Genomic DNA, 57,185 nt, shown 5'->3' with positions numbered 1-57,185 from the left:
TCCTGGCGCTGGACTTCGAATGGCTGAACCGGCAGCTGTTCTACGGCGCGTACAAGCGGCTGGACAGCTGGTTCTCCAACAGCGAGCTGGCCGCCAGCGCCACCGTCGACGGCCGGCCCGGCCCCGGCGAGATGGCGCTGCTGGAGCCGCTGCGCGCCGAGCTGCCGCCCGAGGTCTTCGGCCCCGACGTGGTGCAGCCCAGCACCGCGGCGCCGCGGTCGCTGCGCGACAACCTGCGCCTGGCCCGGCGCCTGCTGGCGCAGGCCGGCTGGACCTACACCGACGGCGCGCTGCGCAACACCAAGGGCGAGCCGCTGGTATTCGAGTTCCTGGACGATGGCGGCGCCATGAGCCGCGTCATCACCACCTATGTGCGCAACCTGGAAAAGCTCGGCATCCAGGTGCACCAGCGCACCACTGACTTTGCGCTGTACCAGAAGCGGCTGGAAGACTTCGATTTCGACATGGTGTCGATCCGCTTCCCCGACTCGCAGAGCCCGGGCAACGAACTGCGCGACCGCTTTGCCAGCGAGGCCGCGACCACGCCCGGCTCGGACAACCTGTTCGGGCTGAAGTCGCCGGTCGTCGACAAGCTGGTCGACAACCTGCTGCATGCCCATACCCGCCAGGAGCTGATTACTGCCGGGCGCGCGCTCGACCGGGTGCTGATGCACGGCTACTACATCGTGCCCAACTGGTACAGTGCGTCACACCGGGTCTCGTACCGCAAGGAACTGGCTTATCCGGAGCGGCTTCCCTATTTCTATACGGCCGAAGGCTGGATCCTGAGCCAGTGGTGGCGCAAGGACGTCCAGCCGCAAGCGCGCTGACGCTTTCAGTGCAGATTAGCTAAAGGAACAAGGACCGGCCGATGCTTGCCTACCTGCTCAAGCGCATCCTGCTGATGATCCCGACGCTGATCGGCGTCATCACGCTGACCTTTGTCGTCATCCAGTTCGTGCCGGGCGGCCCGGTCGAGCAGATGATGATGGAACTGAAAGGGCGGGGCGGCGCTGGCGAAGCCAGCGGCGGCGGCGCCGAATACCGCGGCCGCCGCGGCGTCGACCCGGAGAAGATCAAGGAGATCCAGGCCCTGTACGGCTTCGACAAGCCGCCGCTGGAGCGCTACTTCCTGATGCTCAAGCGCTTCGCCCAGTTCGACCTGGGCCAGAGCTATTTCCAGCACCGCAGCGTGTGGGAGCTGGTCAAGTCCAAGCTGCCGGTGTCGGTCAGCCTGGGTTTGTGGACGTTTTTCCTGACCTACCTGATATCGGTGCCGCTCGGCATCTCCAAGGCGATCCGGGCGGGCAGCCGCTTCGACGTGGTCACCAGCATCGTCGTGCTGGTCGGCTATGCGATTCCCGGCTTCGTGCTGGGCGTGCTGCTGCTGGTGCTGTTCGGCGGCGGCACCTTCGTGCAGTGGTTCCCGCTGCGCGGGCTGACCTCCGACAACTGGGAACAGCTGTCGCTGATGGGCAAGGTGATGGACTACCTGTGGCACCTGGTGCTGCCGATCACCGCCTCGGTGGTGGGCAGCTTCGCGGTGGTGACCATGCTGACCAAGAACGCCTTCCTGGAGGAAATCCGCAAGCAGTACGTGCTGACCGCGCGAGCCAAGGGGCTGGGCGAGCGCCGCGTACTGTGGAAGCATGTGTTCCGCAACGCGCTGATCCCGCTGGTGACTGGCTTTCCGGCGGCCTTTATCGGCGCCTTCTTCACCGGCTCGCTGCTGATCGAGACACTGTTCTCGCTCGACGGGCTGGGCCTGCTGTCGTATGAGGCCGTGCTGCGGCGCGACTACCCGGTGGTGCTCGGCACGCTCTACCTGTTCACGCTGATCGGGCTGGTCACGCGCTTGATTTCCGACGTCTGCTACGTGCTGGTCGATCCGCGCATCCATTTCGAGGGCCTGCACCGATGAAACCGTTCTCGCACGCGGTGCCCAACGGCCTGCCGCATTCGCCCTCGCCGCGCCAGCGCGCCTGGCAGCGCTTCCGCCGCAACCGCCGCGGCTACTGGAGCCTGGTGATTTTCGTCGCCATCTTCGTGCTGAGCCTGGGCGCGGAGATGTTGTCCAGCAACCGCCCGCTGGTGGTGCGCTACAACGGCGACTACTACTTCCCGATCGTCAAGACCTACCCGGAGACGACCTTCGGCGGCGACTTCCCGACGCAGGCCGACTATCTCGATCCGTTTATCCGCGACCGCATCACCAGCGACGGCAATTTCGCGGTCTTCCCGCTGAACCGGTATTCGTACGACTCGCTGAACTACTTCGCCAAGGAGCCCAACCCGGCGCCGCCGTCGGCCGAGAACTGGCTTGGCACCGACGACCGTGGCCGCGACATCCTGGCGCGGCTGCTGTACGGCTTCCGCGTATCGGTGCTGTTCAGCCTGGCGCTGACCGTGATCGGCGTGGTGATCGGCACGCTGACCGGGGCGCTGATGGGCTTCTTCGGCGGCCGCTTCGACCTGTTCTCGCAGCGTGCCATCGAGATCTGGAGCTCGATGCCCGAGCTGTACCTGCTGATCATCTTCGCCTCGATCTTCGAGCCCAGCCTGGCGCTGTTGATCATCCTGCTGTCGCTGTTCGGCTGGATGGGGCTGTCCGACTACGTGCGCGCCGAGTTCTACCGCAACCGCTCGCTCGACTACGTCAAGGCGGCGCGCGCGCTGGGCTTGTCCAACGTGCAGATCATGTGGCGCCATATCCTGCCCAACAGCCTGACGCCGGTGATCACGTTCCTGCCGTTCCGCATGAGCGCGGCGATCCTGGCGCTGACCAGCCTGGATTTCCTTGGCCTTGGCGTGCCGCCGACCACGCCCAGCTTGGGCGAGCTGCTGGCGCAGGGCAAGGGCAACCTCGATGCCTGGTGGATTTCGCTGTCGACCTTCACCGTGCTGGTGGTGACGCTGATGCTGCTGACCTTCATGGGCGACGCGCTGCGCGATGCCTTCGACACCCGCCTGGGCCTGGCCGCGCTGCGTGGCCGGGTCGAACCCAAGGTCCCGGCCGGCGCGCCGGCGGCGCCGGCGCCGGGAGTCACGCCATGAGCGCCGTGTCGCCGCTGCTGCAGGCCGCCACCGGCCTCGCCCCCGCCGAGATCCCCGCGCCTGGCTCCACGCTGATGTGCGTGGACAAGCTGTCCGTCACCTTCGGTCACGGCGAACATGCCACCCGCGCGGTGCGCGAGGTCAGCTTTGACCTGCGCGCCGGCGAGCGCTACGCGCTGGTCGGCGAATCGGGCTCGGGCAAGACCGTGACCGCGCTGGCCATGCTGCGCCTGGTTGAAGATGCCTACTACGACGGCGCGATCCGCTTCGAAGGCAAGAACCTGCTCGACGTCTCCGACCGCGAGATGCGGGCAATCCGCGGCGCCGAGATCGCGATGATCTTCCAGGAACCGATGACGGCGCTGAACCCGCTGTACACCATCGGCAACCAGATCGTCGAAACGCTGGCGCTGCATGAAGGCCTGGACCGCCGCGCCGCGCGCGAGCGTGCCATCGCGCTGCTGGAGCGCACCGGCATCACCGACGCCGCCCACCGTTTCGACAGCTTCCCGCACCAGCTGTCCGGCGGCCAGCGCCAGCGCGCCATGATCGCCATGGCGCTGGCGTGCCGGCCCAAGCTGCTGCTGGCCGACGAGCCCACCACGGCGCTGGACGTGACCATCCGCGCGCAGATCATGGACCTGCTGCGCGACCTGCAGGCCGAATTCGGCATGGCGGTGATGCTGATCACCCACGACCTGAACCTGGTGCGTTCATTTGCCCAGCGCGTGGGCGTGATGGAGAAGGGCGTGCTGGTCGAGACCGGCGAGACCGCCCAGGTGTTTGCCGCGCCCCAGCACCCGTACACGCGCAAGCTGATCGACAGCCGCCCGAAGCGCGAGGTGCTGCCGCTGGTGCCGCTGGCGCCGGTGCTGCTGGAGGCGCGCAACCTCAGCGTCAACTACGCGCGCAAGCGCCGTGGCGTGGCCGGCTGGTTCGGCAAGGACCAGTTCGCGGCGGTCAAGGATGTCGATTTCCAGTTGCGCGAAGGCGAGACCATCGGCATCGTCGGCGAATCCGGCTCGGGCAAGACCACACTGGCGCATACCGTGCTGGCGCTGCAGCGCAAGGGCGCCGGCACCATCCATTTCCTTGGCCGCAGCTTTGACGACGCCACGCGCAAGGACCGCTGCCAGCTGCGCTCGCGCATGCAGGTGGTGTTCCAGGATCCGTTCGGCTCGCTGTCGCCGCGCATGACCATCGAGCAGATCGTCGGCGAAGGGCTGGCGCTGCACCAGCCCGGCCTGTCGCGCGAGGCCACGCGCGAGCGCGTGATCGACGCCCTGCGCGAAGTCGGGCTCGACCGCACCGCGCTGGGGCGCTATCCGCACGAGTTCTCCGGCGGCCAGCGCCAGCGCATCGCGATCGCGCGGGTGCTGATCCTCAAGCCCCAGGTGCTGGTGCTGGACGAGCCTACCTCGGCGCTGGACGTCTCGATCCAGCAGCAGGTGCTGGCGCTGCTGTCCCAGCTGCAGCACAAGTACAACCTGAGCTATCTCTTTATCAGCCACGACCTGGCGGTGATCCGGGCCATGGCGCACCGCGTCATCGTGATGAAGGCGGGGGAGGTGGTAGAGACCGGGGAAACCGAGGCCGTGCTCGGTGCGCCGCAGCATCCCTATACCCGCAAGCTGATGGCCGCGGCGCAGGTTGGTGCTGCCTGACCGCAGTGCCTCGCAGCATCGCTTTTTGCGCCGCCGGACTGGCGGCGTTTTGATATGCGCAATCCGATAAACAAGATGCAAAATTCGGCCTATATCGTTGATTCGCAAGTCAAATCCGGCGAATTTGTAACGAACTTTGACATGTGAATGACAACCCTTTACCATCCGGCGAGTACTACTTTCGGGGGTGGTGTGTCCGACGCATTGAATCGCGCAGTGCACGTTGACGGTGCGATTGTCGGCGCGGTTTATCGGCGCGGTTTCGGCGCGGTCGTGACGCAATAGCGTCATCTCTGCCTGGCGCGGATGTTGCGTTACGTCCTCCCCGTAGTACCGGCGTGGTGCACACGCTGTACACAGATACCCAGCAGCCCCGGACTTTGTGCCGGGGCTTGCTTTGGAAACGTTCAACGGGAGAACCAATGCAGCGATCGGTGCTTCATTCCCTGGCGCGCGCCGCCGTCGGAATTGCCATTGCCTGCGGTGCGACTGTGTCGAATGGAGTGCTGGCGGACACGGTGTTCAAGGACGCCGACGCCCGTATCGATGCCACGGCCCCGGCCGCGGACTCGCATGCGGAAGGCAAGCGTGGCTTGCTGTCGTCGATGGTGAATTCCACCAGCAACGTTGCCAGCAAGGCTGGCGACCTGGTCATGAACGCGCTGGGCCTGATCGGCGTGCGTTACCGCTTCGGCGGCAACAGCCCCGAATCCGGCCTCGACTGCAGCGGCTTTGTCCGCTACGTGTTCCATGACACCTTCGGCTTCATGCTGCCGCGCCGCTCTGTCGAAATCAGCCGTGTCGGCACCAACGTGGCGACCAGCGACCTGCGTCCGGGCGACCTGGTGTTCTTCAACACCATGCGCCAGACCTTCTCGCACGTCGGCATCTATATCGGCGACAACAAGTTCGTGCACGCCCCCTCGACGGGCAGCAAGATCCGTGTCGACGACATGCGCGCCGCGTACTGGGTGACGCGCTACAACGGCGCGCGCCGTATCGAGGACGATGGCAACAGCCGCAGCGAAAGCCTCGGCGACATGGTCGAGACGCTCAAGCGCTACGATCCCAAGGCCGTACGGGCCACCATGTACGGCGGCTGAGCTTCAACGCAACGCCACAAAGGAAAGGGACTGCCGCGGCAGTCCTTTTTGTTTTCCGCGTCGGGCGCCGCTATGCGTCGCTATTGCGCCGCCACCGTGCCGGCCGGCTGTAGCCGCGCCTGCTCCAGCTTGTGCCGCAGCGTGGCCATCACCGCGGCGGTCGCCTGTTCGCCCGCCAGCACCGCGCGGTTGCGGGCGTTGAAGTCGCTGCCGCTCATGTCGGGCAGTTCGGGGCGGATCACCACGTCGGCGCGCGACAGCGCCATCTTGTTGATCGACTGGCCCATGATCGCGGTGGTCTGCAGCAGTACGCCGCTCTGGCCGGCGTTCTTCTGTGCCGACGGGTCGGCGGAGATATTCACCGCGATGACGAAGTCGGCGCCCATGGCGCGCGCCGAGTCGACCGGCACCGGCTCGACCAGGCCGCCGTCGACGTAGTCATGTCCCTGGATCGACACCGGCTGGAATACGCCCGGCACGCTGCTCGACGCACGCACGGCCTGTCCGGTATTGCCGCGGCGGAACAGGATCTTTTCGCCGGTCTTCAGGTCGGTGGCGACGATGCCCAGCGGCAGCTTCATTGCCTCGATCGGCCGGTTCAGCACCTGTCGGTTGACGTAGTTCTGCAGCGCCTCGCCCTTGAGCCAGCCGCCGAAGCGGGTGCCGAAGGGCAGGGCCCAGTCGGCGATCGACGCCTCGTCCATGGTCAGCGCCAGCTTGTTCAGCCTGAAGCCGTCCAGGCCGCTCGCATACAGCGCGGCCACGACCGCGCCGGCGCTGGTGCCGGTCACCAGGTCGGCATGGATCCCCTGTGCCTCGAGCGCCTTGATCACGCCGATATGGGCAAAGCCGCGCGCGGCGCCGCCGCCAAGCGCCAGGCCGATCTTGACCGGACGCGGAGTGGGTGGGACGGCGGGCGTGGTCGCTACCGGCGGCGCAGTGCGCGGGCCGAAGGCGCAGCCCGCCAGCAGGGCGGCCGCGGAGAGGCCGAGGAAATGACGTCGTTGCATGAAGCGGGATCAGTAAATCGGGGGTGGCCGGGACTGCTGTGGCATGTGATGTCAACGCTGCTTTATGCGTCTTGCGCCGGCATGCCTGTCGACCGGCACGATCTCAGACCGGCGCAAGCATAAATGATTCCGCGCACGCCCGGCGCCATGCGGAGGGCGGCAGGAACGTGCTTGTATAATGCAAAGCCTGCACACACCAGCCCGCGCGCCGCTGCGCGCGGGCTTTCTTGTTTCTGCCCCTGACCATGACCCAACGCGTCCGCACCCGCTTTGCGCCGAGCCCGACCGGCTTTATCCACCTCGGCAATATCCGCTCCGCGCTCTATCCCTGGGCCTTCGCCCGCCGCATGAAGGGCGACTTCATCCTGCGCATCGAAGACACCGACGTCGAGCGTTCGTCGCAGGAAGCGGTCGACGTGATCCTGGAAAGCATGGCCTGGCTGGACATGGACATCGACGAAGGCCCGTTCTACCAGATGCAGCGCATGGACCGCTATCGGGAGGTCGTGGCGCAGATGGTCGACGCCGGCCTGGCCTACCGCTGCTACATGAGCACCGCGGAACTCGACGCACTGCGCGAAGCGCAGCGCGAGCGCGGCGAGAAGCCGCGCTACAACGGCTTCTGGCGTCCGGAAGAGGGCAAGGTCCTGCCCGAGCCGCCGGCCGGCGTGGATCCGGTGATCCGCTTCAGGAACCCGATCGGCGGCAGCGTGGTGTGGGACGACGCGGTCAAGGGCCGCATAGAGATCTCCAACGACGAGCTCGATGACCTGGTGATCGCGCGCCCGGACGGCACACCCACGTACAACTTCTGCGTGGTGGTGGACGACCTCGACATGAAGATCACGCACGTGATCCGCGGCGACGACCACGTCAACAATACCCCGCGCCAGATCAACATCATCCGCGCGCTCGGCGGCACCGCGCCGGTCTACGCGCACCTGCCGACCGTGCTGAACGAGCAGGGCGAGAAGATGAGCAAGCGCCACGGCGCCATGGCCGTGACCGGCTACCGCGACGAAGGCTATCTGCCCGAAGCCGTGCTGAACTACCTGGCCCGCCTGGGCTGGGCCCACGGCGACGCCGAGATCTTCTCGCGCGAGCAGTTCATCGAATGGTTCGACCTGGAGCACCTGGGCAAATCGCCGGCGCAGTACAACCCGGAAAAACTGGCCTGGCTGAACAACCACTACATCAAGGTCGGCGACAACCAGCGCCTGGCAGGGCTCACGCAGCCGTTCATTGAAGCGCTCGGCGGCAAGGTGGAAGGCGCCGACCTGGTCGGCGTGGTGGCCCTGGTGAAGGACCGCGCCAACACGCTGAAGGAAGTCGCACAGGCCGCGCTGCTGTTCTATCGCGGCGAGCCGCAGGCGGATGCCGCGCTCAAGGCCGAGCACCTGACGCCGGAGATCCAGCCCGCGCTGGCCGCGCTGTCCAGCCAGCTGGGCGCGCTGCCTGAGTGGAAGCGCGAGGCCATCAGCGCGACCTTCAAGGTAGTGCTGGCCGAGTTCGGCCTGAAGATGCCCAAGCTGGCCATGCCGGTGCGCCTGCTGGTGGCGGGCCAGCTGCAAACGCCGAGCATTGACGCGGTGCTCGAACTGTTCGGCCGCGACACGGTGCTGCGCCGTCTGGGCGCCGGTATCGCCGCGTAAAAAATCTCGCAAAAATCCGCGCCTGGGGCTTGCGCTCCGGGCCGGAGTTGCGCATAATCTCGTTCTCCCTGCAGCGCGGTCCCTGACCAAGCGGGCTGACGGATCCGCAAGGATCTACGCGGTCTCCACGCTTTTTAGAAAGCAAGGAGAAAAGCGAAAAAGTTAAATAGGGAGCTTGCAAAGATTAGTAGTTGATATATAATCTTGGCTTCGCTTGAAACGGTAGTTAAATCCAGCGAAAATAACGCAAGTTGCAGTAAATGGCAGTACCATGGGGCTATAGCTCAGCTGGGAGAGCGCTTGCATGGCATGCAAGAGGTCAGCGGTTCGATCCCGCTTAGCTCCACCAAGATTTAGGTGGCATCCAGTCAGTATCGGGTGGCGCCAGACGGAACGTGTTGAAAGACAAGTTTCTGTCCCCTTCGTCTAGAGGCCTAGGACATCACCCTTTCACGGTGAGTACAGGGGTTCGAATCCCCTAGGGGACGCCAAAATAGCAGGGCGTAATCAAACGCCCAGCGCGTCGCCAAGAGCTTTGCTCGAGGTGGCAGCCGACTAAGGAGTGGTAGTTCAGTCGGTTAGAATACCGGCCTGTCACGCCGGGGGTCGCGGGTTCGAGTCCCGTCCACTCCGCCAAAACTAAACCCGCATGGTTAATGCCATGCGGGTTTTTCTTTTAGTGTGAGGGATTATGTTGATAATCGCCGCGGCAACAGTAAAAAATGTTGCAATCGTTGCGGAAATCGATATATAATCCTGACTTCGCTGCAAATACAGCAGTTTGTGAAAGCCGCGAAAGCAGTATCAGGCAGTTACCCGTATGGGGCTATAGCTCAGCTGGGAGAGCGCTTGCATGGCATGCAAGAGGTCAGCGGTTCGATCCCGCTTAGCTCCACCAAGGATTCGGGAGGCGTCAAAAAAGATGCTTCCCAGGCGCGAAAAAGTCTGTTAGAATGGCGGACTTTCCAGCGCAAGACAGAAAACGCGTTGTAAAACAAGTTTCTGTCCCCTTCGTCTAGAGGCCTAGGACATCACCCTTTCACGGTGAGTACAGGGGTTCGAATCCCCTAGGGGACGCCAAAATAGCAGGGCGTAATCAAACGTCCAGCGCGTCGCCAAGAGCTTTGCTCGAGGTGGCAGCCGACTAAGGAGTGGTAGTTCAGTCGGTTAGAATACCGGCCTGTCACGCCGGGGGTCGCGGGTTCGAGTCCCGTCCACTCCGCCAAATTAAACGCCCGCGCAAGCGGGCGTTTTTCTTTTCAGCTCCAGGATTTTCACCCACATCGGTAGAGTGGCGCGCCTGCGGCAAGCGCAGTGCTTAGCGCCGGGCTCAGTGCTTCACGTCGGCGCTGCTTACCCGCGCGAAATACCGCACCAGCAATCCGCCGGCAATGGCAAGGCTTATGCTGTTGGCCAGCCAGAACCCGCTGGCCCCGTGCGTGAACGCCGGCAGGCCTTCAATCAGTCCGAACCCGAGCACATAGCCGCCACCCAGCCCGATGCCCCACAGCGATCCCGCATAGATCAGCGTCGGAATCACCGCGATCTTGTAGGCGCGCAGGATAAACGCCGTCAGCACCTGCACGGCATCGAACGCCTGGTAGAAGGCCACGAACAGCACCAGCGGCAGCGCGGCCGCCACCACGGCGGGGTCGCTCGCATAGGCGTGCAGGATCGGTTCGCGCAGCAGCCACAGCAGCGCGCCGGTCAGCATGGCCAGTGCCACGGCTGCGCGGATGCCGCGCCAGGCAATGCGGCTTGCGCCGGCGAGATCGCGTGCGCCGATATGCTGAGCGACCAGTGTCGAGGTGGCGATGCCCAGCGACAGCGGCAGCATGTAGGCAACGGCGCCCAGGTTGGCGATGATCTGGTGCCCCGCCAGCGTGACCGTGCCCAGCCGCGTGATAAAGATCGACATCAGCGTGAACGAGGTGATCTCGATCAGGTAGGTCAGCCCCATCGGCACGCCCAGGCGCAGCAGCGCGCGCAACGGCGCGGTTGCCGGCCAGCTCCATGTCGCAAAGATCCGCAGCGGCTGGTAGGCGGCGCCATAGCGCAGGACCAGCAGCGCGGCGATGCACCATGCCCAGCTGATCAGCGTCGAGGCCAGCCCGCAGCCGGCCCCGCCCATGGCGGTCACGCCCAGGCCGCCGTGGATAAACCAGGCGTTGAGCGGAACCTTCAGCGCCAGGCCGCCGACCTGCAGCACCGTGACCATGATCGGCCGCGACATCGCATTGTTGAGCGCCGAATAGATGCGGAAGCCGAGCGCCGCGGGCAGCCCGAACGCGGCGAAATGCAGGTAGGCGGTGGCCTTGTCGACCAGTTCGGGCGGCGCCTTGGCAAAGGCCAGCAGCGGCGCCGGGAAGGCCAGCAGCAGCACGCCGGGGAGCGCCAGCGCGGCGCCGAGCCACGCGGCCTGCCGCACCTCCGAACCAATCGCCTCAAGGCGGCCGGCGCCATAGAGCTGGCCGGCGACGGGCGCCAGCGCCTGCAGCACGCCCATCAGGCTGATATAGACGGTAACGTAGATCGAACCGCCCAGGCCGACGGCGGCGAGGTCGGTGGCGGAGGCGCGGCCGGCCATCACGGTGTCGATGACACCAAAGGCGATCACTGCCAGCTGCCCGGCCAGTACCGGGGCCGCCAGGCTGAAGATGCGGCGAAGGTCTTGGAGCAGGGTCATTCAGGCCTCAGGGGCAATGTCAGGGGCGTTGACCGGGCACGATGCCCGCAGCCGCCTGCGGCCGGAATGGATCGATGGCGCTGCGGTGCGCTGCGGAGGCTCGTGCCGGTGGGGTCAGGGCTGCCGCGGCAGGCGGCGGCGCGGCAGGTCGGGGCGCGGGTGCACCGCGCGCGCGGTATCGACCAGCCGGTACATGCGGAAGCGCTCGTCGCGGTCCGCGGGGCGGCGGCCTTCCCAGATCAGCCGCCATTCGAAATGCGAGATATTGCCGGGCTCGCCATAGTCCACCGCATCGTGGCGCAGCAGCACGTCGCAACCGTCGCTTGGGCCGCCAAAGCGGATATGGCCGAAGTAGGCGAACGACGCGAGCTGCGCGTCGCCCATGCGGATCGGCTGCACGCACCGGTATGCGGGCGGCAGCGCCATCGCGGCGGCCTGGGCCACGTCACGATAGGTCTTGCCGTAGTTGATCGACGGCAGCCACAGCGTCATCGCCATCACCCACATCAGCGTGGTGCCGGCGGCCGAGATCACCACCGGGCGCCAGATCTGCTTGGGCGCGCGCGACAGGCGCCAGCGCACGATCAGCACCCAGGCAATGGTGGCCGCCAGCGCGATCAGCACCGCGGTGATCGTGAACTCATGCTGGTAGCCGGGCAGCTGGCGGAACACATTGCGCGCTACGCGCGGCGGCCAGCCGGTGGTCTTTGCGATCCACATGAACCAGACCGTGCCGCCGAAGATGGTGAAGAACAGCAGCGCGAACCAGTCGATCGCGTTGATCACGCCGCGCGCCAGCGTGGGCAGTGCGAAGGCTGCCAGCACCGCCATCGGCGGCAGCAGCAGGATGAACTGCACGTCGCCGCCGCTGCGTTGCAGAAACAGCAGCACCACGACAGGCAGCAGCACCGCCAGCGGCATGGCCACATGGGCGGCGCGGCGCATTCCAGCCCAGGCAACCCATGCCCATGCCGCGATCGGCCAGACCGGCCACGTGTACAGGAACAGGTTGCGCATGTTGAAGCCGAACGTCTGCATGTTCGGCGAACCATAGTTGCGCCGGTCGTAGCGCGCCCATTCGCGGATAAAGGTGACAGCCTCGGTGCGGTCCGTCGCGCCGAAATAAGTCGAAGCCAGCCAGGCCGCGACGATCAGCAACGCCAGCGGAATGCCGATGGCGGCGAGCCGCTGCCACGGCAAGGGCTTGCACACCAGCGCGCAGACGACGGTGCCGAACAGCAGCGCCAGCGGCAGGATGGGGCCGCTGGCCAGCGCCAGGCCGCCAAGCGCGGCGCCATAGACCAGGCTGCCCATCAGCGGCTTGTCGAGGCTGCGCACCAGCGCGTACAGCGCCAGCGCGATAAAGGCCACCTGGCCGACCTGCGGCGTGGTCTCGTGCCCGCGCATGGCCAGGCCGACGCAGGCCAGGAAGATCAGCAGTGCGCCATCGGCCAGCGTGCGGCCATAGTCGCGCGCATTGGGCTGGCCGCCGAACGCATAGGCGAACGGCTGGACCTCGTCGCGCCGGCCCAGCAGGTAAGTGCTGTACCAGATGCAGGCGCAGGTCGAGAAGAAGAACAGGGCGGTGGCAAGGCGCGCGGCGTCGGTGGGTCCCAGCCAGCCGCCGAAGCCGCGGATCATCAGCGCGCCGATCCAGAACACCAGCGGGCCGTCCTCCGTAAACGGCCGGCCGACGATATTCGGCATCAGCCAGTCATGCAGGCCGCCGGTGGCCAATTGCCACATCACGCCGAAGCCGGCGGCGTCCTCGTTCTTCCACGGATCGCGGCCGAACAGGCCGACCAGGCCGTAGATGATGCAGATCGCCAGCAGCAGGGCGCGCGGCAGGGCGCCGGTCGCGGCAGCGGTCAACTGGACGGGTGAGGTATTGGCTTGACGCATCGATGCTCAGGTCGGGCCGTGGCGCAATGGCGCGAAGGCCACAGTATCGCGCATGCGGCGGCCGCGAGGGCCGTGACATGCCGTAGAAGCCTCACGCGGGTGAGGGATTCCGGTGGATACAATAGTGCCGGCGCCGCTCGGCCGGTGGCACGCAAACGGCGGGCACAAAAGAAAAGAGGCAGCCGATGCTGCCTCTTTGCTGGTTCGCGCCGGCCTGGAGCATCTGTCCGCAGGCCGCGCGAAGCGGGGTTCGCCGAAAGCGATTACTTCGCGACCTTGCCCAGCTTGCTGCCGAACTTCTGGCGGAACTTCTCGACGCGGCCGGCCGTGTCCATGATCTTCTGGGTGCCGGTGTAGAACGGGTGCGATTCCGACGAGACTTCGATCTTGGCCAGCGGGTATTCCTTGCCGTCCTTCACGATCGTGTCCTTGGTCTGGATGGTCGAGCGGGTGATGAAGCTGAAGTCGCTGGACATGTCCTGGAACACGACTTCGCGGTAATTCGGGTGAATGCCTTCTTTCATGATGAGTCCTTTCTGGTTGGGTAGCCAGTCCGTTGCGATCCGCGCTTTACTGCTGAATTCACCGCTGAAAACACGACGCGTCGACGAACGAACCACTTGCCGGTAACGGGCAAACCGGGATTATGGCAGAAAAACAATAACTTGGGGAAGGGGAACAGGTATATCGCGCGCCGTCTGCCTGCAAGGCTTGATATGCCTTTTTACTCACATCGCAGCGGGGTGCTGGCGGTAAAAAGAGGCGAGCGACTGGTAGACAACCGGCCAATGGCGAGCCAGCCCGCCCGGCTCAACAAAAAATGCCTCGGAGGTCACTGCAAAGAATTCGCTGGGTGCCTCGCCACCGTACGGGTCGATGACGCGCAGCGCCGGCGGCAGCCGTTCGGGATGCTCCCAATCCGATTCCTTGCGTGCCTCCCATGCCTCGGCAAAGCGGTCGTATTCGGTGAGGAAAGTGTCCGCCCACGCTTCCGCATCGATATCCGGATGCAGCACGCGCGAGAAGGGCGGCACGCCGTCCGGCTCGCCGTCGAGCATGTCCAGCTTGTGGGCAAATTCATGGATGACCACGTTGTAGGTGTCTGCCGGCAGCTCGTGTTCGCTGTCGATGCCGGCGCCCGGCGTATGCACGTCCGGCCAGGACAGGATCACGGGGCCATGCTCCCAGGCTTCGCCGCTGGCTTCCTCCACCACGCCGTGCACCAGGCCGATCTCGTCCTGCACGGTCCGGCGGATGATGAATTCACCGGGATACAGCACGATGCCATGCCAGCCGCGGTACCACGCCAGCCCCAGCTTCAGTATCGGCACGCACGCTTGCACGGCGACGCTGACGACCATGTCGTCGTCCAGCGGCAGCTCGTGCGCGGTGGAGTATTCCTTCTCCGCAATGAATAGCGTGGCCAGCTCGCGCAGCGCGGCCAGATCTTCGCTTCCATAGCGTTGCACGAACGGCAGCGCGGCGACGGTGCGTTCCCACAGGTCGTCGGGGATCGCGTAGTGCTCCAGCTTGCGGGCCTTGGAGCGGGTGCGCAGGAATGCAGTCAGTTTGCCGAGCATAGGAAACCCATCGGGCAACAAAAAAGGCGTGCCGTGGCACGCCTTCTTGTTCATCTTGCGGCGCGTCCGTAAGCGGTACGCCGCACCGAGGCTTAGCCGCCTCTGCGCATCATATCGAAAAACTCCGCGTTGTTCTTCGTGGCCTTCATCTTGTCCATGATGAATTCCATGGCCTGCACTTCGTCCATGTCGGAGATGAACTTGCGCAGCACCCAGATCTTCTGCAGGATTTCCGGCTTGATCAGCAGTTCTTCGCGGCGCGTGCCGGACTTGTTCAGGTTGATCGACGGGTAGACCCGCTTTTCGGCCAGGCGGCGTTCCAGGTGCACTTCCATGTTGCCGGTGCCCTTGAACTCTTCATAGATCACGTCGTCCATGCGGCTGCCGGTTTCGATCAGCGCGGTGGCGATGATGGTCAGCGAACCGCCTTCTTCCAGGTTGCGCGCGGCGCCGAAGAAGCGCTTCGGACGCTGCAGCGCGTTGGCGTCGACACCGCCGGTCAGCACCTTGCCCGAGGCCGGCACCACCGTGTTGTAGGCACGCGCCAGGCGGGTGATCGAGTCCAGCAGGATCACCACGTCGCGCTTCAGCTCGACCAGGCGCTTGGCCTTCTCGATCACCATTTCGGCGACCTGCACGTGGCGGATGGCCGGTTCGTCGAAGGTGGACGCTACCACTTCGCCGCGCACCGAACGCTGCATCTCGGTCACTTCTTCCGGACGCTCATCGATCAGCAGCACGAACAGGTCGGCTTCCGGATGATTGTTGGCGATCGCGTGTGCAATGTGCTGCAGCATCACGGTCTTGCCGGACTTGGGCGAGGCCACCAGCAGCGCGCGCTGGCCGCGGCCGATCGGCGCGATCATGTCGATGATGCGGCCGGTGATGTTCTCTTCCGCCTTGATGTCGCGTTCGAGCGTGAGCGGCCGATTCGGATGCAGCGGCGTCAGGTTCTCGAACATGATGCGGTTCTTGACCGCTTCGGGAGGCTGCCCGTTGACCTTGTCCACCTTCACCAGCGCAAAGTAGCGCTCGCCGTCCTTGGGCGTGCGCACTTCACCTTCGATCGAGTCGCCGGTATGCAGGTTGAAGCGGCGGATCTGCGACGGGCTGATGTAGATATCGTCCGTGCTGGCCAGGTACGAAGTCTCCGGCGAGCGCAGGAAGCCGAAGCCGTCCGGCAGAACTTCCAGCGTGCCGTCTCCGAAGATGGTTTCGCCCATCTTGGCGCGCTTCTTCAGGATCGCAAACATCAGTTCCTGTTTGCGCATCCGCTGTGCGTTGTCGATCTCGAGCGTTGCCGCCATTTCGAGAAGCGCAGACACGTGAAGCGATTTGAGTTCTGTCAGGTGCATAGACGAGGGGTACAGATTTGCCCGGACGGGCGAGACTGAAAGAGAAGGGGGAAAAATGAGCGAACGCTCGGGGAGTTGTTGGTGGCATCTTAGCACAATCCGACCGGTGCGCCAGGGTGTGGCGCACGCACGTCGGATCGTGACAAAACCGGAGCGGCTGGTCTGGCTCCGGTGCGCAGCTTACAGGTTGCCGTCGAGGAAGGCAGTCAGTTGCGACTTGGACAGCGCGCCGACCTTCTGGGCCGCGACCGCGCCGTTCTTGAACAGGATCAGCGTCGGGATGCCGCGGATGCCGAACTTGGCCGGGACCTGCTGGTTTTCATCGACATTGATCTTGGCGACCTGCAGCTTGTCGCCATAGTCCTTGGCGACTTCGTCCAGGATCGGGGCGATCATCTTGCAGGGGCCGCACCATTCGGCCCAGAAATCGAGCAGGACGGGCTTGTCGGACTGGAGGACGTCGGCGTCGAAGGAGGCGTCGCTCACATACTTGATTTGTTCGCTCATGGCGGAAAACCTCTGGTTTCGCTCTGTTTATGTTGAAGGCCGGGAAACTGGGTAGGGCAGAACCGTAACCTTACACGAGATTGCGCGGACCCGCCGGGGACGCCATTGCCGCCTGCCGGCTGGCTCTGGCGGCCGTAGCCGCGCCCGTTGCTGCCGATATGTTACCAGTTTGCCGATTTTCAAGACCGGCACCGGTGTGGGGCTGAAAACCCGCCGGCAACGGTAATGATTCTGCTGCAATCGGGTGATTAGTAGAAATGCTTATTTTCAATGGCGCCAAGAGATTCAGCCAATCGGGGTGGGTGCCATGGCGTGCACATGGGGGCGCGGCGCAGTGCCGGATCCGCGTTGCGTGCGCGTAGAATAGAAAGCGGGCCGCGCGCCGGCCGGCCGATCCTCACGAACCCTGCTCTCCCCAGAAGGCCATCGACAAGGCGGCCATCGACAAGGTCATCGATATGAACACCGATCCCCGCAAGCCTACCCAGCCCGAGTCCGGCCAGGCGCCGGACGTGGACCACCTGAGCGATGCGCTGGACCATATCAGCAGCGCGGTCGAGACCAACAGCATTGCCAGCGGCGCCGCCAAGGGCCTGGTCTACAGCATCATCGAGACGCTGGGTACCCTGGTGGGCGACCCGGACCTGCCCGAGCATGCGCGCTCCGGCTACGAGGGCCTGCTCGAGACCGCGCGCGAGATCCGCGCCAGGCTGGAGGGCGGCACGCACTGAGCGGCCCGCCCGCGCGCAAGCCGCTCCGCCCACCGGGGCCCTTCCATGAATCGCCGCCGGCCGTGCTGGCCGGCGGCGTGCGGTATTCTCTTTGCCCCCTGACGCCCTGACGCCTGACTTCTTCCCCGACCGATGCAGTTACCGCAGCCACGCCGCGCTGCGGCTCAAGAGCCCATGACGTCGCTGAGTTTTCGCCCTGGCCCTGATTTCCTCGAGCAGGCGGCCACTGCTGCCTGGTTTTTCCTGGACCGCTGCGGCGCGCCCGAAGCCGGCGCACACGTAGTGGTGCCGACCGCCGCGCAGATTCCTGGCGTGCGCGAGGCGCTCGATGCCGCCGCGCGTGCGGCCGGACGGCCGCGCCTGTTGCCGCGCGTGCTGACGCTGGGCCACTGGCTGCTGGACCTGCCGCCCGACGGCACGCCGTTACGCAGCCATGCGGCGCGGCTGTTGGCGGTGCAACAGGCCGTGCGCGGGCAAGAATGGCTGCGCCGCGCCTTCGGCGCGCAGAACGAGACCGCGGCGTGGGGCCTGTCGCAAACGCTGCTTGCGATTTGCGACGAGCTGAATGCGCGCTGGCTCGAGGACGCCGCCATCCGCGATGACGACGACATTGACGGCGACGACCGCGCCGCGTTGCTGCAGGGCGCGCTGGAACGCACCTACTCGCACCTGTCCGAACGCTTCCTCGGCGAAGAGGCGCGCATCGTGCTGGCGTTCTGGCAGGCGCTGTCGGGGCCCGACGATCCGCTGCCGGCGCGGCGCCGCGCGCTGCGCGAACTGTCGCAGCAGCTGCGCGGCCCGGTGGTGTGGATCGCGCCGACGCCCCCTACGCCGCTCGAAGCCGCGTTCCTGCGCGATGCCGCCGAACTGGTGCCGGTACTGCAGGTCGGGTACGACTGGGCGGGGCAGGGAGATGTGGACTCCGATGCGGACGCCGCCGACTGGTACCAGACGCTGCTGTCGCTGTGGCCCGAAGCACGGATTGCCGAAGATGGAGACGTCACTGCGCCGCCCGCCATGCCGGCACTGCCCGAACAACGCCCGGCCATCCGCGTGATCGGCAGCGCGCGCTTCGAGGACGAAGCCGCGGCCGCAGCGGCGCAGCTGGTGCAATGGCTCAACGAAGGCCGCCGCCAGGTTGCGCTGGTGGCCCATGACCGCGTGGTGGCGCGGCGCGCGCGGGCGCTGCTGGCGCGTGCCGGCGCACCGGTGCGCGACGAGACCGGCTGGAAGCTGTCGACCACACGCGCGGCCGCCGCGCTGATGCGCTGGTTCGACCTGCTGGTGCGCGACGGCGATACCGCGGCGCTGCTCGACCTGTTGAAAAGCCCGTTCTGCCTGCCCGATTTCGCCGAGCGCGGCGCGGCCATCGCGCTGCTGGAGCGCCAGGTGCGGCGCGAGGGCATCACCGGCGGCTGGCCGCGCCTTCGGCAATTGTTCGGCAGCGTACCGACCAGCGCGCCCGAGCCTGGCAGCTACGAGGACGAACAGGCGGACGAACAGGCGGACGAGGCAGCCCAGGCGCCGCGTCGCGCCGCACGTGCATTGGTCGCCGTGTTGGCCGACGAGGCGGCACGCTGGCCGCGCGGCCTTGCGCAGCATCCGCTGGCAACGTGGCTGGAGCGGCTCGACGGCATGCTCGACGGCCTTGGCATGCGCGCCGCGCTGGCCGCCGACGATGCCGGCAGCCAGCTGCTCGACGCACTGGCCCGGCTGCAGGAGCTGCCGCACGATGAAACCGGCGGCCACGCCACGCTGTCGCAGGGCGAGTTCCGCGCCATGTTGTCGGCGCTGCTCGAATCGGTCGCATACAAGGAGCCTTCGGCAAGCGGCCCGGCGCGCATCACCATCCTGCCGCTGAACGGCGCGCGCATGCGCCGTTTCGAGGGCGTGGTGATCGTAGGTTGCGACGATGCGCAATTGCCGTCGAGCGCGGCCGAGCTGATGTTCTTCTCCAACCAGATGCGCCGCGAGCTGGACCTCGAAGACCGCGAGGCGCGCTTCGCCCAGCAGGCGCGCGACCTGGCGGAGGTGCTGCTGAACAACGCCGACGTGGTGATGACCTGGCAGCGCTTCGGCGGCCGCGGCGAACCGCATCACGTGTCGGGCTGGATCGAGCGGCTGGCGGCATGCTGCGCACGCAGCGGCGTCGTCATCGACGGCAACGCCGTGCCGCAGGCCCATGAAACCTTCGCCGAACCGCAAGGCATGCCCGCGCCGTCCGCGTTGCCGGAGCTGGTGCCGCAGCGCTGGAGCGCGCAGGCCTACAACATGCTGCGCCGCTGCCCGTACCAGTTCTTCGCCGGCCGCATGCTCGGCCTCGCCGGGCTCGAGACCGTCAGCGACGAACTGGAAAAGCGCGAGATCGGCGAGCACCTGCACCGCGTGCTGCTGCGCTACCACAAGGACCTGCACGCGCGCCGCGAGCGCGGCGAAACGCTGCCGCAAGACCAGCGCCTGGCGCGGCTGCGCGAGATTTCGGACGATGTGTTCGGCGCGCTGATGGCCGAGGACGGCAATGCCATTGCCTATTACCGGCGCTGGTGCGAGGTGCTGTCGTCGTATGTCGCCTGGCAGTCGGCGCGCGAGGCCGAGGGCTGGTTCTGGCGCGGCGGCGAGCTCGATGCCGGCATCGACCTGCCCATGCCCGACGGCCAGCCCTTGCGGCTGACCGGACGCATCGACCGGCTCGACCAGGGGCCGGACGGCGCGCATGCGGTGCTCGACTACAAGACGCAGAGTGCCACGCGGCTCAAGCGCAAGCTGGCCGAGGTCGAGGAAGACTGCCAGCTGCCGTTCTACGGGCTGTTGCGCGCCGATGCGGTGGACGGCAGCTGGGTGTCGCTTGAAGGCGCGAAGGAAAGCGCGCGCGACACCTCGGCGGCAGCGCAACGCGAGGTCGGGCTGCCCGACTTCCAGGCCGCCGTCACCTGGCTCGAACGGCAGATGCGCCATGACGTGATGCGGCTGCGGCAGGGGGCTAAGCTTCCAGCATTTGGCGATGCCTCGGCCTGCGTGTATTGCACCGCCCGCGGCCTGTGCCGCAAGGGCTTCTGGGAATCCACCGCCGTGCCGGTGCTGAAAACATGATGGTCCACGATCCGCTCAATACCCAGGTCCAGCCTTACCAGCGCGATGGCCATCCCGTGTCGGAGGCCGAGTTCACCCGCGCGGCCTGCGATCCTGCGCGCTCCGTCGTGGTCGAGGCCTGCGCCGGCAGCGGCAAGACCTGGCTGCTGGTGGCGCGCCTGGTGCGCCTGCTGCTGGCCGGCGCCGCGCCGCACGAGATCCTCGCGATCACCTTCACGCGCAAGGCTGCCGAAGAAATGCGCGACCGCCTGCTGGAAGTGCTGGCGCAACTGTCGCGCGATCCCGACGACGACGTCATCGCCGCGCTGGTGCAGCGCGGCCTGAGCCCGGAGGCCGCCCGTGAGGCGCTGCCGCGCGCGCGCCGCTTGCACGCGCAGGTGCTGGCCGCGCCCGGGCGCATGGCCATCGATACCTTCCACGGCTGGTTCGGCACGCTGCTGCGCGGCGCGCCGCTGGCGTCGGGCATCGTGCCCGGCGCGTCGCTGCGCGAAGATGCGTTGCGCATGAAGCGTGAAGCGTGGGCGCCGGTCTGGCGCGCGCTGGCCACGCCGCAATACGAAGACCTGCGCGCCGCATGGGAAACGCTGGTCGACACCGTGGGGGACTTCCAGGCGCGCGCGCTGCTCGACGCCATGTTCCACGCCCGCAGCGAATGGTGGGCGATGCAGGAGGGCGGCAGCCCGCTGCAGGCGCTGTCCGACTGCCTTGGTGAAGACGCCCAGGGCGACGTGCTGCTGCAGGCGCTGGCCGACGAAGGCTGGCGCGATGCCTGCGAGACGCTGGCACTGCGCCTGGGCGGCGGCGGCAAGACCGAGCAGACCCATGCCACGCGCATCACCGACGCGCTGATGGCCATTACTGCCTGGCGCGAAGCCGGCGCGGCGCCGGGCAAGGCCGCCGAACGCGTGTTCGCACAATTGCGCGCGGCGTTCTTCACCACCACGGGCGAGCCGCGCTCGCTGCGCCGGACCAACGCCCTCGTCAAGGCCGCGGGAGGCGAGGGCATGGTCGATACGCTGCTCGACCAGCATGCTTCCATCTGCGCGATGCTCGACGAGATCAGCGCCCGCTGCTGCGAGGCCGCGGTGCTCGCCATCAACCAGGCGCTGTTCTGCATCGGCGACGCGTTGCTGACGCGCTACCAGCAGCACAAGCAGGAACAGCGCGCGATGGACTTCGCCGACCTCGAATGGCAGGCCGCGCAGCTGATGTCCGACGAAGAGACCGCGACCTACCTGCAGGTGCGGCTCGATGCGCGCTACCGCCACCTGCTGCTCGACGAATTCCAGGACACCAACCCGCTGCAGTGGCGCATCCTGCAGGGCTGGCTGGCTGGCTACGCAGGCCTGGGCGAGCGCCCGACGGTGTTCCTTGTGGGCGATCCCAAGCAGTCGATCTACCGCTTCCGCCGCGCCGACGCGCGCCTGTTCGGCGCTGCCGGCGAGATGCTGCGCGACGCGTTCGGGGCGACGGTGCTGCGCACCAACCGCACCCGGCGCAATCGCGCCGAGGTGCTGGAGTGGGTCAATGCCGTGTTCGACGCGGCGCGCGCGGAAGGGCGCTACCCGCTGTACGAGACGCAGACCTCGGCGCTGGCCGAAGGCGGCGGTCCGGTGTGGCTGCTGCCGCTGGTAGAGGCCGAAGAGAAAGCCGAAGGCAAGGCGGGCGACAGCGAAGCGAGCGAGACGGAAGCGCAGGCCGGCGACGGCGCCATGCACCGCGACACGCTGCTGCAGCCGCGCCGGCAGGCCGGCGATTCGCTGCGCCTGGAGGAAGGCCGGCGTGTGGCCGCGTGGCTGCGCCATGTGCGCGACACCGTGCCGGTCCACGAGAACGGCGCCACGCGCCCCGCCCGCTGGAGCGACATGCACCTGCTGGTGCGCCGCAAGACCCATCTCGCCGACTACGAGCGCGCGCTGCGCGAGGGAGGCATCCCATGCCTGAGCCCGCGCCGCGGCGGCCTGCTGGCCACGCTGGAAGCGCTGGACCTGTCGGCCTTGCTGGCCTTCCTGATGACACCGGAGTCCGATCTCGATCTCGCCCATGTGCTCAAGAGCCCGCTGGTCGGCGCGACCGACGATGACCTGCTGGCCCTGGCGCAGCTGGAAGGCGAGGGCGGCTGGTGGGCGCGCATCGAAGCCAGCGGCCTGCCCGGGCACGTCTCGGACGCATTGCGCGAAGGCGTGCCGCGGCTGCGCCAGTGGCTGCGCGTCGCGCCGCACCAGCCGGTGCACGACCTGATCGACCAGATCTTCCACGGCGGCGAAGTCCGGCGCCGTTATGCCGAAGCCGCGCCGCCGGATATCCGCGAGCAGGTGCTGGCCAATCTTGATGCCTTCCTGAAGCTGTCGCTGGATCTGGACGGCGGCCGTTACCCGAGCCTGCCCAAGTTCATCGACGAGCTGCAGGAGATCCGCCGTGGCGACGAGGGCGAGAGCCCCGACGAAGGCGGCATGGGCGACAACGCCGAAGACGTCGAACCGGCGGAGGACGATGCCGCCTTTGCCGGCCTCGACGCAGTTCACATCCTGACCGTGCATGCGGCCAAGGGCCTGGAGGCGCCGTTCGTGGTGCTTCTCGATGCCAACCACAGCGATCCCGCCGCGGACAAGGGCGGGATCCTGGTCGACTGGCCGCCGTCGTCGCCGGTGCCGCGGCATTTCTCGGCGTATGGCAAGCGCAGCGAACGCGGACTGGCGCGCGCGCCGATGTTCGAGGCCGAGGCTGCGCTGGGCGAGCGGGAGAATTGGAACCTGCTCTACGTCGCCATGACGCGGGCGCAGCAGGGCCTGCTGGTCAGCGGCGTGAAGGGCCGCGCCAGTCGCGCCGCCGCCGGCGAGAACAACGCGGAAATCGCCGGCAGCTGGTACGTGTGGCTGCAGGGCGCGGGCGTGGGCGAGATGTTGCCCGCGTACCCAGGGCAACCGGAACAAGCGGGCGACAGCGAGGCGCCAGTACTGGCACGCCTGAGCGAGCCGGTGCGCTTCACCGACTTCCGCCTGCGCTACCGCGACGCCGGGGCGCTGCCATCGTTCGAGGACGACGCGCGGGCCGAGGAGGGTCCGTCGGCAGACGACGGCATCGTCTTCAACGCCGCGGCAGCCCGCCACGGCGAACTGGTGCACGCCCTGCTGGAGCGGCTGACGCGCTATCCGGAAGCCTTTGCCGGCATTCCGGACATCGACACGGTGCTGCGCTGGTTCCCGCTCACCGGCGCGCATACCGTCGAGGCACGGCAAGCGTGGCGCGAGCAGGTAGATGAAGCGCTCGCGGCGGTGCGCGCGATGCTGGGCGCGCCGGCGCTGGCGCCACTGCTGTCGTCGGACGAGGCCGGCAGCGCGCGCAATGAAGTCGAGCTGTATGACGCGCGCGGCCGGCTGCTGCGCATCGACCGGCTGGTCGAGTTCGACGACCGCGTCGTCATCGTCGACTACAAGCTGAGGCTGCTGCCGCAGGAGCACGCCGCCTATCGCGCGCAGCTGGGGCGCTACGTGGCGGCGGTCGCGCCGCTGTTCCCGGGCAAGCGCATCGAGGCCGGCGTGGCCACTGCCGACGGCCAGTGGATTCCCGCCGAGCGGCTGGCGCCGCCGATGCTGACGCAGCAGGGTTCGCTATTCTGAGTGGCGATCGCGCCGGACAGCTTCCGCAAATCGGCGCAGAATGGGCCGTGGGTGCGCCGGGTCCGGCGCGCGCCAGATGGCATGCTGTACTAAAGTGACAGGGACGGCGCTGCAGGCGGCGTGCGCATGTCGATGCGGAAACGATGCGGAAAGCTGTTCGCGTAAGCGTGGGGTGAAGCGGTGGAAGGGTGAAGCAGGAGGGATAGCGGGGAGGTGGACGAGCCTGACCCTCGGCACTGGTGGAAAACGGCTGTGGCTGCTTCGTTCCCGACCTGACCAGGTTGACCGCGCCACCATGCGAGGAGGCCCGTCCGAGCGGCATTGTAACCTAGTCCGAGGCATCGCGTCGAATTGCCTTGTCCGCCATGGGTCATTGCATGCGGCAAGGCGCCGGCTTGATCTGGCGCAGGCAGTGCAGGCCGCGCTGGCCCGACCATGACAGGCCGCCGCATTGCAGCGGCGCGGCGCGCCGGCGATGCGCGTCCCGGATCCACCGATTCACCCAACTTCGGAGCGTGGTGAGCCCAGACATGAACGCAAACGACCAGATCATTCACGGTGCCATGGCGCCGCAGGAAATCTCCACCGAAGTCCTGATCGAAAAATACGCCAAAGGCGAAGAAGGCAGCATTGCCGACGTCAGGCAGCGTGTGGCGCTGGCGCTGGCCCAGGCCGAGCCGGAGGACCAGCGCGAGGCCTGGAGCGCGCGCTTCCTGTGGGCGCAGGAAAACGGCTTCGTGCCCGCCGGGCGCATCAATTCCGCCGCCGGCACCGGTATCCAGGCCACGCTGATCAACTGCTTTGTGCAACCGGTGGGCGACTCGGTGTCGGAAGCGCGCGACGGCCGGCCCAGCATCTACACCGCGGTGGCGCAGGCGGCCGAAACCATGCGCCGCGGCGGCGGCGTCGGCTATGACTTCTCGGCGATCCGGCCGGCGGGCGCGCTGGTGCGTGCGACGCATTCGCGCGCGTCGGGGCCGGTGTCGTTCATGAAGGTATTCGATGCCTCGTGCGCGACGGTGGAATCCGCCGGCGCGCGCCGCGGCGCGCAGATGGGCGTGCTGCGCTGCGACCATCCCGATATCGAGAGCTTCATCCACGCCAAGGACAAGGGCGACCTCACCAACTTCAATATCTCGATCGGCGTCACCGACGAATTCATGCGCGCGGTGCAGGCCGACGGCGAGGTCGAGCTGATCCATGAAGCCGAGCCCGGCGCCGACATGATCGCCGCCGGCGCCTATCGCCGCGACGACGACCAGTGGGTGTACCGCCGCCTGCCGGCACGGCAGCTGTGGGATCAGGTGATGCAGGCCACCTACGACCACGCCGAGCCTGGCATCCTGTTCCTGTCGCGCATCAATGCCGACAACAATCTCTATTACTGCGAGCGCATCGAGGCCACCAATCCCTGCGCCGAGCAGCCGCTGCCGCCGTATGGCTGCTGCTGCCTGGGTTCTATCAACCTGACGCGTTTCGTGCGCCAGCCGTTCTCGCCGCAGGCTGAATTCGACTTCGATGCCTTTGCCGAAGTGGTGCGCGTGGCCACGCGCATGCTCGACAACGTGCTCGACGTGACCTTCTGGCCGTTGCCCGAGCAGCAGGCCGAGGCCCACGCCAAGCGCCGCGTCGGCCTGGGTTTCCTGGGGCTGGGCAGCGCGCTGGTGATGCTGGGCCTGCGCTACGACACCGAGCCGGCGCGGCAACTGGCGGCGCGCATTGCCGAGCGCATGCGCGACGAGGCCTACCTGGCCTCGACCGAACTGGCGGCGCAGAAGGGTGCCTTCCCGCTGCTGGATGTCGACGCCTACCTGCAGAGCGGCTTCGCCAGCCGGCTGCCGCAGGCCGTGCGCGATGCCATTGCGCGCAACGGCCTGCGCAATTCGCACCTGCTGTCGATCGCGCCGACCGGCACGATCACGCTTGCCTTTGCCGACAATGCCTCCAACGGCATCGAGCCGGCCTTCTCCTGGACCTACAACCGCCGCAAGCGGATGCCGGACAACAGCTACCGCTCGTTCGAGGTGGCGGACCACGCCTGGCGCCTCTACCGTCACATGGGCGCCGACATGGCGCAGCTGCCGGACAGCTTTGTCACGGCGCTGCAGATGTCGGCGCTGGACCATATGCGCATGCTGGAAGCGGTGCAGCCGTATATCGACACCAGCATCAGCAAGACCGTCAACGTGCCGGAGGACTATCCGTACGAGGCCTTCCGCCACCTGTACCTGGAGGCTTGGCAGGCGGGGCTGAAGGGGCTGGCGACCTATCGCCCCAATCCGGTGCTTGGCGCGGTGCTGTCGGTCGACGCCCCGGCGGCAGCGCCTGCTGCGGTGGCCGACGACAACCCGCTGGTGCGCCCGTTCAACAGCCGGCCGGTCGGCGACCTGGAGGGCGTGACCTCCAAGGTCGAATACCTGACCTACGAAGGCCACAAGACCGTCTACCTGACCGTCAATTTCATGCGCGTGGCGGGCGTCGCCGACGGCAGGCCCGTGGCCATCGAGCGGCCGGTGGAGTTCTTCATGCCGGCGGGGCAGCGCAGCGAGGGCCAGCAGTGGATCACCTCGACCATGCGGCTGCTGTCGATGGTGGCGCGCTCGGGCGGCTCGGTCGCCAAGGCGCTGGCCGACATGCGCAACGTGGTGTGGGACAAGGGTACCGTGCGCTATGGCTCGCTGGTGCGGCAGGACGGCACCGAGGTGCCGCGCTTCCATGACTCGGAAGTGGCGGCGCTCGGCTATGCGCTGCAGCGCATCCTGATCAAGCGCGGCTTCCTCGATGCGGAAGGCGGGCAGGTGCCGGTGGCGGCGCTGGCAGCCCGCCTGGCGCAGCGCGAGGCGGGCGGGGCGGAGGCCGGGATCGCGGTCCAGGCCGGCGCCGGCGTGGCCACTCCCGGCGTGGGCACCGGCAAGCCTTGCCCGGAGTGTGGCGCGCACGCCCTGCACAAGGTCGACGGCTGTGCGAAATGCGCCAATTGCGGCTACGTGGGCGAATGCGGCTGAGGCCGTCCCGCGCCTGAAACCCGCCAGCGGCGCGGCGCCGCTGGCAGGCCTGCGCTCCAGGCCGCAAACTCCGGCCCCGCCGCGGGTTGCGGGCGGTCGCCATTTGCTACAATCGCCGCCATGAGTTATCAAGTTCTAGCGCGCAAATGGCGCCCCAGGGATTTCACCACGCTGGTCGGCCAGGAGCACGTGGTCCGCGCGCTCACGCACGCGCTGGAACAGCAGCGGCTGCACCACGCCTACCTGTTCACCGGCACGCGCGGGGTCGGCAAGACCACGCTCTCGCGGATCCTGGCCAAGGCCCTGAATTGCACCGGCGCTGACGGTAACGGCGGCATCACCGCCCAGCCATGCGGGGTGTGCAAGGCCTGCACCGAGATCGACAGCGGCCGCTTCGTCGACTACATCGAGATGGACGCCGCCTCCAACCGCGGCGTCGACGAGATGGCGCAGCTGCTCGACAAGGCGGTCTACGCGCCGGGCACCGGGCGCTTCAAGGTCTACATGATCGACGAAGTGCACATGCTCACCAACCACGCCTTCAACGCCATGCTGAAGACGCTGGAAGAGCCGCCCGGGCACGTCAAGTTCATCCTCGCCACCACCGATCCGCAGAAGATCCCGGTCACGGTGCTGTCGCGCTGCCTGCAGTTCAACCTCAAGCAGATGCCGCCAGGGCATATCGTCTCGCACCTGGACCATATCCTGGCGCAGGAAGGCATTGCCCATGACGGCAACGCGCTGCGGCTGCTGGCGCAGGCCGCGCACGGCTCGATGCGAGATGCGCTGTCGCTGACCGACCAGGCCATCGCCTACAGCGCGGGACAGGTCTCCGAGGAAGCAGTGCGCGGCATGCTGGGCGCGATCGACCAGGGTTTCCTGGTGCAGCTGCTCGATGCGCTCGCCGCCGAAGATGGTGCCGCCATGCTGGGCATCGCCGATGCCATGGCCGACCGCAGCCTGTCGTTTGCCGGCGCGCTGCAGGACCTGGCTTCGCTGCTGCACAAGGTGGCGCTGGCGCAGGCCGTGCCGGCTTCGGTGCAGGAGGAATGGCCGGAGGCGGACGATGTGCGCCGCCTCGCCGGCGTGTTCGACGCGCAGGAGGTGCAGCTCTTCTACCAGATTGCCAACCTCGGCCGCAATGAGCTGGCGCTGGCGCCGGACGAGTACGCCGGCTTCACCATGACGCTGCTGCGCATGCTGGCGTTCCGGCCCTCGGCGTCGCCGGAGCCGACGCCCCCGACCGTGGCGCAAGGGCAGGGCGGCGGCGCCGCGCCGTCGCGGCCGCGCAGTGCGGCGCTGGCGGCCGATCCGGCCACGCCCCGGCATGCCGCCGTGGCGGCAGCACCGGCTGCACCTTCCGCTGCACCTTCCGCTGCACCTTCCGCTGCACCTTCCGCTGTAGCGGCGCCGATGCCCGTGGCGGCAAAGCCGGCGGCGCCGGCGCCCGTATCCGAACCGGTGGCCGAGCCCGTTGCAACCACCGCACCGGCTGCGCCCGCCGCACCCGCGCGCCCAGCGCCGGATGCTGCCATGTCGCCGGCCCGTGCCGCGCTGGCGGCCGCCCGTGCCGCATCCGCGCGCGGTGGCGCGCGCAATGCCCCGCCGCCTGCCGCGCCCGCCGCCGCAGCGGCTCCCGCGCAGCGTCCGCCGGCACAGCCCTTGCGCGCGCCCGGTGCATCTGCCGTCAGCCGTCCCGCCGCGGCGCCTGCGCGGCCGGCACCGCAGGCACCGGCACAGCGCGCTGTGCCGCAGCCATCGGCCGCGCCCGCCAGGCCAGGTCCGGCCGCTCGCCAGTCCGAACCCGAATCGGTGCCGCCGTGGGAGATGTCCGGCGGCAGCGATGTGCCGCCATGGGAAGACCTGCCGCCGGACTTGCCGGTGATCGGCCCCTATGACAGCGACCCCGGTTTCCGTGCGGACGAGCGAGACAACGGCTTCAGCGACAACGGTTTCAGCGAGCGGCCGGCCCGCGTCAATCCACGCAGCGGCGCCACCAGCGCGCCCGTACGCGAAGCCGAACCTGTGCGTGAGGCCGCTGCGCCCGCGGCACCGGCCGAGGGTGCCAAGTACGTCGCCCCGCGCCCGCCCGCGCCGGCCGAAGACGGCTCGCCGCCGGTCTTCGCCGGCGACTGGCCGGTGCTGGCTGCCGGCCTGCCGCTCAAGGGCCTGGCGCAACAGCTGGCGTACCAGAGCGAACTGACGCAGGTGGTCGGCAAGACCTTCAACCTGCGCATCCCGGTGGCCGCCCTCGGCGAGAACGGCGTCGCCGAACGCCTGCAGCAAGTTCTGTGCGACCACTTCGGCCAGCCCGTGCGCGTGCTGTGCGAAGTCGGCGCGGTCGCGGTCACCGCCGCGGCGGCCGATGCCCAGGCCCGTGCCGAGCGCCAGCGCGAAGCCGAGGCCGCGATCGAGGCCGATCCGTTTGTGCAAGGGCTGCTGCGCGACTTTGGCGGCCAGATCGTGCCGGGCTCGATCCAGCCGCGCGCGGCCTGACAGCCCCAGTCCGCGCCATCCGCCACGAATTTCCACCACCGAATTTTTTTACCGAATCCAGGAGCGTTCCATCATGATGAAAGGTCAACTCGCCGGGCTGATGAAGCAAGCCCAGCAGATGCAGGAAAACATGAAGAAGATGCAGGAGCAACTGGCCCAGATCGAGGTCGAGGGCCAGTCCGGCGCCGGTCTCGTCAAGGTGGTCATGACCTGCAAGAACGACGTCAAGCGCGTCACCATCGACCCCAGCCTGCTGGCCGAGGGCGAGGACAAGGACCTGCTGGAAGACCTGGTCGCCGCCGCCTTCAACGACGCCGTGCGCAAGGCCGAGGCCACCACGCAGGAAAAGATGGGCTCGATGACCTCCGGCCTGCCGCTGCCCCCGGGCTTCAAGCTGCCGTTCTGAAGGCAAGCGTGAAAGCGGGGGGGAAGGGTTCCGCGCCGACTTCGCTGCAGGCGCTGGTCGAGGCGCTGCGGGTGCTGCCGGGCGTCGGGCCGAAGTCGGCCCAGCGCATGGCGTACCACCTGCTGCAGCACGACCGCGAGGGCGCGCGCAAGCTGGGCGACGCGCTGCGCGGCGCGGCGGACCATATCCGCCACTGCCAGCGCTGCAACACCTTCACCGAGCAGGAAATCTGCGAGACCTGCCTGGATGACCGCCGCGACGCCGCGCTGCTGTGCGTGGTGGAAACGCCGGCCGACCAGGTCATGATCGAGCAGACCCTCACTTACCGCGGCAAGTACTTCGTGCTGATGGGCCGGCTGTCGCCGCTGGACGGCATCGGCCCGCGCGAGATCCACCTGGACCGGCTGCTGGCGCGCGCCACCGAGCCGGAGCTGGGCGGGCCGGTCGGCGAAGTCATCGTCGCCACCAACTTCACCAGTGAAGGCGAGGCCACCGCGCACTACATCGGCGAAATGCTGAAGGCGCGCGGCCTCAAGGTGTCGCGCCTGGCGCGCGGAGTGCCGGTCGGCGGCGAGCTGGAATACGTCGACGCCGGCACCATCGCGCGGGCGGTGATGGACCGCCGCAACCTCTGATCCCTGCGGCGCTGGGCGGCATGCCCGCGCCGGACTTTTTCGCGTCCGCCTGTCCCATGAACCTGGCCCGCTTCGATCTCGTCACGCTTGGCTTGTTCGTTGCCGTGGCGCGCCAAGGCAGCATCTCGGCCGGCGCGCGCCAGTCGCACCTGGCGGTGGCGGCCGCCAGCAAGCGCATCTCGGACCTTGAGACCGCGGTGGGCGCGCCGCTGTTTTTCCGCCATGCCGCCGGCGTGCAGCTGACCGAGGCCGGGCAGGCCTGCTTCCACCACGCGCTGACCATCCTGCAGGACGTGGAGCGCATGGCTGGCGTGATGTCCGACTATGCGTCCGGCGTGCGCGGGCAGGTGCGCGTCTGCGCCAACACGTCGGCGATCACGCAGTTCCTGCCCGACGACCTGGCGTCGTTCATGCAGCGCCATCCCACCATCCGCATCGAGCTGGAAGAACAGAACAGCCGCGACATCGTCGCCGCGCTGGTGGAGAACCGCGCCGACGTCGGCATCTTTGCCGACCGCACGCCAGCGGCGGGGCTGATGACGGTCGAGTACCGCCAGGACGAACTGGTCATCATCACGCCGCCCAACCATCCGTTGGCTGCACGCGGCCCGGTGCGGTATGCCGATACGCTCGAATTCGACTTCGTCAGCCTGCCGCAGGAAACTTCGCTGGCGGCGCGTCTGCTCGAAGAAAGCAGCCGGCTCGACCGGCCCTTCCGGCTGCGCATCCAGGTGCGCAGCTTCGACGCCATGTGCCGCATGGTGATGGCCGGCCTCGGCGTGGGCGTGCTGCCGCGCATCGCGGCCGAGCCGCACGTCAAGTCGATGGGTTTGTCGCTGGTGTCGCTGCAGGATGCGTGGGCGCGCCGCTCGCTGCTGATCGGGCTGCGCGATCCTGCAGGCCTGACGGTGTCGGCGCGTCTGCTGATCACCCATCTTTGCGGAGACAAGGCGCCGTTCTGACGTCCTGGGGCGCCAGGTGCCCCCCGGAGCCTTTCGCGTTCCGAGAAAGCCCGCTTCTCCGATTGCCGATTCCTGGCTCGCCCCTCGCTGGGGCACACTCCGTGCCAATGACAGACGCGGCGGTATCGATCACCAGATCGAATTTCCGCGGCGCAACGAATCCCCCGCATTGCACGGAGACACGCCATGGCGCAACAGATCCTCGAGGGCATCCGCGTCCTCGAACTCGGACAACTTATCGCCGGCCCCTTTGCCGCGAAAACCCTGGCCGATTTCGGCGCCCACATCATCAAGGTAGAGCCGCCCGGGCAGGGCGACCCGCTGCGCAAATGGCGCATGCTGCATGAGGGCACGTCGGTGTGGTGGGAAGCGCAGTCGCGCAACAAGGAATCGATCTGCATCGACCTGCGCCAGCCGGAAGGGCAGGCGCTGGTGCGAAAGCTGGCCGCCGAGGCCGATGTGCTGATCGAGAACTTCCGCCCCGGCACCATGGAAAAGTGGGGCCTGGGCTGGGACGTGCTGCATGCCGACAACCCGCGCCTGATCATGCTGCGCGTGTCGGGCTACGGCCAGACCGGCCCCAAGAAAGACGAGCCGGGCTTTGCCGCGGTGGCCGAGGCCATGGCGGGACTGCGTCACCTGACCGGCGAGCCGGGCCGCGCGCCGGTGCGCGCCGGATTGTCGCTGGGCGACACCATCGCCGGGCTGCACGGCGCCATGGGCGTGCTGCTGGCGCTGTACCAGCGCGATGCGCGCGGCGGCGAGGGCCAGGTGATCGACGTGGCGCTGTATGAATCGCTGTTCAACCTGAGTGAAAGCCTGCTGCCGGAATACTCCGCCTTTGGCGCGGTGCGCCAGCCCGCCGGCGGCGCGCTGCCGGGCATCGCCCCGTCCAACGCCTATCCCTGCAGCAGCGGCGAATACGTGCTGGTGGCGGCCAACGGCGATGCCATCTTCAAGCGCATGATGCTGGCCATCGGCCGGCCCGACCTGGCCGATGACCCGGCGCTGGCCCAGAACGACGGCCGCGTGAAACGTGTCGACGAGATCGATGCCGCCATCGCCGACTGGACCCGCACGCAGACGGTGGAATCGGTGCTGGCGGTGCTGCGCGAGGCGCAGGTGCCGTCGGGCCGCATCTATACCGTCAAGGATATTGCCGAAGACCCGCACTACCGCGCCCGCGGCGTGATCGAGTCGGTGACCTCGGCCGGCGGCCTGACCGTGGAAGTGCCGGGCGTGGTGCCCAAGCTGTCGGCCAGCCCGGGCGGCATCCATGACCGCGCGCCCACGTTGGGCGAGCATACCGATGCGGTGCTGAAGCAGGCGGGCTTCGACGATGCCGCCATCGCCGACCTGCGCGCGCGCAAGGTGATCGCATGAGCGCCGCCGCCCAGCTGCGCGGCCCGGCCCGCGTCGAAATCAATGAAGTCGCGCCGCGCGACGGCCTGCAGATCGAGCCGGTGGTGGTGCCCACCGACGGCAAGGTCGCCTTTGTCGATGCGCTGTCGGCCTGCGGCTTCGCCCGCATCGAAGCCACCTCGTTCACGTCGGCACGCGCCATCCCCGCGCTCGCCGATGCCGAAGCGGTGATGCACCAGATCCAGCGCTTCCCCGGCGTGCGCTACACCGTGCTGGTGCCCAACCTGCGCGGGCTGGAACGCGCGCTGTCGTGCCGGCCGGACGAGGTCAACCTGGTGATGTCGGCCAGCGAGACGCATAACCGCGCCAACCTGCGCATGACGCGCGAGCAGTCGCAGGCGCAGTTGCTGGCGATGATCGAAGCCGCCAGCGCCGCCGGCGTGCCGGTCAATATCTCGCTGTCGACGGTGTTCGGCTGCCCCTTTGAGGGCGAGGTCGAGGCCGGCGCGGTGATGGCGCTGGCCACGCGCTTCGCCGAAGCCGGCGCGGCGGGCATTACGCTGTGCGACACCACCGGCATGGCCTATCCCACGCAAGTGGCCGCGCTGTGCGAGCGCTTCCAGGCGGCGCTGCCCGGCACCGGCCTGACCATCCACCTGCACAACACGCGCGGCATGGGCCTGGCCAACGCGCTGGCGGCATGGGAGACCGGCGTAACCCGCTTCGACGCGGCCGCCGGCGGCCTCGGCGGCTGCCCCTATGCACCCGGGGCCAGCGGCAATGTCAGCACCGAGGACCTGGTCCACATGTTCGACTGCATGGGCGTGCAGACCGGGGTCAGCCTCGGCGCGCTGCTCGGCGCGGTGGCCGGCCTGCCGGCGCTGGTCGGGCGCGACATCCACAGCCAGTTGCTCAGCGCCGGCCCGCGCCTGCGCACGCACCAGCCGCCGGGATGGATGGCGGAGCATTTCGCGGTGCAGGCCTAGCGCCGCACCCCGACAACAACAAGACAGCAATACAAATGGAGACCCTCATGAAGCAAGCCCTTCAACGCAACGCTGCCAAGCCGGCCACGTCCACCCTTATCGCCCGGCGCAAGGCCGTCGCTGCCACGCTGGCCGCGCTCGGTACCGCGTGGCTGGCGCCTGCCGCGCTGGCGCAGGACGCCTATCCCAGCCGCCCGGTCACGCTGGTGGTATCCGCCGCGGCAGGCGGCACCACCGACATCGCGGCACGGATGATTTCCGAGCCGCTGTCCAAGGCGCTTGGCCAGCCGGTGGTGGTCGACAACAAGCCCGGCGGCAATGGCGGAATTGCCGCGCAGCTGGTGGCGCGCGCCAAGCCGGACGGCTACACGCTGATGCTGCAGTACTCGGGCTTCCACGTGATCACGCCGCTGCTGATGAAGAACCTGTCGTGGGATCCGGTCAAGGACTTCGCGCCGGTGGCCAATATCCTGTCGGCGCCGCAGGTGCTGGTGGTGCGCCAGAACCTGCCAGTCAAGTCGCTGAAGGAACTGGTCGCATACGCCAAGGCCAACCCGGACAAGCTCAACTACGCGTCGTCGGGCAACGGTTCGCTGCAGCACGTCTCGACCGAGCTGCTGAACCAGATGGCCGGCACCAAGATCGCGCACGTTCCTTACAAGGGCACCGGGCCGGCCATCACCGACCTGCTGGGCGGCACGGTCGACCTGACCATGACCACGCCGCCGCCGCTGATGGGGCATATCGCCGCCGGCAAGCTGCGCCCGCTGGTGGTGACCAGCAAGACGCGCCTGCCCAGCCTGAAGGACGTGCCGTCGGCGCCCGAGGCGGGCTATCCCGACCTCGACGTGTCGTCGTGGTTCGCAATGTATGCGCCGGCCGGCACGCCCAAGGCCGTGGTCGACAAGCTGACCGGCGAGATCGAGAAGATCATGCGCACCGAAGCCTTCCGCAAGAAGGCGGAGGAACTGGGTGCCGAGGCGAAGTACATGAACCCACAGCAACTGGCGCAGTACCAGAAGGCCGAACTGGCGCGCTGGGGCAAGGTGATCAAGTCTGCGGATATTCACGCTGAGTAAGCATTGAAGCGCGGATGTTGTCTCCCCTCTCCCGCATGCGGGAGAGGGGAGCACACCAGGAGCCCGCCTAGGTATAGATACCGATGCGGACCCTCCATCCACCCGGTAGCATCGCAACTTGCCGCACGGCGGCACGCCGTGCTTTCGCGCATCGCCGTCCGAATCCAAATGGACAACAAACGGACAGGAAACGGGTAGGAGACAAGCATGTATAACAAGAAATTCTGGAAGCAGTTCCTGATCGCGCTGGCGCTGTTCCTGGCCGGCTGGTTCACCTTCGGTCATGCGCAGGCGCAGGGCAAGCCGGAGAAAACCAAGGTCACCATCGCGGTCGGCGGCAAGAACCTGTTCTACTACCTGCCGCTGACCATCGCCGAGCGCCAGGGCTATTTCAAGGACGAAGGCCTGGACGTCGAGATCGTCGACTTCGCCGGCGGCGCCAAGGCGCTGCAGGCCGTGGTGGGCGGCAGCGCCGACGTGGTTTCGGGCGCCTACGAGCACACCATCAACCTGCAGGCCAAGGGCCAGCGCTACCAGGAATTCGTGCTGCAGGGCCGTGCGCCGCAGATCGTGCTGGTGGTGTCGAACAAGACCATGCCTAACTTCAAGTCGATCGCCGACCTGAAGGGCAAGAAGATCGGCGTGACCGCGCCGGGGTCGTCGACCAACATGATGGCCAACTTTGTGCTGGCCAAGCATGGCCTGAAGCCGTCGGACGTGTCGTTCATCGGCGTGGGCGCCAGCGCCGGCGCGGTGGCGGCGATGCGTTCGGGCCAGATCGATGCGATGGCCAACCTCGACCCGGTGATCTCGATGCTGATGCAGAAGAACGAGGTGCGCATCGCCTCGGACACGCGCACGCTCAAGGACACGCAGGCGGTGTTTGGCGGCAACATGCCGTCGGGCTGCCTGTATGCATCGCAGGCCTTTATCCAGCAGAACCCCAACACCACCCAGGCGCTGACCAATGCCATGGTGCGCGCGCTGAAGTGGCTGCAGAAGGCCGGCCCGTCCGACATCGTCAAGACCGTGCCGGAAAGCTACCTGCTTGGCGACCGCGCGCTGTACCTGGCCGCGTGGGACAAGGTCAAGGAAGCGATCTCGCCGGACGGCACCATGCCGGCCGATGGTCCGCGCACCGCGCTGAACACGCTGCAGCAGTTCGACGCCGAACTGAAGGGCAAGCCGATCAAGCTGGAAGAGACCTATACCAACGCCTTCGTGCAGAAGGCCAACGCCAAGTACAAGTAAGACCGCGTCGCGCACGCCACCGGCCCGCTGCCCGCAGCGGGCCTTTGCTTTGCGGCAGCGGCAGGCATTCCCTCATCACTCGCCAGCGGCACGAATGGCGAACGACACGGTGCACCATGAGCATTCCCGCACTTTCCCTCGACAAGGTCACCTGCACCTTTGTCTCGCGCGATGACCGCAGTCAGCGCTATACCGCGGTCAAGGACGTCACGCTGTCGATCCAGCCGGGCGAGTTCGTCTCGGTGGTCGGCCCGACCGGCTGCGGCAAGTCGACGTTGCTGAACGTCGGGGCGGGCCTGCTGGAGCCTTCCAGCGGCGAGGTACGCGTGTTCGGCGAGCCGCTGCGCGGCATCAACCGGCGCGCCGGCTACATGTTCCAGACCGAGGCGCTGATGCCGTGGCGCAGCGCGCTCGACAACGTCGTCGCCGGGCTCGAATTCCGCGGCGTGGCGCGCGCCGAGGCCGTGCGGCAGGGCGAGGACTGGCTGCGCCGCGTGGGCCTGGGCGGCTTCGGCGACCGCTATCCGCACCAGCTCTCCGGCGGCATGCGCAAGCGCGTGGCGCTGGCGCAGACGCTGGTGCTGGACCCGGACATCATCCTGATGGACGAGCCGTTCTCGGCGCTCGATATCCAGACGCGACAACTGATGGAGAACGAGGTGCTGGACCTGTGGGCCGCGAAGCGCAAGGCGGTGCTGTTCATCACCCACGACCTCGACGAGGCCATCGCCATGAGCGACCGCGTGGTGGTGCTGTCGGCAGGCCCGGCCACGCATCCGATCGGCGAGTTCGCCATCGACCTGCCGCGCCCGCGCGACGTGGCCGAGATCCGCAATCATCCGCGCTTTGTCGAACTGCACGCCGCGATCTGGGACGTGCTGCGCGAGGAAGTGCTCAAGGGCTATGCGCAGCAGCTCAAGGTGGCCTGAGCCTGCCATTGCTACGTCATCACAACGACAACCGAACGACAACCGAACCCTGATGGCATTCCGCAACGACTCCAAGGGCATGCTGCGCGTCTGGCAGCTGCTGGTGCTGGTGGTGATCCTGGGCATCTGGCACATCGCCACGCGTTCGCAGCAGGTCGCCTTCTTCTTTGGCGAACCGCTGATGGTCGCGCAGCGGATCTGGAACTGGTTTTTCATCGAGCGCGATATCTACCTGCACCTGGGCGTGACGCTGCTCGAGACCGTGCTGGCCTTCGGCATCGGCACGCTGGCGGGTCTCGGCGTAGGCCTGTGGCTGGCGCTGAGCCCGATGACCTCGGCCATCCTGGATCCCTACGTCAAGGCGATGAACTCGATGCCGCGCGTGATCCTGGCGCCGATCTTCGCGGTGTGGTTCGGCCTGGGGATCTGGTCGAAGGTGGCGCTGGCGGTGACGCTGGTGTTCTTTATCGTCTTCTTCAACGTCTACCAGGGCGTGAAGGAAGTGAGCCCGGTGGTGCTGGCCAACGCGCGCATGCTGGGCGCAAACCAGCATCAGCTGCTGCGCCATGTGTACCTGCCGAGTGCAACCAGCTGGGTGTTTTCGTCGCTGCATACCTCGGTGGGACTGGCCTTCGTCGGTGCAGTCGTGGGCGAGTACCTGGGCTCGGCGCGCGGCGTGGGCTACCTGATCCTGCAGGCCGAGGGCACCTTCGACATCAACACGGTGTTTGCCGGCATCGTGGTGCTGACGGCATTCGCGCTGATGCTGGACTGGATGGTCGGCATCGGCGAGAAGCGGCTGATGAAGTGGCAGCCCAGGAGCGGGGAGACGGAGAAGCTCTGACCTCCGGGTCCGCGCTGGTTTGCTTCCTTTGCCTTAAGCGAGAGACGGCACACAGTCCTGTGGCCCCGAAACAGACCGACACCGTCAGCAGCGGGCGCAGGGCGTTGCCGCATGTCCTGCGCCTCTCTTATCGGCGGCGGGCAGGGCGCCCGCCGCCTGGCGCGTGCTTCAGCGCACGCCGAGGGCACGATTAGGGCACGATCACGATCTTGCCGGTCACCTTGCGCGCTTCCATGTCCTTGAGCGCCTGCGGCGCCTGTTCCAGCGGATAGCGCGCCGAGATATGCGGACGGATCTTGCCTTCCTTCATCCAGCCCAGCATCTGCGCCATGTTGGCCTGGTTGGCCTTAGGCTCGCGGCGCACGAAGTCGCCCCAGAACACGCCCACCAGCGATGCGCCCTTGAGCAGCGCCAGGTTCAGCGGCAGCCTCGGGATCTCGCCATTGGCAAAACCCACCACCAGGTAGCGGCCGCGCCAGCCGATCGAGCGGAACGCCGGCTCGGCATAGATGCCGCCCACCGGATCGTAGACCACATCCGGGCCCTTGCCGTCGGTCAGCGCCTTGACGCGCTCGCGGAGGTCTTCGGTGCTGTAGTTGATCAGCGCATCGGCTCCGTGCTCCTTGCACACCGCCAGCTTTTCGTCGGTAGACGCGGCGGCGATCACGCGCGCGCCGATGGCCTTGCCGATCTCGATCGCCGCGATGCCCACGCCGCCGGCCGCACCCAGCACGAGCATGGTCTGGCCCGCCTTCAGCTCGCCGCGGTCGATCACCGCATGGTGCGAAGTGCCGTAGGTCAGCGTGAAGGCCGCGGCGGTCTCGAAGTCGATGCCCGGCGGCATCGGCACCACCGAGGCGGCGGGCGCCTTGGCCTGCGTGGCAAATGCGCCATTGCCCAGGTAGGCGATGACCTTGTCGCCCGGCTTGACGTGGGTGACGCCTTCGCCCACAGCATTGACCACGCCGGCCAGCTCGGAGCCGGGGCTGAACGGCAGCGCAGGCTTGGCCTGGTATTTGTTCTGGATGATGAGCACATCCGGGAAGTTGACGGCGGCCGCCTTCACGTCGATGACCACTTCGCCAGCGCCCGGCACCAGGTCAGGCAGGGTTTCCACGGTCAGGGAATCAGGGGGGCCCCAGGCTTTGCACAGTACGGCTTTCATCTTGTCTCCGTTTCGATGTGTATGGCTTCCGCGCCAGTCAAGCTTAAGCGGGCGGGCAGGGCAAGTGTAGCGTACAAATAGCACGGTCGTTCTGTTCCATGCCGAACCCGCGGGGGCGGTTATTTGCGCCCTGCATACCGGCTCGCGGCGTGCGCCCGGACGGGATTCCGGCGCGGCGCACGGGGCGCTTGTGCGGCGCGCGCTCAGGTACAATCGCGCCATGCATATCCTCCTTGCCAACGATGACGGTTATCTCGCGCCGGGATTGGCCGTTCTGCATGCTGCGCTCGCCCCGCTGGGCCGGATTACGGTCATTGCGCCCGAGCAGAACCACAGCGGCGCTTCCAACTCCCTGACGCTGCAGCGCCCGCTGTCGATCTACGAAGCGCGCGAAGGCGTGCAGAAGGGATTCCGCTTCGTCAACGGCACGCCGACCGACTGCGTGCACATCGCGCTGACCGGGCTGCTGGATGAGAAGCCCGACCTGGTGGTGTCCGGCATCAACCAGGGACAGAACATGGGCGAGGACGTGCTGTATTCCGGCACCGTCGCCGCCGCCATCGAAGGCTATCTGCTCGGCATCCCGTCGGTGGCCTTCTCGCAGGTCGACAAGGGCTGGGAGCATCTCGATGCAGCCGCGCGCATCGCGCGCACCGTGGTCGAGCGCATCATCAGCCAGCCGCCCGCCGAGCCCTTCCTGCTCAACGTCAATATCCCGAGCCTGCCGTTCGAACATATCAAGGGCTATCGCGCCACGCGCCTGGGCAAGCGCCATCCTTCCCAGCCGGTGATCACGCAGGTGAATCCGCGCGGCGACACCAACTACTGGATCGGCCCGGCCGGCGATGCGCGCGATGCCAGCGAAGGCACGGACTTCCATGCCACTGCCGCCGGCTATGTCTCGCTGACGCCGTTGCAGCTCGACCTGACCCACCGCGGGCAGCTCGACGCGCTCGACCAGTGGCTGAAATAGGCAGCCGCTCCGCAGTGTCGCGCCCCCGATGAGTTCCACGCCCCGACGCAACAAGTTCCCCCTGCCGCTGGACGCGGTCGTCGAACGCAAGCCCGCACCGGCACGCACCGCCGGCATGCCTGCCGTCGACGCGCGGCGCACGGGGACGGCAGCCGCGCCGCCCCCGAAACCCGCCAAGCCAAGGCTGCCGCGTACAGCCGCGCCTGCGCCGGCGCCCGCACCCGCGAGCGCCGTGGAGCAGCGCGCCTCGGCGGCTACGGCCGGCGGCGGGGGCATGGCTTCCGCGCGTGCGCGTGCCGCGCTGGCGGGCCGGCTGCGCGCCGGCGGCATCCGCGACGAGCGCGTGCTGTCGGCCATCGCCACGGTGCCGCGCCACCTGTTCGTCGAGCCGGGGCTGGCCTCGCAGGCGTATGAAGACGCCGCGCTGCCGATCGGCCACCAGCAGACCATTTCCAAACCGTCGGTGGTGGCGCGCATGATCGAACTGCTGCGCGACGGCCTGGCCGCCGACACGCCGCTGGAGCGCGTGCTGGAGATCGGCACCGGCTGCGGCTACCAGGCCGCGGTGCTGAGCCAGGTGGCGCGCGAAGTCTTCTCGATCGAGCGCATCCGGCCGCTGCACGAACAGGCCAAGGCGAACCTGCGCCCGCTGCGCGTACCCAACCTGCGCCTGCACTATGGCGACGGCATGCTCGGGCTGCCGCAGGCGGCCCCGTTCTCGGCCATCATCCTGGCCGCTGCCGGCATGGAGGTGCCACAGGCGCTGCTGGAACAGCTGGAGGTAGGCGGGCGGCTGATCGCCCCGGTGGCCGTGGTGCCGCCGGCGGGCGTGCCCGGCCAGACGGTGACGCAGCAGCTGCTGCTGATCGAGCGGCGCAACCGCCATCGCTTTCACCGAACCGCGCTTGAAGCCGTTTTCTTTGTGCCCTTAAAATCGGGCACCATCTGAGTCGAACTATGCACAACATCGTGAAATCGCAATATTTCGCACGCGCCGGTCAACTTTTTACGGCTTCCGCGCTGACGGCCCTGCTGGCCGCCTGCGCTAATTCGCCGATGCCGGCCCCTGTCGTTGACCGCACCTCCACCTCGGGCGCTGCCGCCGCGTCGATGGAGCCGGCACCGCCTGGATACTATCGGGTCAAGCGAGGCGATACGCTTTATCGAATCGCCCTGGAAAACGGCCAGTCGTACCGTGACGTCGCGACCTGGAACAACCTGTCCAATGTGAACCAGATCGAAGTTGGCCAGTTGTTGCGCATCGTGCCTCCGGGTGCCGACGTCAACGCTGCGCCCGGGGTTTCCACCACGCCGATCGCCCCGGCCACGGTGCAGTCCCAGCCGATCGACCAGGCGCGCCCGGTGGGCACGCCCGCAGCACCGCCTGCCGCCGCAGCGGCGGCGCCGGCAACGCCCGCGGCAGCGGCCGCCACCCCCGCCGCGCCGGCCGCTGACGGCGCGATCAAGCTGGCCTGGCCGGCAACCGGCCAGATGGTCGGTAAATTCGATGACAAGGGCAATAAAGGCATCGATATTGCGGGCAAGAAGGGCGATGCGGTGCTGGCCGCCGACGATGGCCGAGTGATTCACGTTGGCCCCTTGCGCGGCTACGGGAATCTTGTCATCATCAAACACAACGAGACATTTCTTACTGCGTACGGGCACAACGAAAAGGTGCTCGTGGCAGAGCAATCCGCGGTCCGCAAGGGCCAGAAGATTGCGGAGATGGGCAACAGTGATACCGACCGGGTGAAGCTTCACTTCGAAGTTCGCAAGAACGGAAAACCGGTTGATCCGATGCGGTACCTGCCGCCACAGTGAGGGTTCATGCCACGCCAGAAAACCGTCTCCTCCGGAACAACTGTCAGCAGGGCTCGCCGTCCCAAGCAGCCGGAAGTGAAGGCTGGTGTGGCACATCCCGACGAGCACGCCGACGCGCAAGCGTTCGAGCCCGATCTCGCTGCCGACCTGATTCCCGCGACCGACGAGCCGATCGCCACGTCCACTTCGGTGGGCCTGCGCGAAGCGGACCTGCTCGCCGACGACAACGACCGCCATCTGCGCGATGATGACGATGACGAGTCCGAGGACGAGGAAGACAGCGAAGGCGAGAACGGCAGCGACGGCGCAGCGGCCGAGCACGATGACTTCCGCACGGTGCTGCATACCGAGCTGGCCGCCGACACCGTCCAGCATTACCTGAACCGCATCAGCATCAAGCCGCTGCTGTCCGCGCCGGAGGAACTGCATTTTTCCACGCTGGCCAAGGACGGCGACTTTGCCGCGCGCCAGGTCATGATCGAGCGCAACCTGCGGCTGGTGGTCAGCATCGCCAAGGGTTACCTCAATCGCGGCGTGCCGCTGCTCGACCTGATCGAGGAAGGCAACCTGGGCCTGATGCACGCGATCGAGAAATTCGATCCGTCGCGCGGGTTCCGCTTCTCGACCTATGCGACCTGGTGGATCCGCCAGAGCATCGAGCGCGCCATCATGAACCAGGCCCGCACCGTTCGCCTGCCGGTGCACGTGATCCGTGAACTGAACCAGGTGCTGCGCGCCAAGCGCCATCTGGAGAAGGGCGGCACCGACGGGCGCGATGCCAGCCTGGAAGACATCGCCCACCTGCTGGGCAAGACGCCGGACGAAGTGCAGGACGTCCTGGCACTCAACGAACATACCACCTCGCTCGATACGCCGTTCGACCTCGATCCCGGCTCGAGCCTCCTGGATTTCCTCTCCGACGAGCACAACGCCGCCCCCGACCAGGAGGTGGCGCACCGCGAGCTGGAAGGGCTGATGAAGCTCTGGCTGGCACGCCTGTCGGAAAAGCATCGCTATGTGGTGGAGCGCCGCTTCGGCCTCAACCATATCGAGCCCGCCACGCTGGAAGAGCTCGCCGAGGAGATGGGCCTCACGCGCGAGCGCGTACGCCAGATCCAGCAGGAGGCGCTGGTCAAGCTCAAGCGGCATTTCGCTTCGCAAGGTGTCAGGAAGGACGCCGTTTTATGACCCCTGTGCTGGTATTCGACATCGAGACCATTCCCGATGTCGCCGGCCTGCGCCGTTTGCATGACCACCCCGATGCGATGAGCGACGGCGAAGTCGCCGAACACGCCTTCGCCGCCCGCCGCGAGAAAACCGGCAGCGATTTCCTGCCGCACTACCTTCAGCGTGTCGCCGCGATTTCCTGTGTGCTGCGGCGCACGCACCGCGATGGCTCGGCGGTGTTCCATGTGGGCTCGCTCGGCACCATCGAGGACAACGAAGCCACGCTGATCCAGAAGTTCTACGAACTGATCGCCCGCTACAGCCCGCAACTGGTTTCATGGAACGGTGGCGGATTCGATCTCCCCGTGCTGCATTACCGCGGCCTGGTCAACGGCGTCACCGCGCCGCGCTACTGGGAGATGGGCGAGGGCCGCGACGAAGATAGCCGTGACTTCAAGTGGAACAACTACATCAGCCGCTACCACATGCGGCACCTGGACTTGATGGACCTGCTGGCGATGTACCAGCCGCGCGCCAGCGCGCCGCTGGATGACCTCGCCAAGCTCTGCGGTTTCCCGGGCAAGATGGGGATGGATGGCAGCAAGGTCTGGCATGCTTACCAGGCTGGCCAGCTCGACGAGATCCGCGCCTACTGCGAGACCGACGTCGTCAATACCTACCTGATGTACTGCCGTTTCCAGCTGATGCGCGGCGGCATGTCGCCGCGCGAGTTCGACATGGAGATGGAACTCGTTCAGGAATCGCTGGCGGAACTGCCTGGCGAACAGTGGATGGAATACCTGCAGGCCTTCCGCCTGCAGCGCCTCACGCCCGAAGCCGACGACTTCGAGGACTGATCGCGCCTGCGCCCGCGGACACCCGCCGGCGGGCGCCACGGCCTTAAAGGTCCAGCGATAGCAGGATCGGCTGGTGGTCCGAGTCGGCCGTATCTGCGTTGATCTCGCAACGCCGGATCCGCGCGGCCAGGTTGTCCGTGACGAACATGAAGTCGCAGGCGAACGGTGGCTCGGGCCATTGCTCCTTGTCATGGATGGCGCAGGTCGGCGCGTGCGGCTGGCCGGGATGTGTGAGCAGCCAGGCGTCGCGCCATGGCGTGGTGGCGTCGTCGAACGGCTCCAGCATGCGCCGATAGGCAATGTCGTCGGGTTTGCTGTTGAAATCGCCGCACAGGATGGCTTCGGCGGGGCGCGGTTCCGGCGTGAACGGCCCGGGCCACTTCTCGCTGCGGCCCGGGCGACGCGCGTGGTCGCAGGCCTGGGCATGCCAGTCGCGCAGGGCTTCGGCCTGCGCCGCGCGCTGGAGCGCCGAGTAATACTCAAGGTGCGTGCAGATCACGCGCAGCGACTGCGTGCCGGCTTCGACGGTGACTTCCAGCGCAACGCGCGGCATCGACGCCACTTGCGGGTCCGCCGGCCACGGCAAGGCGTGCCGGAATACCTCGCGTACTGGTAGCCGCGTGGCGATCAGGTTGCCGAATTGCTTGTGTGTGCCGTTGCGGTCGCGCCGGTCCACGCCTGACGCAAAGAGCAGGTGATAGCCTGGCAGCAGGGCGGTCAGTTCGGCAACCTGGTCGATGCCTGGCTCGCCGCGCAGTTCACCGAATCCGCGCGTGACTTCCTGCAGGCAGATCACATCGACATCGGCCATCGCGTGCAGTGTGTCCACCTGCCGCGCCAGGTCCACACGCCCGTCCGCGCCGCGGCCCCATTGGATATTCCAAGAAATCAGTTCCATGCGACGCCTCCATCGTTGACCCGGCCGGTCTGGCATACAATCGCGCTTTCGTAAAACAATACGTCAGGTTTTATCTGGTGTCCCAAGCCGTGTCCTCCCCACAAGAAACGACCGCCGTCGCGCCCGAATCAGCTGCACCGGGTGCCGCTCCCGCCGCAAAAGAGCCCCGTGGCCGTGGCAATGCCAATGGCAATGCTCCGGGCGTCGACCCCGTGGTGTCGATCGACAGCCTCGACATGGAGGCACGCGGCGTCGGCCGCCTGGTGAACGAGGACGGCACGCCTGGCAAGGTGATCTTCGTCGAAGGCGCATTGCCGGGCGAGACCGTCAGTTATCGCAGCTACCGGCGCAAGCCCAGCTTCGAGCAGGCGCACCTCGGCGAAGTCCTGCAAGAATCGGTGATGCGCGTAAAGCCGGGCTGCCAGCATTTCGGTGTCTGCGGCGGGTGCTCGATGCAGCATCTGGATTCGCGCGCGCAGCTTGCGATCAAGCAGCGCGTGCTGGAAGACAACTTGTGGCACCTGTCCAAGGTGAAGCCCGACGTGGTGTTCCGGCCGATCGCCGGTCCGGACTGGGGCTACCGCTACCGCGCGCGCCTGACCGTGCGCCACGTGGTGAAGAAGGGCGGCGTGCTGGTGGGCTTCCATGAGCGCAAGAGCAGCTATGTCGCCGACATGACGCGTTGTGAAATCCTGCCGCCGCATGTCTCGGCGATGCTGGTGCCGCTGCGCGAACTGGTGGCGGGCCTGTCGATCCGCGACCGCATGCCGCAGATCGAGCTGGCCGTCGGGCATGAAGTGACGGCGCTGGTGCTGCGCATCCTCGAGCCGCTGACCGATGCCGACAAGGACCTGCTGCGCGCCTTCGCCGATGAATACAAGGTGCAGTTCTGGCTGCAGCCGAAGGGGCCGGACACGGTCTACCCGTTCTACCCGACCGACGTCGAGCTGGCCTATACGCTGCCGGAATTCGGCATCCGCATGCCGTTCAAGCCGACCGACTTCACGCAGGTGAACCACCAGATCAATCGCGTGCTGATCGGCCGCGCGCTGCGCCTGCTCGATGCGCAGCCGGGCGACCGCCTGCTCGACCTTTTCTGCGGCATCGGCAATTTCACGCTGCCGCTGGCCACGCAGGGCAAGTCGGTGATGGGCATCGAGGGCAGCGAGGCGCTGACCACGCGCGCACTGGCCAATGCGGAATACAACGGGCTGGCCGCCAAAACCGAGTTCGCGTGCCGCAACCTGTTCGAAGTCACTGCCGACGACATCGCCGCGCTGGGCCGCTTCGACCGCTGGCTGGTCGATCCGCCGCGCGAAGGCGCGCTCGCGGTGAGCAAGGCGCTCGGCGAGCTGGCGCAGCAGGGCAGCCACGTGCTGCCGCGGCGCATCGTCTACGTGTCGTGCAGTCCCGCCACGCTGGCGCGCGATGCCGGCCTGCTGGTGCACGAGGCGGGCTACCGCCTGAGCGGCGCCGGCGTGGTCAATATGTTTCCCCACACGTCGCACGTGGAGTCGATTGCGGTATTCGACCGCGACTGACCGCGCCGTGCGCCAAAAGAAAAAGCCGGCCTTGGCCGGCTTTTTTCATGCCGCGGCGTTTGCCGTCATTCCCGGCTGCCGCCGAAGATGCCCAGCAGCGCCAGCAGGTTGGCGAAGACGTTGTACACGTCGAGGTAGATCGCCAGCGTGGCGGTGATGTAGTTGGTCTCGCCGCCGTTCACCACGCGCTGTACATCGAACAGGATGTAAGCCGAGAAGATACCGATCGCGATCACCGACACCGTGATCATCAGCGACGGCAGCTGCAGCCAGATATTGGCAACGCTGGCCAGGATCAGCAGGATCAGGCCGACGAACAGGAACTTGCCCAGGCCGGAAAAATCGCGCTTGCTGACGGTGGCGATGGTCGCCATCGCGCCGAACACTGCCGCCGTGCCGCCAAAGGCGTACATGATCAGCGCCGGTCCGTTGGAAAACGCCAGCGTTGCGCTGATCAGGCGCGACAGCATCAGTCCCATGAAGAACGTGAATGCCAGCAACAGCACCACGCCCATGCTGCTGTTCTTGGTTTTCTCGATGGCGAAGAAGAACCCGAACGCGATGGCCAGGAACAGGATTAGCGACAGGCCGGGGCTGCCCGCCATGAAGCTGAAGCCGGTGGCCACGCCGACCCATGCACCCAGCACGGTGGGGATCATCGAAAGGGCCAGCAGCCAGTAAGTGTTGCGCAAGACCCGGTTGCGAACGACGACGTCAGTGACGGTCGACGCACTGTTGCCGAAACCGTAGGTATTCAGCTTGTTATCCATGGTGACTCCTGTCTCGAAACGGTGAGGCGCCGGGCCTGTCCGAAATAAAGAGAATTTTCGGATCGACCGCGGACGGAACCATCGTCAATGTGGCATCTGGTTGGCCGAATTGCAAGGGCGGGGTAATCCCGCAGGCACCCGCGCCCCTGTTTCGGCCTGTTCCGCGCTGCCTTCGTTTGACGGACGCCGGGGCGCCACGTTCCAGACATGACGAGGATGTAATGTGCAGCCAGTGCTACTTGCGGCCAGGATGTGGCTTTTGACCGGTGACACCCGCGCCAGAGCGGCCCAGACCCTCGAAAGGGTCATCGTCTTCGTGCTAGAATTGCACGTTTAATCCATTTGTAACCCCTTCATTTTTCGGAGTTTTTCATGGCGATCGAACGCACCCTGTCGATTATCAAGCCGGATGCCGTGGCCAAGAACGTCATCGGCCAGATCTACGCCCGTTTCGAGGCCGCCGGCCTGAAGATCGTTGCTGCCAAGATGGTGCACCTGTCGCGCGGTGAAGCCGAGCAGTTCTATGCTGTGCACAAGGAGCGTCCGTTCTTCAAGGATCTGGTCGACTTCATGGTTTCCGGCCCGGTCATGATCCAGGCCCTGGAAGGCGAAAACGCCATCGCCAAGAACCGTGACCTGATGGGCGCCACCGACCCGAAGAAGGCCGAGAAGGGCACCATCCGCGCCGACTTCGCCGACAGCATCGACGCCAACGCCGTGCACGGCTCGGACGCCGCCGAAACCGCTGCCGTGGAAGTTTCCTTCTTCTTCCCGGGCATGAACGTCTACAGCCGCTAATTGGCTGCTGACTGAACTGAAGCCGAGTTTGCCGTCATGAACGATCTCGTCAACCTGCTCGACCTCGACGCGGACGCGCTCACCGCCTATTGCGGCGAGCTCGGCGAGAAGCCGTTCCGTGCGCGGCAACTGCAACGCTGGATCCACCACTACGGTGCCAGCCGTTTCGACGCCATGTCGGATCTCGCCAAGTCGCTGCGCGAAAAGCTCTCGACCCGGGCCGAGATCCGCGCGCCTGCCGCCATCACCGACAACCTGTCGGCCGACGGCACGCGCAAGTGGCTGCTCGACGTCGGTGAGGGCAATGCGGTGGAAACGGTGTACATCCCCGAGGAAACGCGCGGCACGCTGTGCGTCTCCTCGCAGGCGGGCTGCGCGGTCAACTGCCGCTTCTGCTCGACCGGCAAGCAGGGCTTTTCGCGCAACCTGACCACGGGCGAAATCATTGGCCAGCTGTGGATGGCGGAGTTTGCCATGCGCGAGCAGCTGGGCCGAGGCCCCAAGGACGACCGCGTCATCTCCAACGTGGTGATGATGGGCATGGGCGAGCCGCTGCTGAACTACGATGCCGTGGTGCCGGCCATGCGGCTGATGCTGGACGACAACGCCTACGGCCTGTCGCGCCGCCGCGTGACCCTGTCCACTTCCGGCGTGGTGCCGATGATGGACCGGCTGTCCAAGGACCTGCCGGTGGCGCTCGCCGTGTCGCTGCACGCGTCCAACGACGCCTTGCGCGACGTGCTGGTGCCGCTGAACAAGAAATACCCGCTGGCCGAACTGATGGCGGCATGCCGCCGCTACCTGGAATTCGCGCCGCGCGATTTCATTACTTTCGAATACTGCATGCTGGACGGCGTCAACGATGGCGTCGAGCATGCGCGGGAACTGCTGAAGCTTGTCGCCGACGTGCCGTGCAAGTTCAACCTGATCCCGTTCAACCCGTTCCCCGAATCGGGCCTGAAGCGTTCCAACAACGAGCAGATCCGGCGCTTCGCGCAGGTGCTGATGGACGCGGGCATCGTGACCACCATCCGCAAGACGCGCGGCGACGATATCGACGCCGCCTGCGGACAGCTGGCCGGGGAAGTGAAGGACCGTACCCGCCTGGCCGAGCGCGGCAAGTTCGGCAAGATCACGCCACTGGTGCCGGTCAACAGCGCCGGCCAGCCTCGGGAGGCTCGCCCTGCATGATCCGTCTGATCGCTGCGGCCCTGTTCGGGCTGCTGATGTTGTCCGGCTGCCAGCTGCCGCACTCGCCGGCTCAGGATCTCCAGACCGCTTCCGACCAGACCGATGCAAGGCGCCGCGCCGGCATCCGGCTGCAGCTGGCCACCAACTATCTCGAAGCCGGCCAGAATGCGGTCGCGCTTGACGAGATCAAGCAGGCGATCGCCATCGATCCGTCGCTCGCGGATGCCTACCATGTGCGCGCGCTGATCTACATGAATATGAACGAGCAGGCGCTGGCCGACGACAGCTTCCGCACCGCGGTATCGATGCGCGGCAACGACGGCGACCTGCTCAACAACTATGGCTGGTTCCTGTGCCAGTCGGGCCGCTATGGCGAGGCCGTGCCGATGCTGCAGCGCGCCGTGTCGGCGCCGTCGGCCGGTGGTCCGGTGAAACCGCTGATCAGCCTGGGTGCGTGCGAGCTGCGTCGCGGCAACAGCGCCGAGGCGGAAAAGAATCTGAAGGCCGCACTAGGCTACGACCGCAACAATCCGGTGGCAAACACCAATCTGGCGCTGGTCTACTACCGGCGCGGCGATTTCGCGCAGGCCCGGCAGTATGCCCAGCGCGTCAACAGCAGCCAATTTGCCAGTGCGCAATCCCTCTGGCTGGGAGCGCGCATTGCACACCGCCAGGGCGATGGCCGCACGCAGGATGCGCTGGTCGCGCAGCTGCGCAGCCGCTTCCCCGATTCGCGTGAGTTGACCGCATACGAACAAGGAGCATGGGATGAGTGAGCACGACCGCGCCGCAGGCCAGGCCGTACCGACGCAATACGTCGGCGGTGGCGCGCACGAAGGAGAACGCGAAGCCGCAGCGCGCGAGATTGGCGCGGCACTGGCGCGCGAGCGCGAAGCGCAGCGGCTGTCGGTGGAAGATGTCAGCGCACGCCTGAAAGTGGCGGCGCCAAAGCTGCGCGCGATCGAAGCCGGCGACCTGCAGTCGCTGCCCGACGTCACTTTCGCCAAGGGCGTGATGCGGGCCTACGCGCGCATGCTGCATGTCGATATCGACGCGCTGCTGGCGCGCTTCCAGCCTCCGGTGGCACCGGTCAACGAAATCGCGCGCCAGCGCGAGGGCAGCCTCAATGCGGCGTTCGACGACCGCAAGCGCTTCCGCAGCGGCGGAGCTGGCGGCCGCTGGGTCTGGCTGGCGCTGGTGGCGGTGGTGCTGGCCGCCGGTGGCTGGTTCGGCCTGGACCATATCCGCCAGTGGATCGAGACCCGCAGCAGCGCGACCGAGACTGCCGTGACGGAAGAACATGCCGCCGCGCAACCGACCGAGCCCGGCACGGTGACCGCAGCGCTGCCGCCGGTAATGGCCGCCGCCGACTCGCCGGCGCCCTCGGCCGAAACCACGCCGGTCAGCGCCGCGGTCGCGACTGCCGCGCCGGCATCGGCCGTGGCTGCCGTGCCAGTTGTTGCGCCCATTGTTGCGCCGGCCGCAGCAACGCCCGCGCCGGTGCCCGCAGCGCCTGCGGGCGCCGGCGAACTGCAGATCCGCTTCGCCGCCGACACCTGGTATGAAGTCCGCGACAGCAGCGGCAAGATCGTGCTGGGCGGCACGGCCAAGGCCGGCCAGGCCGTGGCCGGCGGCGGCAAGGCCCCGTACAAGGTGGTGATCGGCAACGTCAAGGGTGTCGAGTCGATGACGCGCAACGGCGAGCCGGTCGACCTGAAGGCAGCCAACCGCAACAACGTGGCGCGCCTGACGCTGCCCTGATCCGGGCCGGCGAAAGGTGCGGCGCAGTGCGTCTTTGCAAGGTGGTAATGCTATGAACCAACAGCTCTGTCTCCCGGTCCTGCCCGGCTCGCTGCCGCGCCGCCAGACGCGCCAGGCGCGCGTCGTGTGGGGCGATAACGTGGTGACCATCGGCGGCGATGCGCCGGTGCGCGTGCAGTCGATGACCAACACGGACACGGTCGACGCCATCGGCACGGCGATCCAGGTGAAGGACCTGGCGCGCGCGGGTTCGGAAATCGTGCGCATCACGGTGAACACGCCCGAGGCCGCCGCCGCGGTGCCGTCGATCCGTGAGCAGCTCGACCGCATGGGCGTCGACGTGCCGCTGGTGGGCGACTTCCACTACAACGGCCACAAGCTGCTGCAGGACTATCCGGCCTGCGCCGAGGCGCTGTCCAAGTACCGCATCAACCCGGGCAACGTGGGGCAGGGCGCCAAGCGCGACACGCAGTTCGCGCAGATGATCGAGATGGCGTGCCGCTACAACAAGCCGGTGCGCATTGGCGTGAACTGGGGCAGCCTGGACCAGGACCTGCTGGCGCGCATCATGGACGAGAACGCGTCGCGCGCCGAGCCTTGGCCGGCGCAGAGCGTGATGATCGAGGCGCTGATCACCTCGGCGATCGATTCGGCGAAAAAGGCTGAAGAGATCGGCCTGCCGGGCAGCCAGATCATCCTGTCGTGCAAGGTATCGCAGGTGCAGGAGCTGATCGCGGTCTACCGCGAACTGGCGCGCCGCTGCGACTATGCGCTGCACCTGGGCCTGACCGAGGCCGGCATGGGCAGCAAGGGCATCGTCGCCTCCACGGCGGCGCTGTCGGTGCTGCTGCAGGAAGGCATCGGCGACACGGTCCGCATCTCGCTGACGCCGGAACCCGGCGCGCCGCGCGAGAAGGAAGTGTATGTGGGGCAGGAAATCCTGCAGACCATGGGCCTGCGCAACTTCACCCCGATGGTGATTGCATGCCCGGGATGTGGCCGCACCACCAGCACGGTGTTCCAGGAGCTCGCGGCAAGCATCCAGACGTACCTGCGCGAGCAGATGCCGCATTGGAAAACCGCCTATCCGGGCGTCGAGGAAATGGATGTGGCCGTGATGGGCTGCATCGTCAACGGCCCGGGCGAGAGCAAGCACGCCAATATCGGCATTTCGCTGCCGGGCTCGGGCGAGTCGCCCGCGGCGCCGGTGTTCGTCGACGGCGTCAAGGTAAAGACGCTGCGCGGCGAGCGCATTGCCGAGGAATTTCAGGCGATCGTCGACGAGTACGTTCGCACGCATTACGGCCCGGGTGCTGCACGGGCCGATAAAGAAGTGGCAGCCTGAGCCGCACCGGCCAGGCCCCAGAAGCTGACAAGAACAGAATGACGCAATCCGACAACGCAGCCGCCGCCGGCGCTGCCAAGACTGAACCGAAGGCTGAACTGAAAGCCGAGCAGAAGGTGAAGCCCGCCAAGGCGCTGCAGGGCGTGAAGGGCATGAACGACATGCTTCCGGCCGACGCGCCGCTGTGGGAGCATTTCGAGAATGCCGCCCGCGCCATGTTGCGCGCCTACGGCTACCAGCAGCTGCGCACGCCGATCGTCGAGCACACGCAGCTGTTCGTGCGCGGCATCGGCGAGGTGACCGACATCGTCGAGAAGGAGATGTACTCCTTCACCGATGCGCTCAACGGCGAGCAGCTGACGTTGCGTCCCGAAGGGACCGCCGCCGCCGTGCGCGCGACCATCGAGCACAACCTTCTGTACGACGGCCCCAAGCGCCTGTGGTACACCGGCCCGATGTTCCGCCACGAGCGCCCGCAGCGCGGCCGCTATCGCCAGTTCCACCAGCTGGGCGCCGAGGCGCTGGGCTTTGCCGGTCCGGACGTCGACGCCGAGATCATCCTGATGTGCCAGCGCCTGTGGGACGACCTGGGCCTGGTCGGCGTGCGCCTGGAGATCAATTCGCTGGGGCAGGCCAATGAGCGTGCCGCCCACCGCGAGGAGCTGATCAAGTACCTGGAGGGCTTCCAGGACATCCTGGACGATGACAGCAAGCGCCGCCTGTACACCAACCCGCTGCGCGTGCTGGATACCAAGAATCCGGCGCTGCAGGAAATGGCCGCCAATGCGCCCAAGCTGATCGACTTCCTTGGCGAAGAGTCGCTGGCTCACTTCGAGGGCGTGCAGCGCCTGCTCAAGGCCAACAACATCCCCTTCAAGATCAATCCGCGCCTGGTGCGCGGGCTGGACTACTACAACCTGACGGTGTTCGAGTGGATCACCGACAAGCTCGGCGCGCAGGGCACCATCGCCGGCGGCGGCCGCTATGACCCGCTGATCGCGCAGATGGGCGGCAAGCCGGCACCGGCTTGCGGCTGGGCCATGGGCGTCGAGCGCATCATCGAGCTGATCCGCGAAGAGGGCGTGGTGCCCGACGCCGCGGGTTGCGATGTCTACCTCGTGCACCAGGGCGAAGCCGCCGCGCAGCAGGCGATGGTCGCGGCCGAGCGGCTGCGCGACGCCGGCCTGGACGTGGTGCTGCACGCCAGCCCCGACGGCAAGGGCGGCAGCTTTAAGTCGCAGATGAAGCGCGCCGACGCAAGCGGCGCGGCCTATGCCGTTATCATTGGCGACGACGAAGTGGCCGCTGGCGTGGTCCAGGTCAAGGAACTTCGCCAGCGCGATCAGGCCGAAGGCGGTGGGCAACAGGCCACCGTGCAGGCCGAGGGCCTGGTCGACTACCTGATCGACGCCATGGTCGGCGCCAGCGAATAAGCGCGCCCGCCGCACCGTCATCCAAGACGCCCGTATCCAACCAACGCAGGTGATTGCCTCGACATGGCTTACGATCTAGAAGAACAGGAACAGCTTGAGAATCTGAAGGCCTGGTGGCGCCAGTACGGCAATGCGCTGACCTGGGTGGTCATCGCCGCGCTGCTGGCGTTTGCCGGCTGGAACGGCTGGAAGTACTGGGAGCGCAAGCAGGCCGGCGAGGCCGCGGTGCTGTACGAGCAGGTGCTCAAGGCCGCCGAGGCACGCGATGTCGAACGCATCAAGCGTGCGGCAACCGACCTTGAGGACAAGTACGGGCGTACCGCCTATGGCCAGATGAGCGCACTGGTCGCCGGCCGCGTGTTGTATGACGCGGGCGACCTGGCCGCGGCCAAGACCCAGCTGCAGTGGGCCATCGACCACGGCGACGAAGAATACGCGCATCTGGCGCGGGTGCGCCTGGCCGGCGTGCTGCTCGACGAAAAGGCTTATGACAAAGGCCTGGCGTTGCTGAAGGACGAACCGCCGGCAGCGTTCATGTCGCTGTATGCCGACCGCCGCGGCGACCTGCTCGCCGCGCAGGACAAGCGCGACGACGCGCGCGCCGCCTATCGCAAGGCGCTGGACAAGCTGGGCGAGGCCGAGCCGGCCACGCGCCAGATCATCCAGTTCAAGCTCGATGCGCTGGGCGCGGCCTGATGCGGCCGCGCGCGTTTTATAGCATCACGCAAAACCAGGACCGTAACCTTATGACGTCAGTGCTTTCCCGTGCCGTACACCGCCAGCGCGCCCGCGCCGTGACCCGTGCGCTGGTGGCGGCTGCCTGCCTGGCCGCGCTGGGCGGCTGCTCGCTGTTCAGCAAGGAAAACAAGCACCCGCCCGCCGAACTCAAGCCGGTCTCGGCCACGCTGACCGTGCGCCAGGCGTGGAAGGCCGATGTGGGCAAGAGCGGCCCGTATTCGATGCAGCCCGCCGCGGCGGGCAACAATGTCTATGTGTCGTCCAACAACGGCAACGTGATGGCGCTGGAAGGCGCCTCCGGGCGCGTGCTGTGGAAGGCCAAGACCGACCTGGACCTGACCTCCGGCCCGGGCAGCGATGGCTCGGTGACCGCGGTCGCCGGCGAGAAGGGCGCGATCTACGCCTTCGACGCCAGCGGCAAGCAGATCTGGAAGAAGCAGGTCAACGGCGAGGTGCTGTCCGCGCCGCTGGTCGGCAACGGCCTGGTGGTGGTGCGCACCACCGACACGCGCGTGTTCGGCCTCGACGCCGGGACCGGCGAGCGCCGCTGGATCTACCAGCGCTCGCAGACGCCGCTGAACCTGCGTGCCGCGATGGGGATGGTGTTTGCCGGTGACGGCATCGTGATGGGCTTTCCCGGCGGCAAGCTGGGCGTGCTGACGCCGGGCAACGGCGTGCTGCGTTGGGAAAGCACGATCTCCTATCCCAAGGGCGTATCCGAGATCGAGCGCCTGAACGATGTCACCGGCCAGCCGATGATCAGCGGCCGCCAGGTCTGCGCCACCACCTTCCAGGGACGCGTGGCCTGCCTTGAGCTGGCCAGCGGCCAGCCACAGTGGGGCAAGGATTTCTCGTCGCCGAGCGGCCCCGCGCAGGATGACAATGCCATCTATGCCAGCGACGAGCAGTCGGTGGTGCATGCCTTCGACCGCCAGAACGGCACCGAGCGCTGGAAGAACGACCAGATGCGCAACCGCCGCCTGGGTGCGCCGCTGGCACTGGGCCGCTCGGTGGTGATGGGCGACTTCGAAGGCTATGTCCACTTCCTGTCGCGCGAGGACGGCCAGGTCGTCGCCCGCATGAAGACCGATGGCAGCGCCATCACCGCCGCGCCGGTGGTGGCGGGGCAGACGCTGGTGATCCAGACCCGCGACGGCGACGTCTTCGGGTTCCAGCCGGGCTGACCAGCAAGCAGTGCGCGCTGCCGTACACCTGTCGGTACGGTGCGCGCCGAATCCGGTAGCATGATCCCTGGTCGTGCGGCAAATTGCGCAGCGGGTTGCTGACCGGCGCCGCGCCCCGACAGGACAAGCGGCAAGGGCGCCCACGGGTGCGCGTGCCGTTGGATCCATTGACTCCGGAGTAACCGGGGGGCGGCAGGTGCCGGCCCCCGTTTCCGTTTATTGCATGAAACCAGTTATCGCACTTGTCGGCCGTCCCAATGTGGGGAAGTCGACGCTATTCAACCGCATGACCCGCTCGCGCGACGCCCTCGTCGCCGACCTGCCGGGCCTGACGCGCGACCGCCACTATGGCGAGGGCCGCGTCGGCGAGCGTCCGTTCATCGCCATCGACACCGGCGGCTTCGAGCCGGTGGTCAAGGAAGGCATCGTCGCCGAGATGGCCAAGCAGACCAAGCAGGCGGTGGTCGAGGCCGACGTGGTGATCTTTATCGTCGACGGCCGCCTCGGCCTGGCGCCGCAGGACCGCGCCATTGCCGACTACCTGCGCAAGACCGGCCGGCGCATCATGCTGGCGGTGAACAAGGCCGAGGGCATGAAGTACACCTCGGTTGCCGCGGATTTCTACGAGCTCGGCATGGGCGATCCGTACGCGATCTCCGCTGCCCACGGCGACGGCGTGCGCGAGCTGGTCGACGAAGCGATCGAGCTGGCGGTGCAGGAGCGCCCGGAACTGGCCGCCGAAGAGCCCGTGGACGGCAAGGGCGTCAAGATCGCCATCGTCGGGCGCCCCAATGTGGGGAAGTCCACGCTGGTCAATACGCTGATCGGCGAGGAGCGCGTGATCGCGTTCGACATGCCAGGCACGACCCGCGACGCCATCTACGTGGAGTTCGAACGCGGCGGCAAGCCTTATACGCTGATCGACACGGCGGGCCTGCGCCGGCGCGGCAAGGTGTTCGAGGCGATTGAAAAATTTTCAGTGGTCAAGACGCTGCAATCGATCGCCGATGCCAACGTCGTGATCCTGCTGCTGGATGCGCAACAGGACATCTCCGACCAGGACGCGCATATCGCGGGCTTTATCGTTGAATCCGGCCGCGCGCTGGTGGTCGGCGTCAATAAATGGGACGGGCTGGACGGCCATACCCGCGACCGCATCAAGCACGACCTCGAGCGCAAGCTGCAATTCCTGAATTTCGCGAATTTCCACTTTGTGTCGGCGCGCGAGCGCACCGGCATCGGCGCGCTGATGCGTTCCGTCGACGACGCCTATGCCGCGGCCATGGTCAAGCTGCCGACGCCGCAGCTGACGCGCGTGCTGCAGGAAGCGGTCGAATTCCAGCAGCCCAAGCGCGTCGGCGCATCGCGTCCCAAGCTGCGCTATGCGCACCAGGGGGGCTCGAATCCGCCGATCATCGTGATCCATGGCAACGCGCTGTCAGGGGTTGCGGAGACCTATCGGCGGTATCTGGAAAACCGTTTCCGTGCGGCCTTCAAGCTCAAGGGCACCCCCCTGCGCATCGAATTCCGTACGAACAAAAATCCGTACGCGGACTCGAAGGATTGAGTCCGGAATCGGATCCTTGGCGGGGCCAGTTTTCGTTTGCGTTCGTTTGGAACTGCGGCTAAATTCA

General features: G+C 67.0%; 45 protein-coding genes, 6 tRNA genes and 1 other RNA gene (1 of these 52 cut by a window edge). 41 read left to right on the top strand and 11 right to left on the bottom strand.

Annotated features, from left to right (window positions below):
* The 5 genes from AC5WJ1_RS10620 to AC5WJ1_RS10600 form a co-directional block, all read left to right on the top strand.
* Positions 1-830: the end of an extracellular solute-binding protein gene (locus tag AC5WJ1_RS10620; RefSeq protein WP_135705524.1), read on the top strand. The gene continues 1,069 nt to the left of window position 1, outside the view; only the last 830 of its 1,899 coding nucleotides appear in the window; its start codon lies off the left edge, out of view; it ends in the stop codon at positions 828-830.
* A gap of 41 nt (positions 831-871) precedes the next feature.
* Complete coding sequence (locus AC5WJ1_RS10615) at positions 872-1,921, top strand: microcin C ABC transporter permease YejB (RefSeq protein WP_133096116.1); 1,050 nt, start codon at positions 872-874, stop codon at positions 1,919-1,921.
* Complete coding sequence (locus tag AC5WJ1_RS10610) at positions 1,918-3,054, top strand: ABC transporter permease (protein ID WP_133096117.1); 1,137 nt, start codon at positions 1,918-1,920, stop codon at positions 3,052-3,054. Before AC5WJ1_RS10615 ends, AC5WJ1_RS10610 begins: the two co-directional genes overlap by 4 nt.
* A complete protein-coding gene (locus AC5WJ1_RS10605) occupies positions 3,051-4,718 on the top strand; it encodes an ABC transporter ATP-binding protein (protein ID WP_135705523.1) in 1,668 nt (555 codons plus the stop codon). The genes AC5WJ1_RS10610 and AC5WJ1_RS10605 overlap by 4 nt, the downstream gene beginning before the upstream one ends.
* A gap of 422 nt (positions 4,719-5,140) precedes the next feature.
* The gene (locus tag AC5WJ1_RS10600) at positions 5,141-5,821 is read left to right on the top strand and encodes a C40 family peptidase (RefSeq protein WP_135705522.1); all 681 of its coding nucleotides are present in this window, start codon (positions 5,141-5,143) and stop codon (positions 5,819-5,821) included.
* An 80-nt stretch (positions 5,822-5,901) separates the two neighbouring features.
* Here AC5WJ1_RS10600 and AC5WJ1_RS10595 read toward each other — a convergent pair whose 3' ends face one another.
* Positions 5,902-6,831, bottom strand: coding sequence for a patatin-like phospholipase family protein (locus tag AC5WJ1_RS10595; protein WP_135705521.1), 930 nt, complete (start codon positions 6,829-6,831; stop codon positions 5,902-5,904).
* 245 nt (positions 6,832-7,076) lie between these two features.
* On the opposite strand from AC5WJ1_RS10595, the gene gltX reads away from it, so the two are divergent.
* The 7 genes from gltX (at position 7,077) to AC5WJ1_RS10560 (ending at position 9,708) form a co-directional block, all read left to right on the top strand.
* Entirely contained in the window at positions 7,077-8,483 is a 1,407-nt protein-coding gene (gltX, locus tag AC5WJ1_RS10590; protein ID WP_133096121.1) for a glutamate--tRNA ligase, read from the top strand.
* A gap of 273 nt (positions 8,484-8,756) precedes the next feature.
* Positions 8,757-8,832, top strand: a tRNA-Ala gene (locus AC5WJ1_RS10585).
* 66 nt (positions 8,833-8,898) lie between these two features.
* Positions 8,899-8,974 (top strand) — tRNA-Glu (locus AC5WJ1_RS10580).
* A gap of 68 nt (positions 8,975-9,042) precedes the next feature.
* A tRNA-Asp gene (locus AC5WJ1_RS10575) sits at positions 9,043-9,119 on the top strand.
* Positions 9,120-9,305: 186 nt separating this feature from the next.
* A tRNA-Ala gene (locus tag AC5WJ1_RS10570) sits at positions 9,306-9,381 on the top strand.
* 106 nt (positions 9,382-9,487) lie between these two features.
* Positions 9,488-9,563: transfer RNA gene (locus AC5WJ1_RS10565), tRNA-Glu, on the top strand.
* A gap of 68 nt (positions 9,564-9,631) precedes the next feature.
* A tRNA-Asp gene (locus tag AC5WJ1_RS10560) sits at positions 9,632-9,708 on the top strand.
* A 105-nt stretch (positions 9,709-9,813) separates the two neighbouring features.
* On the opposite strand, the gene AC5WJ1_RS10555 is transcribed toward AC5WJ1_RS10560, so the two are convergent.
* From AC5WJ1_RS10555 to trxA, 6 genes are all read right to left on the bottom strand, one after another.
* Complete coding sequence (locus AC5WJ1_RS10555; RefSeq protein ID WP_135705520.1) at positions 9,814-11,169, bottom strand: MATE family efflux transporter; 1,356 nt, start codon at positions 11,167-11,169, stop codon at positions 9,814-9,816.
* 114 nt (positions 11,170-11,283) lie between these two features.
* Complete coding sequence (locus tag AC5WJ1_RS10550) at positions 11,284-13,071, bottom strand: ArnT family glycosyltransferase (RefSeq protein ID WP_133096123.1); 1,788 nt, start codon at positions 13,069-13,071, stop codon at positions 11,284-11,286.
* Between the two features lie 263 nt (positions 13,072-13,334).
* Positions 13,335-13,595, bottom strand: a complete 261-nt coding sequence (locus AC5WJ1_RS10545) for a type B 50S ribosomal protein L31 (RefSeq protein WP_133096124.1) — start codon at positions 13,593-13,595, stop codon at positions 13,335-13,337.
* 204 nt (positions 13,596-13,799) lie between these two features.
* Positions 13,800-14,651: a M90 family metallopeptidase gene (locus AC5WJ1_RS10540; protein WP_135705519.1), complete on the bottom strand. Its 852-nt coding sequence runs from the start codon at positions 14,649-14,651 to the stop codon at positions 13,800-13,802.
* A 92-nt stretch (positions 14,652-14,743) separates the two neighbouring features.
* A complete protein-coding gene (rho, locus tag AC5WJ1_RS10535) occupies positions 14,744-16,006 on the bottom strand; it encodes a transcription termination factor Rho (RefSeq protein ID WP_042886485.1) in 1,263 nt (420 codons plus the stop codon).
* A 180-nt stretch (positions 16,007-16,186) separates the two neighbouring features.
* Positions 16,187-16,513 carry a thioredoxin TrxA gene (gene trxA / locus AC5WJ1_RS10530; RefSeq protein ID WP_029046118.1) on the bottom strand — a complete coding sequence of 109 codons (327 nt, stop codon included), beginning with the start codon at positions 16,511-16,513 and terminating at the stop codon, positions 16,187-16,189.
* 458 nt (positions 16,514-16,971) lie between these two features.
* Here trxA and AC5WJ1_RS10525 point away from each other — a divergent pair, with 458 nt between their 5' ends.
* From AC5WJ1_RS10525 to AC5WJ1_RS10515, 3 genes are all read left to right on the top strand, one after another.
* Positions 16,972-17,244, top strand: coding sequence for a hypothetical protein (locus tag AC5WJ1_RS10525; protein ID WP_116322035.1), 273 nt, complete (start codon positions 16,972-16,974; stop codon positions 17,242-17,244).
* Positions 17,245-17,418: 174 nt separating this feature from the next.
* Positions 17,419-20,334, top strand: coding sequence for a PD-(D/E)XK nuclease family protein (locus tag AC5WJ1_RS10520; RefSeq protein WP_135705518.1), 2,916 nt, complete (start codon positions 17,419-17,421; stop codon positions 20,332-20,334).
* Positions 20,331-23,954: a UvrD-helicase domain-containing protein gene (locus tag AC5WJ1_RS10515; RefSeq protein ID WP_240745884.1), complete on the top strand. Its 3,624-nt coding sequence runs from the start codon at positions 20,331-20,333 to the stop codon at positions 23,952-23,954. Before AC5WJ1_RS10520 ends, AC5WJ1_RS10515 begins: the two co-directional genes overlap by 4 nt.
* Positions 23,955-24,167: 213 nt before the next feature.
* On the opposite strand, the gene ffs is transcribed toward AC5WJ1_RS10515, so the two are convergent.
* Positions 24,168-24,266, bottom strand: an RNA gene (gene ffs / locus AC5WJ1_RS10510) — signal recognition particle sRNA small type.
* A 218-nt stretch (positions 24,267-24,484) separates the two neighbouring features.
* Here ffs and AC5WJ1_RS10505 point away from each other — a divergent pair.
* The 11 genes from AC5WJ1_RS10505 (at position 24,485) to AC5WJ1_RS10455 (ending at position 37,909) form a co-directional block, all read left to right on the top strand.
* A complete protein-coding gene (locus tag AC5WJ1_RS10505; protein ID WP_494476067.1) occupies positions 24,485-26,959 on the top strand; it encodes an adenosylcobalamin-dependent ribonucleoside-diphosphate reductase in 2,475 nt (824 codons plus the stop codon).
* 120 nt (positions 26,960-27,079) lie between these two features.
* Positions 27,080-29,455 (top strand): DNA polymerase III subunit gamma/tau, encoded by a 2,376-nt coding sequence (locus AC5WJ1_RS10500; protein WP_135705516.1) that lies wholly within the window; start codon positions 27,080-27,082, stop codon positions 29,453-29,455.
* A 73-nt stretch (positions 29,456-29,528) separates the two neighbouring features.
* Positions 29,529-29,861: a YbaB/EbfC family nucleoid-associated protein gene (locus tag AC5WJ1_RS10495; RefSeq protein WP_012353187.1), complete on the top strand. Its 333-nt coding sequence runs from the start codon at positions 29,529-29,531 to the stop codon at positions 29,859-29,861.
* Between the two features lie 8 nt (positions 29,862-29,869).
* Complete coding sequence (recR, locus tag AC5WJ1_RS10490; protein ID WP_133096548.1) at positions 29,870-30,496, top strand: recombination mediator RecR; 627 nt, start codon at positions 29,870-29,872, stop codon at positions 30,494-30,496.
* A 56-nt stretch (positions 30,497-30,552) separates the two neighbouring features.
* A complete protein-coding gene (locus AC5WJ1_RS10485; RefSeq protein ID WP_063238140.1) occupies positions 30,553-31,458 on the top strand; it encodes a LysR family transcriptional regulator in 906 nt (301 codons plus the stop codon).
* Between the two features lie 186 nt (positions 31,459-31,644).
* Complete coding sequence (locus tag AC5WJ1_RS10480) at positions 31,645-32,841, top strand: CaiB/BaiF CoA transferase family protein (RefSeq protein ID WP_135705515.1); 1,197 nt, start codon at positions 31,645-31,647, stop codon at positions 32,839-32,841.
* Complete coding sequence (locus AC5WJ1_RS10475; RefSeq protein ID WP_135705514.1) at positions 32,838-33,806, top strand: hydroxymethylglutaryl-CoA lyase; 969 nt, start codon at positions 32,838-32,840, stop codon at positions 33,804-33,806. The genes AC5WJ1_RS10480 and AC5WJ1_RS10475 overlap by 4 nt, the downstream gene beginning before the upstream one ends.
* 47 nt (positions 33,807-33,853) lie before the next feature.
* The gene (locus AC5WJ1_RS10470; protein WP_135705513.1) at positions 33,854-34,885 is read left to right on the top strand and encodes a Bug family tripartite tricarboxylate transporter substrate binding protein; all 1,032 of its coding nucleotides are present in this window, start codon (positions 33,854-33,856) and stop codon (positions 34,883-34,885) included.
* A gap of 207 nt (positions 34,886-35,092) precedes the next feature.
* The gene (locus AC5WJ1_RS10465) at positions 35,093-36,136 is read left to right on the top strand and encodes an ABC transporter substrate-binding protein (protein WP_135705512.1); all 1,044 of its coding nucleotides are present in this window, start codon (positions 35,093-35,095) and stop codon (positions 36,134-36,136) included.
* A gap of 116 nt (positions 36,137-36,252) precedes the next feature.
* Positions 36,253-37,065 (top strand): ABC transporter ATP-binding protein, encoded by an 813-nt coding sequence (locus tag AC5WJ1_RS10460; protein WP_135705511.1) that lies wholly within the window; start codon positions 36,253-36,255, stop codon positions 37,063-37,065.
* 52 nt (positions 37,066-37,117) lie between these two features.
* Positions 37,118-37,909, top strand: coding sequence for an ABC transporter permease (locus tag AC5WJ1_RS10455; RefSeq protein ID WP_133096542.1), 792 nt, complete (start codon positions 37,118-37,120; stop codon positions 37,907-37,909).
* Between the two features lie 190 nt (positions 37,910-38,099).
* On the opposite strand, the gene AC5WJ1_RS10450 is transcribed toward AC5WJ1_RS10455, so the two are convergent.
* A complete protein-coding gene (locus tag AC5WJ1_RS10450; protein ID WP_063238131.1) occupies positions 38,100-39,074 on the bottom strand; it encodes an NADPH:quinone oxidoreductase family protein in 975 nt (324 codons plus the stop codon).
* Between the two features lie 220 nt (positions 39,075-39,294).
* On the opposite strand from AC5WJ1_RS10450, the gene surE reads away from it, so the two are divergent.
* Genes surE through AC5WJ1_RS10425 form a run of 5 tightly spaced genes read left to right on the top strand, consistent with a single transcriptional unit; the run spans position 39,295 to position 43,892 of the window.
* On the top strand, positions 39,295-40,047 hold the full coding sequence (gene surE / locus AC5WJ1_RS10445) for a 5'/3'-nucleotidase SurE (protein WP_133096541.1): 753 nt from the start codon (positions 39,295-39,297) through the stop codon (positions 40,045-40,047).
* 28 nt (positions 40,048-40,075) lie between these two features.
* Positions 40,076-40,996, top strand: a complete 921-nt coding sequence (locus tag AC5WJ1_RS10440; protein ID WP_133096540.1) for a protein-L-isoaspartate(D-aspartate) O-methyltransferase — start codon at positions 40,076-40,078, stop codon at positions 40,994-40,996.
* 8 nt (positions 40,997-41,004) lie between these two features.
* Complete coding sequence (locus AC5WJ1_RS10435; RefSeq protein WP_135705510.1) at positions 41,005-41,868, top strand: peptidoglycan DD-metalloendopeptidase family protein; 864 nt, start codon at positions 41,005-41,007, stop codon at positions 41,866-41,868.
* A gap of 6 nt (positions 41,869-41,874) precedes the next feature.
* Positions 41,875-43,056, top strand: a complete 1,182-nt coding sequence (gene rpoS, locus AC5WJ1_RS10430) for an RNA polymerase sigma factor RpoS (RefSeq protein ID WP_133096538.1) — start codon at positions 41,875-41,877, stop codon at positions 43,054-43,056.
* Positions 43,053-43,892: a 3'-5' exonuclease gene (locus AC5WJ1_RS10425; RefSeq protein ID WP_133096537.1), complete on the top strand. Its 840-nt coding sequence runs from the start codon at positions 43,053-43,055 to the stop codon at positions 43,890-43,892. Before rpoS ends, AC5WJ1_RS10425 begins: the two co-directional genes overlap by 4 nt.
* Before the next feature lie 43 nt (positions 43,893-43,935).
* Here the strand turns inward: AC5WJ1_RS10425 and AC5WJ1_RS10420 are convergent, their stop codons facing one another.
* Positions 43,936-44,790, bottom strand: a complete 855-nt coding sequence (locus AC5WJ1_RS10420; RefSeq protein ID WP_195431955.1) for an endonuclease/exonuclease/phosphatase family protein — start codon at positions 44,788-44,790, stop codon at positions 43,936-43,938.
* A 236-nt stretch (positions 44,791-45,026) separates the two neighbouring features.
* On the opposite strand from AC5WJ1_RS10420, the gene rlmD reads away from it, so the two are divergent.
* The gene (gene rlmD, locus AC5WJ1_RS10415; protein ID WP_240745996.1) at positions 45,027-46,331 is read left to right on the top strand and encodes a 23S rRNA (uracil(1939)-C(5))-methyltransferase RlmD; all 1,305 of its coding nucleotides are present in this window, start codon (positions 45,027-45,029) and stop codon (positions 46,329-46,331) included.
* A gap of 65 nt (positions 46,332-46,396) precedes the next feature.
* Here the strand turns inward: rlmD and AC5WJ1_RS10410 are convergent, their stop codons facing one another.
* Complete coding sequence (locus tag AC5WJ1_RS10410) at positions 46,397-47,101, bottom strand: Bax inhibitor-1/YccA family protein (protein WP_133096535.1); 705 nt, start codon at positions 47,099-47,101, stop codon at positions 46,397-46,399.
* Between the two features lie 372 nt (positions 47,102-47,473).
* Here AC5WJ1_RS10410 and ndk point away from each other — a divergent pair, with 372 nt between their 5' ends.
* From ndk to der, 9 genes are all read left to right on the top strand, one after another.
* The gene (gene ndk, locus AC5WJ1_RS10405) at positions 47,474-47,899 is read left to right on the top strand and encodes a nucleoside-diphosphate kinase (protein ID WP_010809422.1); all 426 of its coding nucleotides are present in this window, start codon (positions 47,474-47,476) and stop codon (positions 47,897-47,899) included.
* A gap of 36 nt (positions 47,900-47,935) precedes the next feature.
* The gene (gene rlmN / locus AC5WJ1_RS10400) at positions 47,936-49,090 is read left to right on the top strand and encodes a dual-specificity RNA methyltransferase RlmN (RefSeq protein WP_195431953.1); all 1,155 of its coding nucleotides are present in this window, start codon (positions 47,936-47,938) and stop codon (positions 49,088-49,090) included.
* Positions 49,087-49,866 (top strand): type IV pilus biogenesis/stability protein PilW, encoded by a 780-nt coding sequence (gene pilW, locus AC5WJ1_RS10395; protein ID WP_135705508.1) that lies wholly within the window; start codon positions 49,087-49,089, stop codon positions 49,864-49,866. The genes rlmN and pilW overlap by 4 nt, the downstream gene beginning before the upstream one ends.
* A complete protein-coding gene (locus AC5WJ1_RS10390) occupies positions 49,859-50,851 on the top strand; it encodes a RodZ domain-containing protein (RefSeq protein ID WP_133096532.1) in 993 nt (330 codons plus the stop codon). The genes pilW and AC5WJ1_RS10390 overlap by 8 nt, the downstream gene beginning before the upstream one ends.
* A gap of 52 nt (positions 50,852-50,903) precedes the next feature.
* A complete protein-coding gene (gene ispG / locus AC5WJ1_RS10385; RefSeq protein WP_133096531.1) occupies positions 50,904-52,196 on the top strand; it encodes a flavodoxin-dependent (E)-4-hydroxy-3-methylbut-2-enyl-diphosphate synthase in 1,293 nt (430 codons plus the stop codon).
* Positions 52,197-52,234: 38 nt separating this feature from the next.
* Positions 52,235-53,629, top strand: a complete 1,395-nt coding sequence (gene hisS, locus AC5WJ1_RS10380) for a histidine--tRNA ligase (RefSeq protein ID WP_133096530.1) — start codon at positions 52,235-52,237, stop codon at positions 53,627-53,629.
* Positions 53,630-53,692: 63 nt separating this feature from the next.
* Positions 53,693-54,325: a YfgM family protein gene (locus AC5WJ1_RS10375; protein WP_135705507.1), complete on the top strand. Its 633-nt coding sequence runs from the start codon at positions 53,693-53,695 to the stop codon at positions 54,323-54,325.
* Between the two features lie 50 nt (positions 54,326-54,375).
* Positions 54,376-55,551, top strand: a complete 1,176-nt coding sequence (bamB, locus tag AC5WJ1_RS10370) for an outer membrane protein assembly factor BamB (protein WP_133096528.1) — start codon at positions 54,376-54,378, stop codon at positions 55,549-55,551.
* A 223-nt stretch (positions 55,552-55,774) separates the two neighbouring features.
* Positions 55,775-57,118: a ribosome biogenesis GTPase Der gene (gene der / locus AC5WJ1_RS10365; RefSeq protein WP_133096527.1), complete on the top strand. Its 1,344-nt coding sequence runs from the start codon at positions 55,775-55,777 to the stop codon at positions 57,116-57,118.
* The last annotated feature ends 67 nt before the right edge of the window (positions 57,119-57,185 follow it).

The organism is Cupriavidus sp. MEYA8 (genome assembly GCF_059278825.1).
This window is presented reverse-complemented; position numbering and strand designations above follow the sequence as displayed.

What these genes read in the sequence shown, in the direction of transcription:
- AC5WJ1_RS10615 (WP_133096116.1), top strand. Translation starts at nt 872, where the DNA reads ATGCTTGCCTACCTGCTCAAGCGCATCCTGCTGATGATCCCGACGCTG.
- AC5WJ1_RS10610 (WP_133096117.1), top strand. Translation starts at nt 1,918, where the DNA reads ATGAAACCGTTCTCGCACGCGGTGCCCAACGGCCTGCCGCATTCGCCC.
- AC5WJ1_RS10605 (WP_135705523.1), top strand. Translation starts at nt 3,051, where the DNA reads ATGAGCGCCGTGTCGCCGCTGCTGCAGGCCGCCACCGGCCTCGCCCCC.
- AC5WJ1_RS10600 (WP_135705522.1), top strand. Translation starts at nt 5,141, where the DNA reads ATGCAGCGATCGGTGCTTCATTCCCTGGCGCGCGCCGCCGTCGGAATT.
- AC5WJ1_RS10595 (WP_135705521.1), bottom strand. Translation starts at nt 6,831, where the DNA reads ATGCAACGACGTCATTTCCTCGGCCTCTCCGCGGCCGCCCTGCTGGCG.
- gltX (WP_133096121.1), top strand. Translation starts at nt 7,077, where the DNA reads ATGACCCAACGCGTCCGCACCCGCTTTGCGCCGAGCCCGACCGGCTTT.
- AC5WJ1_RS10555 (WP_135705520.1), bottom strand. Translation starts at nt 11,169, where the DNA reads ATGACCCTGCTCCAAGACCTTCGCCGCATCTTCAGCCTGGCGGCCCCG.
- AC5WJ1_RS10550 (WP_133096123.1), bottom strand. Translation starts at nt 13,071, where the DNA reads ATGCGTCAAGCCAATACCTCACCCGTCCAGTTGACCGCTGCCGCGACC.
- AC5WJ1_RS10545 (WP_133096124.1), bottom strand. Translation starts at nt 13,595, where the DNA reads ATGAAAGAAGGCATTCACCCGAATTACCGCGAAGTCGTGTTCCAGGAC.
- AC5WJ1_RS10540 (WP_135705519.1), bottom strand. Translation starts at nt 14,651, where the DNA reads ATGCTCGGCAAACTGACTGCATTCCTGCGCACCCGCTCCAAGGCCCGC.
- rho (WP_042886485.1), bottom strand. Translation starts at nt 16,006, where the DNA reads ATGCACCTGACAGAACTCAAATCGCTTCACGTGTCTGCGCTTCTCGAA.
- trxA (WP_029046118.1), bottom strand. Translation starts at nt 16,513, where the DNA reads ATGAGCGAACAAATCAAGTATGTGAGCGACGCCTCCTTCGACGCCGAC.
- AC5WJ1_RS10525 (WP_116322035.1), top strand. Translation starts at nt 16,972, where the DNA reads ATGAACACCGATCCCCGCAAGCCTACCCAGCCCGAGTCCGGCCAGGCG.
- AC5WJ1_RS10520 (WP_135705518.1), top strand. Translation starts at nt 17,419, where the DNA reads ATGACGTCGCTGAGTTTTCGCCCTGGCCCTGATTTCCTCGAGCAGGCG.
- AC5WJ1_RS10515 (WP_240745884.1), top strand. Translation starts at nt 20,331, where the DNA reads ATGATGGTCCACGATCCGCTCAATACCCAGGTCCAGCCTTACCAGCGC.
- AC5WJ1_RS10505 (WP_494476067.1), top strand. Translation starts at nt 24,485, where the DNA reads ATGAACGCAAACGACCAGATCATTCACGGTGCCATGGCGCCGCAGGAA.
- AC5WJ1_RS10500 (WP_135705516.1), top strand. Translation starts at nt 27,080, where the DNA reads ATGAGTTATCAAGTTCTAGCGCGCAAATGGCGCCCCAGGGATTTCACC.
- AC5WJ1_RS10495 (WP_012353187.1), top strand. Translation starts at nt 29,529, where the DNA reads ATGATGAAAGGTCAACTCGCCGGGCTGATGAAGCAAGCCCAGCAGATG.
- AC5WJ1_RS10485 (WP_063238140.1), top strand. Translation starts at nt 30,553, where the DNA reads ATGAACCTGGCCCGCTTCGATCTCGTCACGCTTGGCTTGTTCGTTGCC.
- AC5WJ1_RS10480 (WP_135705515.1), top strand. Translation starts at nt 31,645, where the DNA reads ATGGCGCAACAGATCCTCGAGGGCATCCGCGTCCTCGAACTCGGACAA.
- AC5WJ1_RS10475 (WP_135705514.1), top strand. Translation starts at nt 32,838, where the DNA reads ATGAGCGCCGCCGCCCAGCTGCGCGGCCCGGCCCGCGTCGAAATCAAT.
- AC5WJ1_RS10470 (WP_135705513.1), top strand. Translation starts at nt 33,854, where the DNA reads ATGAAGCAAGCCCTTCAACGCAACGCTGCCAAGCCGGCCACGTCCACC.
- AC5WJ1_RS10465 (WP_135705512.1), top strand. Translation starts at nt 35,093, where the DNA reads ATGTATAACAAGAAATTCTGGAAGCAGTTCCTGATCGCGCTGGCGCTG.
- AC5WJ1_RS10460 (WP_135705511.1), top strand. Translation starts at nt 36,253, where the DNA reads ATGAGCATTCCCGCACTTTCCCTCGACAAGGTCACCTGCACCTTTGTC.
- AC5WJ1_RS10455 (WP_133096542.1), top strand. Translation starts at nt 37,118, where the DNA reads ATGGCATTCCGCAACGACTCCAAGGGCATGCTGCGCGTCTGGCAGCTG.
- AC5WJ1_RS10450 (WP_063238131.1), bottom strand. Translation starts at nt 39,074, where the DNA reads ATGAAAGCCGTACTGTGCAAAGCCTGGGGCCCCCCTGATTCCCTGACC.
- surE (WP_133096541.1), top strand. Translation starts at nt 39,295, where the DNA reads ATGCATATCCTCCTTGCCAACGATGACGGTTATCTCGCGCCGGGATTG.
- AC5WJ1_RS10440 (WP_133096540.1), top strand. Translation starts at nt 40,076, where the DNA reads ATGAGTTCCACGCCCCGACGCAACAAGTTCCCCCTGCCGCTGGACGCG.
- AC5WJ1_RS10435 (WP_135705510.1), top strand. Translation starts at nt 41,005, where the DNA reads ATGCACAACATCGTGAAATCGCAATATTTCGCACGCGCCGGTCAACTT.
- rpoS (WP_133096538.1), top strand. Translation starts at nt 41,875, where the DNA reads ATGCCACGCCAGAAAACCGTCTCCTCCGGAACAACTGTCAGCAGGGCT.
- AC5WJ1_RS10425 (WP_133096537.1), top strand. Translation starts at nt 43,053, where the DNA reads ATGACCCCTGTGCTGGTATTCGACATCGAGACCATTCCCGATGTCGCC.
- AC5WJ1_RS10420 (WP_195431955.1), bottom strand. Translation starts at nt 44,790, where the DNA reads ATGGAACTGATTTCTTGGAATATCCAATGGGGCCGCGGCGCGGACGGG.
- rlmD (WP_240745996.1), top strand. Translation starts at nt 45,027, where the DNA reads ATGGAGGCACGCGGCGTCGGCCGCCTGGTGAACGAGGACGGCACGCCT.
- AC5WJ1_RS10410 (WP_133096535.1), bottom strand. Translation starts at nt 47,101, where the DNA reads ATGGATAACAAGCTGAATACCTACGGTTTCGGCAACAGTGCGTCGACC.
- ndk (WP_010809422.1), top strand. Translation starts at nt 47,474, where the DNA reads ATGGCGATCGAACGCACCCTGTCGATTATCAAGCCGGATGCCGTGGCC.
- rlmN (WP_195431953.1), top strand. Translation starts at nt 47,936, where the DNA reads ATGAACGATCTCGTCAACCTGCTCGACCTCGACGCGGACGCGCTCACC.
- pilW (WP_135705508.1), top strand. Translation starts at nt 49,087, where the DNA reads ATGATCCGTCTGATCGCTGCGGCCCTGTTCGGGCTGCTGATGTTGTCC.
- AC5WJ1_RS10390 (WP_133096532.1), top strand. Translation starts at nt 49,859, where the DNA reads ATGAGTGAGCACGACCGCGCCGCAGGCCAGGCCGTACCGACGCAATAC.
- ispG (WP_133096531.1), top strand. Translation starts at nt 50,904, where the DNA reads ATGAACCAACAGCTCTGTCTCCCGGTCCTGCCCGGCTCGCTGCCGCGC.
- hisS (WP_133096530.1), top strand. Translation starts at nt 52,235, where the DNA reads ATGACGCAATCCGACAACGCAGCCGCCGCCGGCGCTGCCAAGACTGAA.
- AC5WJ1_RS10375 (WP_135705507.1), top strand. Translation starts at nt 53,693, where the DNA reads ATGGCTTACGATCTAGAAGAACAGGAACAGCTTGAGAATCTGAAGGCC.
- bamB (WP_133096528.1), top strand. Translation starts at nt 54,376, where the DNA reads ATGACGTCAGTGCTTTCCCGTGCCGTACACCGCCAGCGCGCCCGCGCC.
- der (WP_133096527.1), top strand. Translation starts at nt 55,775, where the DNA reads ATGAAACCAGTTATCGCACTTGTCGGCCGTCCCAATGTGGGGAAGTCG.